The organism is Paenibacillus sp. BGI2013 (assembly GCF_002843485.1).
GTDB classification, from domain to species: domain Bacteria; phylum Bacillota; class Bacilli; order Paenibacillales; family Paenibacillaceae; genus Paenibacillus; species Paenibacillus amylolyticus.
Genome location: NZ_PJFA01000004.1, coordinates 115344 through 173014, shown reverse-complemented (window position 1 = coordinate 173014; position 57671 = coordinate 115344). Strand labels below are relative to the sequence as shown.

Sequence of the window (57671 nt, the reverse complement as noted above, 5' to 3'; positions counted from 1 at the left end):
TCCGCTTGCAGCGTATTCCCATTCTGCCTCTGTGGGTAAACGGTAACCGTTGGCGTCCTCGTTGATCGTTACATTCCATTTTATAGTGTCATTTTCATTGTGATTATTCGTGTCCTGGTTGTCTTTATCTATATTGTAATAAGGTTTCAGGTTTTCTTTTATACTTTTTTGATTACAGTATTCCACTGCGTCATACCAGCTGACCATTTCAACAGGCAGGTCATCTCCCTTGAAGCCAGAAGGGTTTTCCCCCATAACCTCCATCCATTCTTTTTGAGTTACTTCATATTTGCCAATATAGAAGGAATCCAGCGTTTCATTCCTATCGATCTGACTCGGCTTACTGCTCTTGAAGGCTCCTCCTTCGACGAATACCAAGTCATCGCTTAATTTCGTATTACTTGCTGAACAAGCACTTAGACTAACAACTATAGCGATTAAAGTTAACCATACCAGCTTCTTCATTCAATTATTCTCCTTTACTAGCTTAAATCCGGCAACGTCGAGGTCCGTTAGTCTGGAGAATAACGTTACTCAACGCTACCGGAAAATTGAATTTCAAATGCAGGTGCAGAAGTTGAACTGCATCACATCATTTTTACCAAACCGTCACGTTTGCGCTTCCGCTACTTTGATAACCTTCCGTTGCCATCACCTGATAGGACCAGCTGTTGCCTAAGTACATCCCTTTGCTCGCCCATGCATTCACATGATTACTGAACGTGATGGTAGAATTGACTCCGATTGGTTTCTTGGTCTGTCTAACACTCCAATACTGAGGGAAAGTCTGAGTACCATCAATGGAAGGTGCATTGTATCTCATCGTTGTATAGATGTCATATGTGCCGCCATCACTAGTCATCGAGCCCTTATACGTTCCGGTAGGACGATACGTTCCCCAGCTATCCACCACGTAATATTCAATTAGAGCGTTTCTAGTCCAACCATAGAAGGTGAGATAGCCGTTACCTGAAGGAGAGAATACGCCGGCATTATAATTGACCACTCGATTAGGCGTACCGTATGTCCACCCTTTCCCGACAACAAAGTTCCCGGTATTTTGCCAATTCACGCTGTAATTCCCGCCCGATCCATTCACGGCGTTGACCGTTCCTCCACCATCTGTCCAATTTTGCCAATAATCTGTTGCTGCGCTCGATGTGGCTGCGAAGACACCAAAACTCATGGAAGCTGCAAGAACAACGGTTAACAATTTTTTGCTAAATTTAAACATAGATTATACCTCCTGATATTTTAATAGATTTGGTTGATGCTACAATCCGATATGAATGTTCTTCAGCAAATTCACTTGAAAAGACGTTGCGAAAACAGATACAAATCGTTCTTCCACACGGGCCAATCATGTCCTCCACTTTCCTCATGCCAAATGTGAGGTACTCCGTGTTGCGCCAAATATTGGTGAACCCCAAGACTAATCTCTATAAGATTGTCCTGTTCACCGCAAGAGATCCATAACAGCGAGAGTAATGAAGGCGCTTTCGAAAGATCAGGGACAAGTAGCTCCGGACTTCTGGTGTTTGGGGCTGCAGAGAAAGCACCGATCCATGCAAAATGGTCTAGATTATTTAATCCGATATTTAAGGATTGACCTCCACCCATGGATAAACCAGCAATCGCCCTTTTATCCCGGCTTTTATGCAAAGGGTAGTTCGACTCCATGTAAGGTATCAAATCGTTGAGCAGATCGGATTCGAACCGTTTAAATGCTTTGATTTTCTCAGGTTCAAACAGGTCTCCTACGGCTCGATCATTCGACATTGCGCGACCGTTGGGGAAAACAATAACCATCGGTTCAAGCATATTATCGTTGTACAGATTATCGAGAATAATTTGCGGAGATCCATGAGTATGCCATTCGGTTTCGTCTCCGCCAATACCATGCAAAAGAAAAAGTACAGGATACATCGTTGTCGAAGAAAATTCTGGTGGGGTGTACACCATCGCTTTACGGGAATTGCCAACCGTGGTGGAAGGATACTCTACCGTCTCCATGACTCCACGTGGTATATTCTCCCGATACTGGTCATATCCCGTTACTGCTGGTGAGATCAATTCCATTCTCTTTTCCTCCGAACATATGAGTGACTATCAGTCTTCAGTTAATCCACATAGCCAAAACCCAGAATAGTGAAGCATTTATGTTCATGGCCTTCCGCCATTTCGATCTCGATGGAGTGCTCCCCCACATGCTCTTCGTTAAGCAGAAGTGTGGCATGGCAATGGGTCCAGTTCACTTGACGCGGATCGACTTTTTGGACAAATACCCCATCTACCTTGATATGTGCAGTTCCGAATTCATCGTTACCAGAATCCTTGAAGATCAGAATGAGGCGTTTGCACTGCAAACTTATCCGAAAACTACTCTGATCCTCTTTTCCCTCTCCTGTACGCATCCAGTTGTTGGGGAACTGAGGTGTACCATAGTCATGAGCATCCATCTCAGCCATCTGCAGATCCGTGTCCGTTTTACAAAAAGAGCCTGCATCGATTCGGGCAATATGATTGCCGTTTTTCCGATCCAACAGCTTCACATTAACAAATTCATTTCCAATTAGCGGAGCTTTTTCAATATCATGATCTTTCTCATCCCACTCAGAACGATTCGTCACGTCGAACAAATATTCCAAACAATCGGCCATAATTCGATGCCCTATGTTAGTTGGATGATATATATCATGGAAAAATTGCTTTTTGGAAATAACGTTGCCTTCACCTTTTGTCTTGCTGAACTGATCTACGACAGCATCTTTCACACTTACCATTGGCAGATCATAATGCCAGCCTACCGGAGCGAGACGATCCTGTAGATTCCAGTCATTTTCGAATACACTGAATAACAAGATGACCGCTGGCTTGTTATCGGCAGTAAGTGCTTTGAGTACCAAACTCTCGTAACATTTACCTTGGGTTTCATCATCTGCGTCATTGACTGCGAATTCGATTATGACAATATCCGGCTGAACGGCACCTCCCCTCAGCACATCACGATCATAACGTACAATCCCCAGTTCTGAAGGAGTTCCACCCACACCTGCTTTAATCAGATGAATCGGACTATCTTTTGAAAGCGCAAACATAAACTTGAACGACTCATACGACCGATAAGCGTAACTTTGGAGATGAATAGGTACTGCACCAGCACCATGGGTAATGGAGCCTCCAATATAAGCGATAACGACAGATTCGCCGTTTTTTGCCTTCTTAATGGCTCGCTTTAATCTGACATTATTCCCTTTGTTCAGAAGAGATCGGCCAATCATGTCGCGATATCTATGTGACTCAAAATCAATTGCGGGCTTGACTGCCGACGCTGTCACTCCAACTGGATCGCGCGGTGCAGTGAATTCCGTGTTTTCACCTGCATCTCCTGAATCCTGGAGCATAAATCATCATCACATCCTTCCGGTTTAGATTCTGACCATCCTCAAACGACTTATAAAGAATCACAGCTTGTATTATTAGATCAGATGTGATCCTTCTCCCAAAGTGTATCCCTTACATAATTTTACAACAACCTGACAAAGTATAGGATTTTAACCAATATATCATTTTAATTTGAGTACAATGACATGCAGATCTGAACACCTATAATTTTTCATGTAAACGCTTTAATTTGTATACTATTTCCATGTTATAATTTTGAAAAACCGCATTGATGAAGGAGGATACTCATGAATATCACGGGTCAAGGCGCGTGGGATACGGGTACATATACAAATCTGTTCTTGAAGCTAGGCTACGATGAGAATGAGATCACGAACAGATTGGAAGAAACATGGAACGAGCTGTTTTACGGCGATGACAATACTCGAATATATTACCACATGGGTGAGGACAAGGGTTATTTGCTGGACACTGGTAATCTCGATGTTCGCTCCGAGGGCATGTCCTATGGCATGATGATGGCTGTTCAGATGGACAAAAAGGAGGAATTTGATCGACTCTGGAATTTCTCACACTCGTTTATGCAACATAAAGCGGGTCGTTATAAAGATTATTTTGCCTGGCATTGCAAGCCTGACGGAACCCGACTCTCGCAAGGTCCTGCTCCTGATGGTGAGGAGTTTTTTGCCATGGCGCTTTTTTTTGCCTCCAACCGCTGGGGCGATGGCGCTGAACCTTATGATTACAAGGCACAAGCCCGCAAAATCCTTCGTGCATGTATACATCAAGGCGAAGACGGCGAAGGCGATCCCATGTGGGACCCGGAAACAAAACTGATCAAATTCATACCAGAAACACCGTTTAGCGACCCATCCTACCATCTGCCTCATTTTTATGAGCTATTCGCGAAATATGCGGATGAAGAAGATCAGCGCTTCTGGAAAGAAGCGGCGGCCGCTAGTAGAGCTTACCTTCATACAGCCTGCCATCCCGTAACCGGACTATCACCTGAATATGCGAACTATGACGGCTCTCCGGCTCCAATACAGCCGTATGGTGATTTCAGACATTTTTACAGTGATGCCTACCGTGTTGCTGCAAATATAGCGCTGGACTGGGAATGGTTCCGCAAGGATCACTGGCAGATCGAACAATCCAATCGGATTCAATCCTTCTTCAGTGATATTGAAATGTCCGATTATCGTCGTTATACAATAGAAGGTGAACCTTTCGACGAACCTTCACTGCATCCTGTAGGTTTGCTGGCTACCAATGCCATGGCTTCACTGGCTGCGGAAGGTCCACATGCTGACACATTCGTTCGCAAGTTCTGGAACACACCTTTGCGTCAGGGAGAGCGACGTTATTACGACAATTGCCTGTATTTTTTCAGCATGCTCGCTCTAAGCGGAAGATATCGCATGTACTAAACTAAGAAAGTGTGCACGAGCCGTTGAACCTGCCCTGTGAACGTTTGGCTTGCAGGACAGGTCCAATCACTGAATTTTAAGAAGGATGCAATGATATTACGATTTAATCTATATCAATAAAAAACGTTCCCGGCTCGCATATGTTGACTGCGAACCGGGAACGCGTTTGGTTGTGCAAATAAAGGCAGTAACTTTTCCCGCTCTGTATGATTCAGATACTTTAATTATTTGGAAACAGAAGAAGTATCATAGGAAGACTGCATAATCTCCAGATATCGATTCATGTTCAATCCCTCCAGGCCTTTCACATATTCATCCCAATCCTTATCCAGACTTTTGGCGCCAGTAATAAATTGCAGGGCGTTCTGATCGATGTAATCCTTGAGATTGGTCTGCATCATGCTGGCTTCATCAGCTTGGGACGGATCTACCCACAATGCCCAATGAGGGAAAATCTCTTTTGGTTCCTTGCCCTCCATTAACAATGTCGCCTCATAGAGACGTCGCTCACCACCATCATTGGCATAGATGTCTGTCCCCTGTACTTCGGAGTCCCGATATGCCTGATAATGATTGTACTGACTCAATGCAGCCCAACTGTCATTACGAGGTTCTTCTCCAGAAGGAAGCGGAATGGCTTTATATAACGGCTCAATCTGATCATTGAGCGCCACTTCTCCTTCTTGTGGTTTGCGCCAGCTTACGCCCTCTTCTCCCAGATATGATGCCATGGTTCCTTCCTGGGTATAGAGATAATCCAGCAGCTTTATGGCCGCGATCTGTGTTTCCTCACTGGCTTTGTTTGTCAGTACAAAAGACGCTCCGGGATCAATCGGATAGTTGTACGTAGCATAAGCAGCATGGGGTCCCTTCAATGGAGGGATGGGATTGTAATCATTCCCGTAAGGAGAACCTTCGGCAGTGGTTACGAATAATGATGGATGCATCGCTGCTCCCGCACCGAGAAGCTGTGCATCAGCGTTATCTCCAATTTTTTTGAAGGCCCCGACGTTTTGGGTAAATGCCCCTGGATCAATCAACCCTTCATCGTACAGGGATTTAATATAGGCAAGCCCTTCTTTCCACTCCGGTTTGTTCACTACGGTCTCCACTTTCCCCTGATTGACAATGAGATAATTCCGATCGTCGTCATAGATAAAACCGTTCATCAAGTACGGAATAATGTGCACACCGAAATTTTCAGTCGAACCGCTTAGCGGTACTTCGTCGGCTTTACCGTTCCCGTTCGGGTCTTTCGTTTTAAATGCCCGAAGCATTTCCTTAAATTCTTCTGTCGTCGTGGGTTCGGTCAGGCCTAGTTGTTCCATCCATTTGGTGTTGACCCACATCTTGTTGGGGTATGAACAGTGAAAACATTCATTCAGACCCGTCAGACCATAGATATTTCCGTCAGGAGCAGTGTTCATGGCCCGATAATAGTCATTGCTCTCAAGTACTTTTTTAATATTGGGAGCATGCTCCTCAATCAGATCATTCAGCGGCAAAATAACCCCCTGCTGACCAAACTTCAACAAGTCTGTCTGGGAGAAACGATCTACCCAAGGGATGAGCAGATACAAGTCCGGATAATCACCGGAAGCCAGTGAAATCTGTCTTTTCTCCGCTGCACCGTCGAATGGAACCGTAGTCCAGTTGAACTGAATATCAAACTTCTCTTCCATTTTCTTCGTGAATTTGTTAGTGGACAGGTTGGTATCCGAACCCTGGTGAGCAAACACATTAATGGCCGTCTTGCCTGACGGATCGCTGCCTTCCCCGTTCCCCTTATCAGAGCTTGAACATCCGGCAAGTACCAACGAGGTAAACAGCATACAGGCAAGAATGATGAATCCCGCTTTTTTCAATATAATCCTCTCCTTCATGAATAATAGAAAAAATGAACTTATCCTTTAACTGAGCCAATCAGCATACCTTGCACGAAATACCGTTGAACAAAAGGATAGATGATTAGCACCGGCAAGCTGGCCATCACAATTAACGAGTACTTCATGAGTTCAGCCATCTGCTGCTGTTTGATCATTTCCGATGCATCCATGCTCCCCGTACTGCTGTTCAGAATAAGAATGCTACGTAATATCAGCTGTAGCGGATAGAGCGACTGTGATTTCAGATAGATGAGGGCGTCAAAGTATGCATTCCACTGACCGACAGCGTACATAAGTGACAACACGGCGATAATCGGTTTGGCGAGTGGCAGGATAATACTGAAGATAAACCGGATGTCACTGCAGCCATCGATGTCTGCTGCTTCGGACAATTCTTCCGGTATCGAATTCTGAAAAAAGGTACGGGCAATGATGACTTGCCATACCCAGACGGCATTGGGAATCAGCAACGCCCAACGGGTATCAATCAGTCCCATGGTTTTGACCACCAGATAGGTAGGGATCAAACCGCCTGAGAACAACATGGTGAAGGTAATAAACATCATTAACGAGCTGCGACCAACAAACGTTTTTTTGGATAATGGATAAGCAATCATAATGGTCAGTGCCACGCTGATGAAGGTGCCGCAGGCTGTATAAAAAAGGGAATTGGCATAACCGGTAAGGACTTGATCATTCCGCAATACAGACTTGTAACCGTCAAACGTCAGGTCAATGGGCCACAACCAGACTTTTCCCGAGGAGACGGCAGCAGGGCTGCTGAGCGAAGAACTCACAATATATATCAAGGGATACAGCACGGCAATCAGCACCACTGTCAACATGAAGTAAACAACCGTTATAAATACGCGGTCTCCCCAGGATTCACGAATCGTACTGCTGCTCTTGATCCGCGAACGACCTGCATTTGTCTGTGTGTTAGGCATGGGTTGATTCTCCTCCTTTCGCTCCCGTTACCATAAGCTTGTATTGGACAGTCGCTTGGCGACCGCGTTTACAATTAATAGCAGAATCAGGTTAATCACCGAGTTGAACAGGCCAACCGCAGTAGCGAAGCTGTAATTGGCATTCAGCAATCCTATTTTATAGACATACGTGGAGATGATCTCCGAAGCAGACAGGTTGAGCGGATTTTGCAGCAAATATATTTTTTCGAACCCAACAGCCATGATATTCCCTACACTCAGGATCAGAATGATGACGGCTGCCGGAAGTAGTCCAGGCAGATCAACATTGATGATTTTCTGTATTCGGTTGGCTCCATCCACTTTGGCGGCTTCATACAGGGATGGATCAACACCTGCCAGAGCAGCCAGATATATCACAGCGGAGTACCCCATTCCCTGCCACACATCGGAGAATACGTAGATGGATCGAAACAGTCCAGGCTCACCGAGAAAATTCACTGCTTCGAAACCAAGGGCGCCTGCAATCGTGTTGACAATACCCAGCCTAGGAGACAGAAAGAGCATAATGATGGAGACCATAACAACGGTAGAGATGAAATATGGAGCATACGTCACCATTTGTACTGTTTTTTTGAATCGTATGTTTTTGATTTCGTTCAGCGCGAGCGCCAGTAATATAGGAATCGGGAAGCCAACGATCAGGCTGTAAAACGAAATGTAGAGCGTGTTCTTGATCAGCATGACAAACGCCGGATTTTTGAAAAGTAATTCGAAATACTTGGTTCCGGCCCACGGACTGCCCCAGATCCCCTTGATGACGTTGTAATCTTTAAATGCCAGGACCGCATTCACCATAGGTACATACTTGAAAATAATAAAGTAAGCAATCGGTGGCAGGATCAGTAGATATAGCTGCCAATGTCGCCTCCAGCTTCTGGATAATGCTTGCTTCAAGGCAAACGGTTTACTTGGTTTCTCCACGGACTTTGATTCACTGGTCATTGTGGTTCTCAGAATCATCCCCCCATTCTTGGCTCCAAATCGTGGTGAACTTCAGCTCAACTTGGTAGCGCTTACTTTTTGAGTAATCATAAGATTGCGCTGGGCATGCGTAAAGGTACAGTTACGCTGAGAAAGTACAAATAGCGAATATAGTTCCCGAGAAACAGCCTACATTAACCGCTATGAACGTCCATTTTCCGAAATACACTCGGAGAAATACCGCGTACCCGCTTGAAAGCTCGGCGGAATGAATGTGCACTATTATACCCGGTGGCCTCCGCTATCTCGTCAATGGTCTGACCGGTGGAGTGCAACAAGTTCGAGGCAGCATCGATGCGTACCCGTTCTACATAATCGGAAAGATTCTCTCCCGTATGTTCTTTGAATAGTTGGGATATAAACTTCTCGGACTTGCTCATGTGCTCGGCAATCCGATAGATCGTCAAGTTTGCATCCCCATAATGTTGTTGGATAAAACAAATCATTTCGCTTACAGTATCCGCATGTGCTCCTGCTCTTCTTCTCTGGAAATCACCGCAGATGTCTTCCGTTAACCGTTTGAACTTTGCCCGCAGCGAAGTAATCGTTTCTGTCATCTGAATGGATGTCACCCGGGTTTTATATTCCTCCAGCAGGGAGGCATCCAACTTGAATTTGGGTTCGTCCAGCTTCAGAAAAGTCCCCTTCAGCTCCATGATGAACTGCTGTGTCATCTCGTAGGACAGTTCCCGCTCCTCTAAATTACGAAGAAACAATTGCTCCAGAATACGTACCGCCTCTTCAGGCTCCCCGACTTTGATTGTGTTCAGCAGGCGCTGTTCAGACTCAATCGGATAATAGAACATTTCATTTTCCTTCATCGTATCTTCAAATCTCACCAGATGATCTGTTCCCATATGAATGGCATAATCCAGAGCTTGTTTGGCTTCGTCAAAGGAACGCCCTGCATCATTCCAGACCTCGTATGCTGCACCTGTGCCAATTGTTGTGGATATCCGATGCTCCCGGTAGATCACTTCCATCAAGGTGTTCAGCTCTTTTTCACATCTCCCTATAGCTTCATTCAGTGAGTTCTCATCCAATGGACAGGCAAAAGCGATCTGGTCTGTTCCCCAATCCGTGATCAGCAGCTGCGCATTCCACTCTGTAAGTACCTGTTTGATGAGCAGCCTTGCGACACCCAGTTCATGGATCGTTTCTTCACTGTCCGGATTGGCATATCCGTTTACCTTCACTAAGCCTGCCAAGCCCTTGCTGCTATGAAGAGAAATGTGCGCCTGGGATGAGATAACCTCCAACTCAAGTGAGGTATAGACTTCTCCCGTTAACAAACGTTTGATAAAACCGTCTCTCAATAACGGAATCTGCTCATTCATGGCGTTTTTAAGTGAGTCATTATTAGCAATGAGATTGTTAATATGGCTTGCCAAAAAATCATATTCATTGCCCCGTCTGCCTGGGGAATCGGTGACTTGTTCCCGAAAAGAGGCCAACAATCTGTAAACGGGTGCACTATTCCGATAGGCGAGAACCAGCCCGAATAACAGTCCCAAGGCAATGGTTGCCAAAGTAAAGACCAGCGTGACTTGTTTGATTTGGTCCGCTTTTGTCATGAGTGCTTTCTCCGGAATCCCCGCCATGTAATTCCATCCATTTTGACTGGACTGCATCGATATCAGCAGCCGACCATCACTTCCAGGCTGTACATTCTGCACGTTCAGCTCCGTTTCCGCAGCGTTATCTTCTCTCTGGCGACTCTGTGCCATTTGCTCGGCTTCGGCTTGTTCAATGCCATGGGAGAAAATGATCTGTCCTTCCGCATCAGTGACGAGAGTCCAGCCGCCATATTGATCCACAATATTTTGAGTAAGGCTGGCCATCTGATCCTGATCAATCATGACACCAATCGTCGCTTGCGGTTTGTTGAAGCTGTTCAAAGGCAGAGATTGCAGAAAAGTAATGGCGGGAACGTCTGCAAGCACAGTGCCGAGTATTTCACGTTTATAGTTTCGAAGCGGTATGATTTCATTAAAGTGTGGTTGTTTGAGAATTTGGTCATGCCATTGTTCAAACGACATACCGTCCAGCTGATTGGCAGCATAATAATGCTCTGGACGATAATACACAGTTCTTGGTGTGATGATGGCATTGTAGTTCGGAATGTGAATGAAGAAATGGGACAAGTAATCATTGGTACTGCTGTACATGGAGAGGCTCCGCTGCATACGGTTCATACCGTAGACATTGTAGAGATCATGCGGCTTTGGCCCAGCAATTAAATTTTGCAAATCGGGATTGACGGCAAGCTGCCTGGTAAAGGCTTCAACTTGAAGAAGGTTACGCTCAATGATCTCTTTCCCGAGACTCAGCGACTTCAAGCTGTTTTCAATGGAACTGGAACGGGCCGCTTCAATAGAAGCTCGGTAAGAGGCATATCCCGCAATTTGAGGAATCATCAGAATGACAAGATACGAAATGAGGAATCGGCGGAACACGGGTGAAAATTTGGACCATAGGAGCTGCATATGTACCCTCCCTTTTTTTATCGAGCGCTTACATTTCTCTGTGTTAAGGTAGCTGTTCAATGATACACCGGGCATTTCTTCCTGGTGAAGGTACAACTTCTTCCTTATGGTACATTTACATACTGTAGCGTACAATGCTTGCATGAAAATAATTGTTGGTCTGCGGGTTAGCGCACAAATATAGTTGTATTTTACCTTCGCATGACATCCATCACAAAGTATCAAAAATAAACGCAAAAAACCTCCCCAAGACATGGAATGACTTGAGGAGGTTTTTGTTTAATGTTGTGCTTATTAATTGCTAACGGCAACAAATTTCCATTGTTGGTTTGTAGCACCTGTGTAGGTGTTCTGCTGCAGCAAGGCTCCATCCGAAGTGGAAGCGTTTGCCACTTCAATCGCTTTATTGCTGTTCACGTTGATGATACTCCAGTACCCGTTACCAAGATCGTTGACCTTAAAATGCTGAGCGGTTGTGTTCAGATTGCTCATGAGTTGAACCGCTTCCCCATTGGTGATGGTACCGTTGCGAATATCGATGACTTTGTCCGGTGAGTTCACACTTGTCAGTGTATAGTTGCCGCTGCCGATCGAGGTCAGAACCCACTTCTGAGGGTTACCGCCCAGATCACTCCACTGCTGGAGCTGAAGATTATTTTCATTTTGACCACCAGGAACATCAACAACTTTGTTGGAATGCCGGGCTACGATTTTATAAGTTGCACCGGATACAAGACCCGTTGTCGGTCCGCCGCCTTGTCCACTGCCCGGGTAAGTCTGAGCACGTTCATGGTACCAGTTGAACAGGAATCGTCCCATGGCACTCCGTGAAGCATCTCCATCCCATTTCAGTCCAGCCGTTGGGTCGGCAAAGGAGCTTCGTGGTCCTTCACTTAGAATGAATCCGTTCATATGAGCTGCAATGCTGACATTACCTGATGCGTTGAAAATCGTTTTGGTATTGGTGCCAAAACCTTCATTGCTACCATTAAACAAGTTCCAATAGGCCGAATCGCCAGGTTTGTTTTTGAACCAGGTTACCTCGGTAATATTAATCGGATATTTGTCAGCAGCTGCCTTCACGTTGGTATTCCACTGGTCTTGCAGGATAGAGAAGTTGTCATATGCGCCATAACCAGGGTACCAGTGAACCGCATATCCATAGTTATTGAGCGGATCAGTCAATGGATGGCTTGCCGTCAAGCTGTAAAATTGGTTGTATCCCAGACCTGCCGCCCAGATGACGTTGTCCGCACCTTTGCTACGAATTGTTGAAATCATGGAATTTTGGAAATTACGCAAGTCATTCCAGTGATCCACAAAGTCATTTTCCCCGTTGTATCCACCCCAATGTCCATTGGCATAGGATTTCACCGGTTCGTTGATCAGTTCGAAGTGAACGTTGTCTGCACTTTTGATCTCCGGGCGTGAAGCGAGATAACCCCAGATTTCGTTGAATTTTTGCAGGTTGGCAGGTGTTGTTGCCTGATCATCCTTCAGTGTGAAGTCCAGTCCCAGGACAACATAGACACCTTTTGTTTTGGCATATTGAATGTACGGAATAATTACATTTTGCGTAACGGTCTGCACACCGGCAAAGTTATATGTACCAGCAGCCACATCTCCCATGTCCTGACGATCGATGAACAGACGCACCTGATTCATATTCCAGCCATGATTGCTTCCGTACTTCGCGCTGGTGTCAGCAAAAGTATCGGTAATGTCTTTCAGATAAGCCAGTGTAGCTGCATGACGGTTATTGCCGTGCAGATTGAGATAATAATTGCTGTCCTGATATGTCCAGTAGGCACCTGAGGGTTGATGCCAACCGTTCAGTAGCACAGGCTGGTTGTTGCTGTTCACCAGGTTTTTGCCGTTTACGTGCAGCTTGCCCATCGGCATGCCCACCCATGCTTCGGCACGGCTGCCTCCCCATGGAGCAATTGTGATCAATAAAGCCAGAATGAGTACAAGTTTACAAGATGTCATGAACTTCTTCACTTTAATTCCTCCTAATCTGATATATTGCCTTGCAATAATGCGAGGTAAGTTCCGTCAGAGTATCTCTGATCAAACAGATCGCTCAGGGTCGGCGCCCGCTCCCGCAGCCCGTTCCACACCAGCAGGGGGATCCTGCGCAGGGAAGGATCCCCCTGCTGTGAGCAGACGTTCATGAGATCGTTACATGCCCCCTTTTCACAGATGGAATGTTGCATGAAGTTCCTCCTCCCTCTTCCAGTCTGATCCCACTCCAAACGTACAGAAGAACTTAACTTAACCGACGATTCCCGTACGCTCTACACTCTCTACGAAATATCGTTGCACAAACAAATAGATGATGATCAAAGGCAGAATGGCAAGAAGAATTCCTGTATCCTGGATCATACTCAGATAGAACGGATCGGCTTGGGAAGCTGCACCGTCAGTAACCTGCTGGGCCAGATTATACGGAAGGGACGATAACTGAGTCGACATGACTTTACTTGAAGTCAGATAAGTCGTCGTATAAAAGCTGTCGTTCCACTGCCATACGAAGGAAAACAGCATGACTGTTACCATGGACGGAATGGCATTGGGCAGCATGATTCTTGAAAATGTTCGTCCGATGCCCGCGCCGTCCACATAGGCCGCCTCCTCCACTTCCTTCGGAATACCTCTGAAGAATTGCCGGAAGATAAAGATGTACAAACCGGCTTTAAGTGAATTGGCCGTAATTGCCGTCAGAATAAACGGCCAATAGGTATTAAGCAAATTAACAGGTTTGCCGGCTATAAGCGTCATAAGCCCCATCAGGTCAAAGCTTTTCAGATTCAGGTATACCGGAATGAGAATGGTCGTTGGCGGTACAAGAATCGTTAGAATTACACCAGCAAACAGCCAGTTGCTTCCCCTGAATTTCAGTCTGGCGAATCCGTATCCTGCAAGTGCACAGGATGCTGTAGTCAGCAGTGTAGTCGTTGCAGACAGGGCAAACGTATTAAACAGCGTTGCCCAGTAATCCATTACGCGTATCGCCTCTTTGAAATTGTCGATGGAGAAGTTCTGTGGAATCCACACCACCACTGCCGAATACAGATCACCTTTAGCTTTGATGGATGTGGAAACCTTCTGAAATATGGGAAACAGGATAACGAAGGAAAGCCCGGTAATCAGAACGAATCGGATCATGGCCCACAGCCAGCCTTTCCAATGCTCCAGCGATAATAATCGTGATGTTGTCACGTGGGACACCCTCCTTTCTAATCTTGATAGAAGACTCGCTTCGAGAAAATGATGTTTACGATAACCAGAATGATGGCAATGGCCAGAAAGTAGACCCATGCCATGGCAGAACTTAATCCAAAGTCAAATTTGACGAAGCCGGTATCCCGGATCAGTTCCGTCATGGCGTTATTGGCAAACGAATCAATGATTGTATAGATCGCATTGACAAAAATAAGCGGGCTGACCATTGGGAACGTAATTTTCCAAAAGGCTTCATAACCCGTTGCCCCTTCCATCTTCGAAGCCTCATACAGTTGAGGGGAAATCGTCTGGATCCCTGCCAAAAAGATCAAAATCTGTACACCGGATTGACTGACGATCTGATAGATCCGATCTACGGCGCTACTCAGATACGTAACGATCCAATCGCTCACTCCGGCGTTAACCATCAGATTTTCGAGTTCAAATGTCCCGAGTGAGCTTCCACCTGTGCTACTCTGATTAACCGCTTCAATCAGGCTGGTGCTCTCCAGTGTCATAATCACTCCCGATGCCAGAATAACGGGCAGGAAAAAGATCGACCGCGCAACAGCTCGGCCCCTGAACTTCTGATTCAGGATGACGGCAAGGAACAGACTGAATATAACGATAAGCGGTACGTTGATGAGCACGTCTGTGATCGCCTCAATTAACGCACGGTTAAAGCTTGTATTGACGGTCAGCGCCTGAATATAATTGGCAACACCGTTGAACTGAATTGCTATGCCTTCCGCGTTAGCCTGAATTGTACTCATGCTGTATCGCAGAGAGGCTAACAGCGGAATGAAGAAAAACAACACAAAACCAATGAGCCAGGGAAGCACGTAGATTACGCCCCACATGGCTTTCTGCTGAGCATACGTACGACTTCCCCATTTCCATTTCAGGAGCGTCTTCAGAGCTGCTCACCACCAGTCACATAGCTTTGGGCTTCCACTGTATCGTTGTCAACTTCTACAGGGAAGTCGTTATAATTGACGATTACGAACCCGCCACCTTCATATGTTGTCCGGAAGACGCCCTCCTCCAGGGATTCATGGGACATCATGGAACGTCCAGCAAACGGTTGGTTCACCTGGTTCACCTCGTTGTAGATCTCGGCAGCCAGATCGATCCATTGTTCATAATTCGCCGCGTAGAGATCATCATAATCCGTTTCTTTCACAACATGGTTTGGCGCATTGAACCATGCAAAGTAAGGACTGGCTCCATATTCAATCAGCTTCAGCACATATTGCCTTGCATTGGTATATGTGGAGAGATTGTATGGCGTCCCCGTATAACCGATGCTGCCGTGTACAACGAGCTGATAGAACGGAATCTCTTCATCCTCCAGCTTGAAACGACTGCTGGTCATCGGCGCATCTGTCAGACCAGTTACATACGGCAGGGCATAAGCGTTCCCGCCTTCAGCAACAAGCGAGCCAGCCTGCTGCCCGATCTGTTCAAGTACCTTCTTCACGGAGCCAAGCGCTTGTGTTCGGTCCACCAGCTTTTTCGGATTCATATCGCTGTTTAACTGAGCTGCCAGATCATTCAGGCTTAGTGAGAGTCCATCCTTTTGAAGGGACCTCAGCTCATCTAACATGTCTGCCGTCACGTCCTCCAGCTTGTTGGGCGAAAGCACATAGGTTGGTGAACGATCCCGGTCCCGCCGCTGGATGGCCTGGTTCATCGGATACAAGACCGCCGGTTCCTGAGTTAATGTGCGTGAAGCTTCCTTGGACGGTTTAAACCCTTTTTTGGATTGCACATTCAGCAGAGCGATATCGGGATAGAAGCCGATGCCCGCTTCTTGTGTGTATGCGCTGAAATCCCGCAATCCCTTTTTCCCGCCTACCGCGCCATCTACTTGGATGGAATCCGGCAGTCGATGATGAAGTCCGCCGTTAAGCCATCCCGCATAGCGCACCTGAATATTGGATACCTTCTTCTCCGTCAAGGCGGAGAGAATGTTTTTGGCTTCATCAAACGTGGTCAAAGCCTCCGTTGAATCATACGGTATGCCCAGCATATGCTGCCTTGTTGTCATGCCGCCGAACAGTTGCAGATAAAAGGGAACGTTACTCTGCTCTTTGCTGGCGTTTAACTCGGGAAGTCCGCCGTTTTGCATCAGATAATCCCGATAGAGAGATGCAAGCCCCGAGTACGAGGCCTTATCTGCCCCGACAAAAGCATATCGAACGACGAAATCAGACGCGGTCGGTTTCTTCTGGAATTTCGGAAGTGTACGAACCATATCACTTGCCTGAAGGGTCACATCGCTCTTGTTCACCACATAGAAGCTGGGATATACGTTGTTGTAGCTGTTCAGCTTGCCGCTGATATCGGCATTCACAACTGCAACGGCATCCCCTTCTTCAATAATGCCCAGAAAAGCTCCCTCTTTCCGAATCAGTCCAAATACCGGCAACCTAGCTCTGGCTTCATTCGAACTTGCTTCCCGTAGTTTCATGGTCATATCCGGTCCATATATATCTTGTTGATAGGCAGGATACTGCAGCTTGCCATTGTTAAAATGGATCAGCGCTCCCGAACCGTCCGGAACCAGTATGGAGCCCTCTTCTTCTGAACCCCCAGCCCCGAAGTAATCCATTACAGATATGCTGTTGATCGGATATTCCTCCGGAAAATGAATGCCTGAGGACGGAACACGTACAAGCAGATCCTCTTCATCCAGCTCATATTCCATCGTAAGCATAAACAGCCGTGGTCCACTTCGTTCCTCTTCAATGCCAAACTCGGCATGATCCTGAGCCAGATCCTCCGATGTGTAACCGGCTGTGTCAAAAGCCTTCAAGGCCCGGGACAATTGCAATCCTTGCATCGCCTTATCAATCCGGACGTAAGCGCCTTCATCCTTGTCTTCCGCATAGCCGACCTTCAAGGCCCGTTGCCCGGCCTTGTCTAGCTGTGCAAGCAGCCTTTGTTCAAATCGCTCCTTGCTGATCTTCATCGGCAAGTCTTCTATGGATCGCTCAGTGCTTCCAAACTGGTAGTGGACCCGCACGCCGCTTGGCAGCACCTCGTAGCTTATCTGCTTGTGTGCAACACTATCCGTGAAGGAATTCACGGTGCTGCTCTGTCCGAGGCTGTTGAAGAAGCTGAGCTTCGTTTGTGATGACAATAGGTCTTTGTTTATCCCGGCTGCAACCCCATCCTGCTCACGATCTGCAGGATTGCTGCGCCAGATCTGGCCGCTCTGCGTGTGAATCACTGCAATCTCGGCAGTCTCTTCGTTAATGAACAATTGCAGCGCAGCATTCTGCGCAATGCCTACCATGCCGGGAAGGCGGACATCGCTGAACGATGATTTCAGTTTCTCTCCGGGAGGCAGGGAGGGAAAGTCCGTCGAATCTGCGGCAGTCACTGTCTCGTGAGCGAGCGGTGTTGGCGAGAATTGACAACCGCCCAGAAGCAGACTGCCCGCGAGCAGCATTCCTGTTATTTTTTTGGCTACGGTATAATTCATAACAAATTCCTCCTCCCTTAGCCCCGAAGCACTAATTCCTGATAGATGGTTACGACAAACGATACAATCTGCTGTACAAGACTGAAGAATAACAGGCACAGAAATGCCATAAACGCCATCGCTACAAGTGTCAGCAGCATCGTGAGCACCGTTTTGGCTGGTGTGTACTGATGAACCGTCATATTCCCCACAAATAACAGATATACCGTCCACGCAACGGCGAGTGCATTGGAGAAATAATAAAAGGCAGTTTCCTGCGCAGAGATCACAAGACTCAACCAGATCCATGGAAAATGAATGAGTAACAATGGTACCAGTGCAAAACACGTTGACATGAAAATCTCGGAGAACTTGCCTTCCCCGTCCATCAATGTGGTTAACGACCAGTTCGCCACACACCAAAACAGTACCGGTACAATGACATATAACATTTCGAGCAGACTGTTCAGGTACTTTGGATTACTGAGATTAATGAGAAAACCGCTGTACTGGGCATGCAAAATTTTGGTGATGACCAGAAGCACCAGGATCATGAAAGCAATCAGCAGTGAGTTTCTCTGGTTCCGTTCATACTTCAATTCCCAGTATCCGTCAAACGGATGAAAAATCAGATGCAGCGGGTACTGGTATAGTTGCTTACTTGATGCCTGCATTCGTAGTCCTCCTTTTCTGCCTGCGAACGATGATGACGGTGACAATCGCAGCGACAGCCAGGAATATACCGGACATCATCCATGAAAAATGCTCACGCATCAGCTCTTTGCGGTACAAAAGAAAAGCTTTGGAATACCCTTTGGGCTCCATGCTGCGCTTGAAATATTTCGCAGACTCGGCGTATTCCTTCTGACGAAGCAATGCTTTGCCAATTCCCGCATACGCATATTCCAAGTTAGCGTTCATCTCGGCAGCTTGGGCAAACAGCACCGAAGATTGATCTTCATCACCGTTATAGTAGCTGCGCACCGCTTCGTGGAGAGTACGTCCGTATTCAGTTGTTTGAAAGACAGTGATTTCACCCAGCGCTTTATCCAGAACTAACATCCGGTCTCCCGCACGTTCCAGGGCAACAGGTGTATTAAATTGGCCCAGCCGGTTCCCGATGCCCCCATAAATATGGAGCAGATATCCGTCTCCATTGTAGGTAAAGATTCGGCCCTTGCTGGAATCCAGTACGGAATACATGTCACTGTCACCCACATCCACATCAATCAGGCGGGATGGCCCTGCTTCCTGGGTATACAGCAAATCACCCTGCGGAGTCTGATAGCCTTCTCTGCGCAAAATGTCTGTACCCTGGGCATTCAGCTTCTTGACCGGATCTTTGCCGCGATCCCCGCTAGTGGCGTAGATGAAGCCCTCTTCATCCATATCCAGATTGGTAAATTCCGTTGGAGTGAACATCACCATCTGGCTCCGCTGCTCCCGTGTTGCAAACCGTTTCCAAAGATATTCCACCGGGTCCACCTGAACTCTGTTCGCTCCAATGAAGGAAGAGAACGTACCATCGGCGCTGAACTCCATGAATCCATCAAATACGCCTTCAGCCATGACGTAGATACGCTCCCCCTTGTCCATAACAATCCGCATCGGTTTAAACTGGAAGTCTTCTTTAAGCAGATCCGATTTTGGTTCAGACACGATCTTGACCAGCTTCCCCTGTTCATCCAGATGCACCACCCGGTGATTATCCGAATCAGCAACCAGCAGATGGCCTTTTTCCGTGACGTACAATCCCTGTGGATTTTTAAAATGATCTTCCTTGCCTTCCTGCTCAAATGAATCAATCGTCCGTACCAGCTTGAAGTTGCGATCCATCTCAATGATGCGGCCATTGCCCGAATCGAGCACAAAAACGTGCTGATTGGCGGTAACATGCATGTCACTTGGCTCTTTCATAGGAGTTGTGTTCAGCTTCTTGCCGGTGATAATGGTTGTTGCCTCATATGCCGCGGGTGAAGGAACTGCGTCACCCCAGAAGGAATAATGATACGCATCCGTTTTACCGTCTGCACTCACATAGGGCGCCTCTTGAACGAACAACAGGAGGCAGATCATGCCCATGATGATCGATTTACGTTTTTTCCATGTGCTTCTCCGCACCTCGCTGCCTCCTTTCTATTCTTTCATGCCCGAAGTGGCCATCGTCTGCATAACACTGCTCTGAGAGATGATAAACAGAGTGATCGGTACAATCATCAGCAGCAAGGCAACAGCCGCACCTACACCGGCCCTTGCAATCCCTCCCTGCACAATCTGACTGAGCGCATAATGCAGCGTTTTGAGATTTTCACTGTAAATGAAGCTCCCGCCATCCGTTCCCCATAACGCTGGAAACTGCAGGATCATGAGCGTGAGCCATGCCGGCTTCACATTGGGCATCACGATGCTCCAGAATATCCGGTATTCATTGGCTCCGTCGATTTTGGCTGCCTCCAGCAAAGCATCGGGAATCTGCTCCATGAACTGTTTCATCAGGAAAAGTCCCAACGAGAACGCAAGTGATGGCACAATTATGGAGGCATGAGTGTTAATCCAGCCAAGCCAGGACATGACCATGTAGTTCGGAATCGCCGTAACATGCGGCGAGAACATCAGGGACAGAATGACAATGGTGAACAACACTTTGGAACCTGGAAAACGATACTTCGCCAGCGGATAAGCTGCTGCAGATGCAAGAAGGATATGCCCCGCTGTGCCAAGTATCGTAATGAGCAATGTGTTGGCAATATAGCGGGATAACGGCACCCACGAATTACCCATGAGATTGATCAGATCGGCAAAATTCTCCGTTGTCGGATTGTTCACCCAGAAGCGCGGCGGGAAAATAAACAGCTCATCCAGCGGCTTGAATGCATTGTTGACAGCATAGATGAGCGGAAGCACCATAAAGGAGCCGAACACGCCCAGCAATGCAAATAACATCAGGCTGACGGTAAATGACCGATTAAGCCTTTTTGGCATGCCAAACACGGCACGTACTTTGCTGGTCATCGTCATTCACCTATCTTTCTAAGCATTTTTTGCGTGAAAACGTTTGTACCCAGCATCAGGGCAAACAGAACCGTTGCGATGGCCGAGGCATAGCCCATCTCGAAACGAATGGTTCCGAAGTCCATCAGATGTGTGACAACTGTGTGTGCCGCATAGTTTACGCTCGGGAAACCTGCCAGTGCGATGGAGATCTCAGCTACGGCGAAGGAAGCGGTAATCTGCATTACCGCACCAAACATCAGCTGCGGTCTCATCGAAGGCAAGGTGATGTACCAGAGCTCCTGCCAGCGGTTTTTGATCCCGTCTACGGTTCCTGCTTCAACCAGAGAACGATCAATGGTTTGCAGTCCTGCAATAAAGGCCAGGAAGCTGGTTCCCAGGCTCAGCCACAGCTGTACAATAATGACGATTGCCAGTACATACTTCTCGTCTGCGAGCCATTGGATCGGTTCCAGTACGACGCCAAGGCGCATCAGGAAGCCGTTCATATACCCGTAGCTGTCACCCGAGAAGATGATCAGCCAGATGAAAAAGACGTTGCCCGATATGGATGGGGCATAGAAAACCAGCGTCATGACCGCCCGAATTTTAGGAGACAGCTCATTGATGATCCACGCAAACAAAAAGCAGGCTATATAACTGAGAGGGCCTGTAATTACGGCAAAAAGCAGCGTGTTTTTGAGCGCGATCAGAAATACGTCATCGTTCAGGAAAAGCCGGGAATAGTTCTGCCAGCCGACAAATCGCGGCAGCTCCAGCATATTGAAGTGAAAAAAGCTGAGCCCGAGTGAAATGCCGACCGGAATGACAGTAAACATGAAAAAAATCAGCATAAACGGTGCCATCAATACGTAATAATGCCTGCTGAGATACAGATCCCGCTTCAATAGGGACCACCAGCCGACCTGGCGGGTATGGACGGCAGGAGCGGCGGCTGTCTTGGTAGTTTTAGCTTGCAACCGTTACCCTCCCTTTCCTCTATTTCAGATTAAATTCTTTGCGTTTCAACTCTATTTCATCATCAATGTACAAGACATAATCCGATAAGGCTTCACGCGGATTTTCATTAGCATTGACAACCTTACGGAAGGCGTTGTCCAGATGTCGTCCCGTGAAATAACCTCCAGGAAGCTGCGGGATTCCCTGTACCCATTCCCATTGTTTCTCGAGATTTTGATAATCCTTCACAGGCCAAGGCAATTGCTTCAAGGCTTCGATATTGGCCGTTGGGTAACGGGCAGCCGCTCCCATAAGACCTTCCATTTCTCTCCCGTATTCAATCTGGGTCTGATCATCAGTCCACCACTTCATGAACTTCCACGCTGCTTCCTTGTTGTCCGCATTTTCGAGCATCATCACCGCACTCGTAGCGCTGGCCACTTCATGCCGTATGGATCCATCCGGAAGCTGTGTACCCGGAACAATCGTAAAGTCCCAGAGATTGCGGATTTCCGGAGCCATAACTGTCAGCATGTTATACGTGGTGTAATCAGCAATTCCGATCGGCATTTCCCCTGTACGGAAGCGGTTCGGAAAATCGGCTTTGAGCGGAAACTTGTAATTGGTATAAAATTGCGTCCAGCGTTTGAACGCGTCCATTGAAATCTCCGAATCCAGTGCACTTTTCTTCTGGTCTTCGGTGTAGAACGTTCCGTCATTCTGATATAACAACATCGCAAAGGTTGAATTCGGAACCAGGTTGGCATTGTTCAGCGTATCCTCTATCGGCAGATAAAACTCCATGTTATGCTTCTGCAGCACGGCGATGGCGTTATATACGTCTTGCCACGTTTTCGGCGGTTCGAGGCCCAGTTCATTCAGAATATCTTTGCGGTAAAAGAGCATTGGAAAATGCTGTTGCTCTGGAAGGGCATATACCCCGTCGTTGTAGCGGTAAGGCGTCAATCCGCTTTCACGGAACCTGCCCGAAATTTCCTCGAAATCGGGGAACTGGCTCAGATCCGCTGTTGCATTCCTCATCGCATAGTTCACCGGAATGTCTTCGCCCATCTGCATGGCTACATCCGGTCCTTCCCCCGAGAGTGTTGCGGGCAGCAAAATATTCGGCGGAACGAGACGTAACTGCACGGACACATCCGTATCCGGGGTAAACGAATCGTCGATCATGCCTTTCAGTACTTGGGCCTGATCTCGTCCAGTTGTGATCCATACGGTGATGGCATCCTTCTTTTGTTCCACGTTACCAATGCTGTCGTAATCTTCGGTATACGAGGCAACATATGCGCCCAGTTCGTGCTTCACCTGCTGGACGGTGCTCGCTTCCGCTTTTGGCAACGATTCACCCGGCGGAGATACGACAAGGTAATCCAATGTAATCGGCTGTTCACGTACCGATAGAATCCATGTGCCGAGACCACCTACGTTAATTTTGAACGTATCCAGCCGTTTGGGAACCGTCTCTGGTCTGGCCGCCATATCTTCAAGCTGCAATACCATGGCGTGAAGTACGGCCACTTTGTCACTTTGCTCACCCGTGGCCTTTTCCAGGTAATCTGCAACGGAACGCAAGGTGTCAGCTTGTCGTTCAAACACCTCCGTCATCTCTGGAATACGCCGTTCCAGCTGGTAATCCCGCAGTGGGTCTGGACTGTTGGAGGTGATCATTAATATTTTGCGATACATCTCATTCAGTTCCAGCACGCTGGATTCCACGGTCCGAAGCAGCGGAGCGATGTCGCCAAGTGTAACTGTCATTCGGATTCGGTGTTTCCCTTTTTCAAGATGAAACTGATATGGCTTATCCTCTCCCGAACCCAAGACCTGAGTTTGCCAGGCCGGGCTGTAGTTAAATCGAATGCGTTTCAATTCCTTAAACGGAACTTCGCCGTTAATCGTCAGACTGCGGGTGGCATATATGCCACGCAATTGATCCTGTTTCACCTTAAGCGCCAGTTGATACAGTCCGTCTTCAGGCACGTCAATTTCCCATTCAATCCATTCGCCCGGCAGTTTCCAGTTAATGCCCCCGATGGCGTTCATCCGAATTTTCGATACATTATAAGGCTCGAGTGAAGGACTTGATCGGTCCGAGATTGGTGCCAGTGTAGGAGATGATTTGCTAACAGCTTCCTCCCCCTGAACTTTCAGCATGACAGGAGCCGATTGTTTCAAGCCGAGTGAGGCATAGGTTTGCTCCAGCTCTGCATAGGAAGGAACTTCGCTTTCTTGATATAGCTCAATATAATCGATCGCCATGCTTTCTCTTAATGAAGTGAGCGATAACTTCTGACTGCCTTTTTCAAAATAAAACTGAAACGGTTCCTCAAAGTACCCTGCGCTGTCCTTGAAGGAAGTCAGTTGCCATTCGGGCTGTTCCACTTGTCTTGGTCTAAGCTCGTTGCCACGATCGTCCTGCCGGACGTTATCCTCGCGATTCCCCCATACCCTGTCAAACAGAAGAATATCAGCCCCTCTGAACGGGACCTTACCATTAAGCTCAAGCCTGCGTTCGATCCCGGAGCTTTTGCCTTCTACGGGATAATAGTGAATGCGAATGTTGTACAAACCGCTCACTTGAACGGGAACATCCCAGCGAATGGTTCCAGTTTCCGGCGTAATTACGGCATTTCCGTCTAATCCGGCGTACCCTTGCACAACCTCAAATTCCCCATCCTCTGCCTGAACATAAGATTCGCCTTCGATGCGTACAATTTCATCCGGTTTGGCCGTATTGTCATGAGCAGTCAGATAATGCTCATAACTGAATGAATCCTCGGTTCCCGATACCGCCTCAAAGTCCTCAAGCGCATGTACCGTTCCCGGATTACGATCCCGCGATGGATATAGTGTCCATATGGAGAGCACCAAGGCCAGGACAAGCACCAGGATTAGTCCCTTTTTCTTACGTGACCGCATGTTTGAATGTATCCCCTTTCCTGTAAGCGTTGAGAGAACTGAACGATTGACTAACCCGGACAGACCGCACCTTCACTGGTGCGTTCTGCCCGTGTAACGTGATACTTATTTGTAAACCTCATCAATCGCAGCCTGGAAAGGAGCCTTGTATTTCTCGATCAGCGTAGATACGGATACCCCTTCTTTGAGTTCCCCATCAAAATCCCAGAACGGCAAGGACGGGAATGTGTTATGGTCGAGAACCAACATACCTTCCGCAACCTCTCTGGCGTTGTTGATATCTGCTTCATCGGTCAGATGTGTCTCCAGTGTGGATTGTCCCGGATACTCATAGATCGATTCGATCTCATTAATTTTCTCCCAGATGTACATCAGTTGTTCCGGATTCTCTACTGCTTTTGGAATCGTTATAGCTTGGTAACGTGACTCACCGGAGTGATACGCTGTTGCACTTGGACCTTTTGGAAACGGTACAAAACCAATATCGTAGTCCTTCATATCCGTCATAATACCTTCAACTTCGTACATGGCACCTGAATACATCAAGGTGTTGCCTTGACGGAAGAACGTGGATGGCTCTGTCCAATCGCCGCCCTCAGAAGCTCTACCGACCTTCTCGGTAGCCAGTTTGGACAGGAAGTTCAACGCTTCTTTTGTTTTTGGATCTTCCAGGTTTTGCTTATCCTCTTTGGTCAGAGAAGCCTCGTTGGAATACAGAATCGGTTCCAGCAAGCCCGTTTGAGCGAGTCCCCAAGTGTCTAGCTTGCCATCATTGTTTCGATCGTTGTTCGCTTGCTTGGCAACACTGATGAACGTATCCCAGTTCCATTCATCGGCATCCACATACTCCTGAAGTGGCTTCAAGCCGAGCTCTTGCATGAGTGTGCGATTATAGAAAATTCCGTTGATAAACGAGGACTGGTCCTCGGTAAAGCCGTAACCTTTGCCTTCATACTGCATGTATTCTTTGGTTGTTTTCTGATTAAATACCTTGTCGTTTTTAATATAATCATCCACCGGCCATAACAGATCCTGTTTGGTCAATGCCGGAATGGCATAGTTTTTGCCCAGTCTCACCAGATCGCCAAGCGGTTCACCGGCCATCAGGGAAGCAACTACTTTTTCCTGATATTCACCAAAATCGATGGAAACATATTCAATATTAAAGTTGTGTTTTTTCTTCAGCGCTTCGAGATTCTCAAGGCGTTGAATGTTGTCCGGGTTGTTCCCCTGTATTTCCATGTCCCACCAAGCAACAACCTTGATCGTTCTGCCACCCATGTCAAAGTCCATTTCTGGCGTGGAGTTTTCATTCTTTGGCTCGGTTTCCGCGGGTTTTTGTTCCTCCTGTGGTGTTGTCTTTTCCGGCTCGGGTTGAGCGGTAGGTGCAGAACTGCATGCAGCAATTACCAACAAGACCGCAAATACCAGGCTCAGTAGCATGAACTTGTTTTTTCTCATCGTCTTCCCCCCTGATTGTCGTTTGCTATCACAGTGTATCGTTCAAATGAAAGCGCAAACAACCTGCCGAAATACAGATGTTTACCCGGGCTGAATATAGATTTGCGTAATTTTGCACGAGCAAAGTGCATTATAGGTTTTAATTGGTAAAGAAATGCACTGTCTACAAAAATATGCACATTGTATGCGCTTTCTTTTATTACCATAATGAAATTAAGTCAAATTTCAGTTAATCTAGCGCATTACAATTCAGCAGAAGGTGAGGTATTGCTTCATGTATGATATTTTACTTGTGGATTTCAGCCGTCGTTTGTGCGGAGAGTTGCAACAGATGTTGCTACGGAGCAAAGCTCAATATACTATCGCAAATTGTGTGTTCTCATCGGCCGAGGCTTTGACCGCATTGTCAGAACGAGACTTTTCCCTTGTTATGGTACATACAGAGAGGTTTGATACCGCGGGGCTCTGGTTATGCAATGACATCCGAAAAAAAAGTCAGATACCTATCCTCCTGATGGGTGGAAGAGATCACTTCAGGTTTGTACGCAAAGCCCTGACGTATCAGGTAAATGATTATCTCCCGTATCCTGTTAGTCCTTCTTCTTTACTTAACAGTCTGCATGGACTTAGATCCCACCTTGAAACCGACCCGGCACACAAAACGTCGTCGTTCTTCAAAACACCCGTTCAAATGAACGGTAAACCCATGCACTCCAGTCATGTTATTCGTATCGTTAAGGCCTATGTACGGGATCATCTGAGTGATGAAATCACGCTGAAGAAGATCTCTGACATGCTTCATTTTAACTGTGCGTACCTTGGACAGAAGTTTAAGCTGGAAGAGAAGATGTCTTTCAATGATTATATGCTCCAGCAACGTATGGAAAAGGCACAGCAGTTGTTGTCTTCCACGAATCTGCGAATATATGAGATTGCTATTGAGGTAGGTTATAAGGATATTGATTGGTTCTATAAAAAGTTCAAAGCGTATGCCGGATCGAGTCCCAATGCTTATAGAAGACAAAAAATCCACACGGCCTAAAGGTGGGTCGCCGAATCGGTTTGTTTATCAATTAGATAATAACCACAAAAAAACGCAGGGGATGTATTCTACTTCCTGCGTTTTTTTGTGGTTGTTTGGGTTTGGTCAATTCCAGAGTATTCACCGTTAACGTACCAAAAGGGATTCCCGGTATTCTTGGGGAGTCATTCCCGTTATTTTCTTAAAAAGTCGGGTAAATGAATGGGCAGCCTCGTACCCCACTTGAAGTGCGACCTCACGCACCATAAGATTTGTGTTCTGAAGCAATTCTTTGGCTTTCCGTATTCGGCAGTCGTCAATGAACTCTGACACGTTTATTCCCATTTCCTGCTTAAAGAATCGCGACAGATAGGATGGATTAAAATGATGAAGTTCTGCCAGTCTCACCAGAGAGAGATCTTTCTCCAGGTTCTCCTTGACGTAACTGCATAAGGAATGAATGACAACGTTAGCGCGTTCCTGTTCATTTGATCTTTTGTAGCGTACTAATTCATCGGCAGCACGATATAGAAATTGTACTGCATCCTTCATGCAGGTATACTCCCCTAAGTGCAGCAAGCTTCGTTGATCCGGGATTTTCTGTTGAAGGCCCCAACGATTGATCGTTGAATGCAATAATAAGGCCAGATTGTAGTATGTCTCCATGGCACGTTCCATCGTAATATCCTGTTGCATCAGTTCTCCTGCAAGCTCCTCAAATATATCGTAAAATGGCTGAATTCGTCCCGTTTCCAAATATCCTGACATAATCTCGATCCGGTTTGAGATCCGCATGGATTCTTTGGGTACATCAGATGAGAGATCATTACGATGGTCCGTGAGTACCATGGATACACCATCCCCAATTTTCATCCACTGGAGTAATCTCAGACGTTCATATTGTTTGGTTAACTCGGACCAATTGCAACTGCGACTACTTAATGAAAAAGCAATGGATACGCCGAGTGAGACCATACATGCTTCCTGTACCAGTTCCAGTGTACCTTCTAGAAATCGCACAAGTTTATCATTTGTCATCTCTTCCTCCTGCTTCGGCTGAAGCAGCCAGATCGTATCCCCATAATGGTCCGTTACACTTGCGCACACTGTACGTTCATTCATCAGAGAAGAGCCGATAATGCGCACAGATTCTTGAACTTGTGTGAGGTCCGAACCTTTTTCTGGAAGATTATTGAACCGACCCAGTATGAGATAAACAGGCGAGTTGATCTGTAATCTTATATCTCGTTTGGATAATTCGTCCTGCATATCCATAGTAGAATCTATAACCGCCGTACAGTCTTGAAGTAACTTCCGTAAATACTCTTTTTGCTGTATCAGTGCAAGCTGCGAATTGACTTTATGAGAATGTTCCAACAACTCAACCATGCTGTGACTTTGCCGGATCTCTTCCATTACATCTTCTACAACAGACATCACCTTGTCATAACCTTCCGTTTTGAGCAAGTAACGCACATTAGCCATCTGAAAAGCTTGATATGCATAGTCAAAATCGCTATGTCCTGTCAGAAAAATGACGCGACAATTCGGCCAACTGGCTTGAATTCGCTCTGTCAGTTCCAACCCACTCATACCCGGCATACGGATGTCCGTTAGAACAATGTCAATTCTCGAACGTTGCATCCAGGACAATGCTTCTGTTGCAGAGTAGGCCTTACATACATCAAGCTGTTCGGGTATATGTCTGGCGAACGTTTCATAGAGACTATCCGTAATAATCTCCTCGTCATCTACAATCAAAAGTCGATACATTCGTTTTCCCCCTCTTTCCACTGGATTCGAATTGTGACTTTTAACCCTTGCAGTTCACTTCTGGATAGAAACAGCCCACTTCCTTCTCCATACGTCAGGACCAGACGTCGATGAATATTTATTAACGCCGTCATTTCGTCTGTACCTCCGTCCTTATGCAAGCGTTGTTGAAGAGTTTGAATGTGTTGCTCTTCCAGCTCATTTCCATTATCCTCTACGGTGATCTCGGCATATGAACCTTCCATATTAAACCCAATAATTAGAAGACCGGAGTCCGTATTCTTTTCAAGGCTGTGTTCGTAGGCATTCTCAATAATAGGTTGAATAATGAGTCTGGGAACTTTAATATGTTCCATCTCAGTAGGTAGTGACCCAAAATCAACTTTGATTCGTCTGGAGAATCGTAATTGTTGAATCTCTGTATAGATTCGTGAATGCTCAACTTCCACTTTCAACTTCACATGATCTGTTTCATTCCTCGTAATGAACCTGAAATACTCTCCGAGCATGTTGGTGAATTGCTCAATACGTTCGGTTTCTCCTGTCCTTGCCAGTGAATTCAGAATAAAGAAGCTATTGTACAGAAAATGAGGATTAATCTGCGATTGAAGCTGTTTCAACTCGGCCCGCTGCATCATCAATGTTTTCTTAAAATCTCGATCGATAAGGGATTGAAGATTTTCAATCATTAGATTGAAACGGGTGTAGAGGAAGCCGAATTCATCCTTTCGGTTATGCGCAATGGGGACATCAAGCATGCCTCCCTCCATTTTTTTGAATCTTTTCACCAACAACAGCAACGGGATATGAATCAACTTGTAACTTGAATAGAGATACGCCGTGATGGCAACAAATGATGTAATTGCAAACAGCCAAGCCCAATGATAGAACTTGCTAAGTGGCTTCGTAACAATTGCCTCGGGTAGATATGTAGCTACGGATAAGCCCAGGGAGTCCATATGCAACTGACTAACATGGTACATGGTGTCACCCACCTTCATCCGAAAGCCATCAAGTGTACCCTTTACACTGTGCTCACGGTAATTCGCGAGAATAACACTAGCTTGATGTTTATCTGTGATGGCATACCCCGTTTTGTCCTCAATCAGAAACGTTGAACTCTCCGGGTACAAATTAAGCCGTGTGAGTTCATTCTGAAAATGGTATGTATCCAGCTCCACCTGAATGACAAAAAGCGGGGGTTCTCCTCTCGTGCCTGTCAATCTGACAGCACTTAAGTTCAAGGCGTCCTCTTTCACCGTGAAACGTGTACCTTTTCCTTGCATGCCTGAACTGAAATATAGGTAAGAACTTTTATCGAAATCATCGATGCCTTGGATCGCGGATATACTCTTGCCAACAGAAGGGATATGTACATGAACGTTTTTGATATAAGCAGTGCTGTTCTTGAATGAAGCGAGTCGTTCAGTCAGGTAATTTAATGTATCACGCCGCTCAACCTGATCCATCATGTCCCAGAGAATGGCCAGACGATTGAGTTTTCGATCCTCAACGATATCAAACTGCTGTAATTCCATCCATTCTATCTCTCTGTTCAATTCCACCACATATTGGTTCAACCGTCTTTCCGTTGACAACGATATTTCCTGACTTGCATTGTCATAACTCCAATGATACAGATACACGCCAAGAAGAATAAGGGGGAGTACAAATACCAGATAAGTGATTATTAATCGCGCAAATATACTGTTAAACCATGATTTAGCAGGGATCTTGATCAATACATTCACCTCCAATGCCAAAGGCTGAGTGGGTTCCTTTTAAGAATAAAGTGAACATTAGCGCTCCTTTGGCTTGCTGGCGCGAAACCACGCGTTAACCTCCGATGTGATCTGATCTCCCCCCAGCTTGCGCCAGTTCTCAACGAATTGATCAAACTCATCTATCGACCTGCCTAGAATAATGTTCATATAGGCTTCAAGCTGAAGATCCCGAAGAATAATTTGTCGATCAACCATTGTATCCGTAATTCCGCCCGTGAATTGATCATAGAGAAGTTGGCCGTTCTTCTCGTAAGAATCTGCAATGCTAAAAGCACCCGAAGGCCCATAGGTTTGTTTCCAACCCCAGCCGCTCTCTACATCTTCCAATTCATAGGCCACAATGCGTTTGTGAATGGCGAGAGCTTCATTCTGCAGAGCCGAGAAGTCTCCTGTACTTCTGGCATCACGAATTTGTTTGTATGCATCTATATTTTTATTACCGGGAAAAGGAGTTACCGGTGAAAGCATCCACACAGCTCGGGAGTCGTCATTGTAGTATGTTTCATACTGTGCCTGATCCCCCCAGTTGATGTCCAGATGCAGATTCATGAGCTTTACAACAACTTCCGGATTAGAGAATCCCTTTTTTACAGCAAAGTATTGCCCAGTGTTGGAACGTAGCGGTACGAACAGGCTCCGGTCCGACTTGGCAACAATGGGATATGCCTGCCATTCTACATCTATATCTGTATCTTTATCACGGGTGCTCTGAAGCATAAAGGATGTCCACTGTTCGCCGTAAAGCATCCCTATTTTTCCATCTTGAACTAGACGAAACGCCTTGTTTCCACTTTTATAACCAAAATCCGGATCAAGTTGGCCTTCACGATACAACGTTTGCAGTACTTTCAGAGCCTCCCGAACTTCAGGCTGTATACCTCCATAAGTGAGGTTTCCTTCTGCATCTTTAACCCATATATTAGGGTAGGCACCGTAGCCGGACATGAACCCTGCAGCTCCCATAACTGGATCCCATAGATGGTTCGTTAGCGCAAGTCCGTACGTATCATGCTCTCCGTTCCCGTCGGGGTCCTCCTCTGTAAACGCTTTCGAAACCTGGAGAAGCTCTTCCATCGTTTCAGGCGGCCGTAGCCCCAGTTGCTCCAACCAATCGGTTCTAATCCACAGGTACTGCGCTGTCTCAATGGAGGAAGATGATTCGGGAATAGCCATGAGTTTGCCATCAATGGTTGCCGCATCAAATGCGCCTCTTCCCTCCGCCTCCAATATACTCTTTGTAAGTGGGGAAGCATACTCTTGGTATACATGGGTTAAATCTTCGATCATTCCAGCGTTGCTCAGTTGTCTAAGTTGATATGGATTAACTTTCACCACATCTGGAAAACGTCCTGCAGCAAGGGATACACCCAACTTCTGATTGTATACATCCCCATTAGCAGTCCAGTCATAGTGAATTTGAATACCTAGCTCTTTCTCGTACAAACGAGTCCAGCGATTATCCAGTATCGTCTCGCCCGGTAACTGACTAATCATGCGCTCAAGGTCATCTCCCGTTTCCCTGACAAAAGAGACCACGATGGGAGGAGAATACCTCTCAAACGTAGCGGGAAGTTGAATCTGCTGCCCATCTTGCTGCGGATGATGTTGTTTGCTATTACCTTCGGTATGACCTGCTGGTATGGATACAGCAAGGAACAGAATGAAGGTCCATCTTGTTATGTCCAGACATCTCTTATACATGACGACATGCCCCCAGTTCGGTTTGAACAACTCTCTTCTCTCTGTCAACTTTAATCCATATCATTGTACAACAACTTGTACTCATTGAATACGAAAAGCCGCCATTGGGCGGCTTTTCGTATTTTTATTGTTTCTCATCAGGATTAATCACGCGATATTCAAAATTCGAAAAGTCAGCTGTTCCTCCAGCTATTTCCGTTGAATATACAAACAACCCCGTTCGACAACCCATAAAATGATCCAGTTTATATATCATTTTGTGGACAATCCCTATATCTCTCCATTCAACCCCATCAAAATAGGCAAAAGAGCACTCATCCAGGTTGTTCTCAAAATTTCCGAATGCTTTTAGTTTAACTACTGGATCTGATACTGGGATACGTTCATGTTCAGTGGCTGGCTTCTGGTCGATCAGATTGCCAAATATGGTGGAATCCTCACTATCTCTGGCATGCATGACCAAGTAAAACTTGTTATCCTGCTTCGTGAGAGCGATCATACCGTACGAACCGATTAGAAAGCACAACCCGGCATAGTCCCCATCATTCAGACGACTGCCGTCAAGCGTAACTATTGCTTCGCAAGCGGGCCCCATTGAACGCTGGGTTAGTGTGTTGACCGCAAACGTCAGATTTGGGCTGATCTGTCCCGTTCGAACACGATACACCCCCGATTTCTCTGTAACGGACCAGAGTTCATGATTAGGTGTATGATTCCATTGCCAAAAATCACGGAGGCGGATGTTTCCATCTTCCTCGGGTTCATAATTGAAACTGTCGCTACCCACTAACGGGTTATAACGGTGCTCTGGTCTCGTGCTCGGGATATCAATCTGCTTCGGCGCTTTGTTTGCAAAGATCGGTTGACCTTGATCAAAGTGTAGCGGAACCAAAACAGGAACCCGGCCAACAGCCCCATGATCCTGAAACAGCATTGCATACCAGTCTCCATCCGGCGTATCCACGATACCGCCCTGAGCAACACCTGAATTGAAATAATCCATATCGTCATTAAATACTTCTCCACCAGTGAAGACATCTTCCAGAGAGTCTGCCATATAAAACGCCTGTGTTCTACGTCCGGAAGCTTTCGTGATATGAATCAGGAACACAATATATTTACCATTGATCTTGTAAAAATGTGCTCCTTCATAACCAAGGTGATGAGGCTGCTCGTCTTTTACAATCAAGCGATGCACTCCACCAGGTTTGGGCCCGGACAGATCAGAGCTTAATTCGGTCAGATAGATCTCGGTATTACCGTACACGAGATATGCTCGTTCATCATCGTCAAAAAATAAGGAGCAATCATGGTAAAACCCTTCCACGATCTGTTTCTTCCATACTCCCGAGATGGAGGTCGACGTATACAAGTATGTCTTACGGGTATCATTCGCAACAAAGATCACATAGAACATTCCTTGATGATAGCGGAGTGATGCAGCCCACATGCCTTTACTATAAACGTGATGACCATCCACCAGCCGTTGTGCAGGTGTATCGTCCAATGTGTCGTATACATATGTGGCTACTTCCCAATGGATCAGATCATATGAACGCAGGATGACACATCCCGGCATCATATGCATGGTTGTACTGACCATATAATATGTGTCATCTACACGAATAACATCAAGATCCGGGTAATCGGCCCAAATAATCGGATTCGGATACATGCTTTAATTACACCTCATTTTGTCTATTAAACTTCCATTCTCTTAAAAGGATGGTTGGGCTGTCTGTTGAACTTTTAAGCTTAATATACAAGTCTTGCACACCTTTCGCACCCGTAACATTCGTTGTTAGTTCCATCCATTGAAGAGATTCGGTTGCAGGTGGAACAATGATTTCTCCAATTAACAGTCCGTCTGTACGATCAAGTCGAAGTTCTAACGTACCTTCGGTTCCTTGATTCGCAATCGTGGCTGTGAAGCTTGTAGGTCCTTCACTTTCAAAGTCGACCTTGGATATAGCTATCCAGCTGTCATTATGCAACTTAGCGGAGATCATATTCGAATCTGATGCAGACATCTCACCAGAGTCAAAATATTGCTCTGTTGATACTCCGCTACTCCATCCAATCGTTGAACCGCTTACCCGCCCATAGGGATCGAAGCACTTGATTTGATCTACGCCCTGATAATCGGCATGTACCTTCTTGATCTTACCCGTGGCCTCATCATGTTCGACTCGATTAAGATGTGTTGACCGGTAACCTTCTGGGATATTCATGGCTTGGCATAATGTCTGGGCATGATAGGCAATGTACCACTGATCCGATAGTTGAAATATAGCATGGTGATTGTTGCCGCCAATATTAAAAAAGTGTCCAGGATTCTGGAGTAACGTACCCTGATATGTCCATGGCCCCATTGGCTGAACACTGGTCATATATGCAATCTCACCAGGTGGTGGGCTGCCATCTGGCCGATCACCCTCAATAAAATTGGAACAATACGTAAAGTAGTAACTATTATTATATTTATGTATCCCTGAATCTTCAAACATATAAGGCGCCTGAATAACCTTCGCTTTGCCAACAACGCTGATCATATCGTCTCCCAATCGCATAACTCTTGCCGTATCCGGTTTTTCTGCTTTTCCGTGTGGAATACCACCACCAAAGTAAAGGTAGGCTTGATGATCATCATCTACAATGACAGCCGGATCGAATAACCAGGTTACTTCCTCCACTCCCGGAGTCTCTCTTGTAATAAGTGCTTTGCCTATAGGGTCTATCCATGGACCAACAGGTGTTGGTGCAGACAATACACCAATTCCACTGGCATTGTTGGCGAAATAAAGAAAGAAACAGTCCTTTCCATCCAAGATTCGATGAGCAGCTGCCGGGGCCCAGGATTGCGAAGCCCATGTTGCTGCGCCTTGCGGTCCAGCAACTCTGATCTCCCCGTGATCGGTCCAGTTGATTAAGTCATCCGAAGAAATGACCGTAATCCGGTTGATTGAACTGTAGCTGTTTTTCTGAGGAAGACCGTCCTTATCATATTCCAGCTTATCACTAGTCATATATAAGTAGACTCGATTGTTAAATACCAAAGCATAGGGGTCGGCTCCAAATTTGTGGGCCACCAGAGGATTACCGTTGGGACGAAGCTTTCCAATCTCCCCTGCAATACGCTCCAGATTGGCAGCTTGGTCTTGCTTTTGCTCACCAGCATGTGGTGTTGATTGATGATTCATCAAAAGAATCCCCCTATAATCGTTTTTAGTTGTGCTTTTTTACGAGAAAGCGTTTGCAATACAAAAGGTAACATGATAGGATGATTACATTTTAAGGTAAGCTGAGTACAATTTCATTGCGTTAACCGCTCTATTTATTGCGTGAAATGACGGGAGGTACTTCATGAATGGATCCTCTGAGTGTTTTTATGATCCCATCCAGCCTGAGCTCTTATATCTACACAGCGTAACGACGTATAAGCTGGAAACGATCTATCATCGCCATAATGCATACGAGATCTACCTGTTTCTTCGTGGTAACGTTCACTTTTATGTAGAAAATCGATGTTACCATGTACAGCCTGGCGATCTGCTTGTGATGTCACCCGAGGAGATGCACCGAGCCTTTATTCTGGATGAATCTGAGTATGAGCGAATTACAATCAATCTCAAAAAAACATATCTGTTTCAGCTTTCCACACCATCAACCAATCTATCGTCATGTTTTGATCATCGCCCCAAAGGAACAGGCAACATCGTACATTTAGACGACGATAACTTGAAGCAGATGCTGCAATGTACAAACGAACTGGAAGGATTGCTTGCTTCCGATGCGTATGGCACCGATATCAAAATAAATGCAGCCGTAGCCCAATTGTTGGTCATGATTAACGTCTGGTTTCATAACAATTCCTTTGTTCCCAATGACATTATGCCTGAACTGGTTCGTGAAACCATGGATTATATTGAAACACATCTAAATCAAGACATTACACTTCGCAAACTTGCCGAAGTGTTCTACATGAACAGTACTTATATCAGCCGCCAGTTCAAAAAGCATACTGGATTGACCATCCGTTCCTACATTTTGGGTCGTCGTATTGAACGGGCCAAATTCCACCTGTCAGAAGGAATGAGTATTACGGATGCATGCTTTCAATCGGGCTTTAGTGACTATGCCAATTTTATTCGCAGTTTTACCAAAATGGTTGGCATCTCCCCTGGTAGATATATCAAACAAAGACGTGATGCAATGGAAGCTTTGCCAAAATAATGACAAGCTCATTCAATGTAAACTAAAAAACATCAAGCCATCCTGCATGGCTCGATGTTTTTTAAGTTCTTGATATACTTCGGATCTGCAAACAGTGCATTACTTTGATTATATCCGCAAGTTAATTGATCTCTTTACCCGTCCACAATCGAACGCGATCTTTAATCCACTCCGTATACTGCTGTTCCATGGCTACTGCACCTGCATTATCAAGTTCGGTAATCATATTGTCGTATATGTCTTCAAAGGCACTCGGAGAGGATGTAATCGCTTCGGCGATCCGTTTCTGAATAATATCCTGCGTTTTCTGATACACAACGTTATAATCCCCGCTATCCGAAGGAATCGGCATATTGTAAGCAGCACCCCACTCTTTCACCGGAAACTCCTTTTCGGAAGGGAACAAGTCCTTCCATGTGGTGATGCCATAACCTTTCAAAGCTTCTTTTTCCTCATCGGAATAACTTTGCTGTATCTGTTCAGGATAATTCGTTGTATAGTAGTTATCCGTTGAATCTTTGACGCCATCCCCGTAATGAGCACCAAAAATGTAATACAAGCCTACTCCGGTTTCTTTGGTGAATGTGTTATTGTCTTTGTTTTTACGTTCCTGTACATCGGCTGGGATGGTGCGAACACCGTCTTCCACGTTATATTGCTCGCCTTCAACGCCCCAGTTTCTCAATACTTGCCCTTCTTCAGAAGACATCCAGTCCAAAAATTTAATAGCCCGGACAGGATCTTCACAATCTACAGTTATGCCAATGCCATAACCGTCAAAGCCAATATTCTGGAAATCTTTACGCTGAAAGTTGTCATCTAGCGTGACCGGATAGAATCCGTAGGTCATGTCGTCTTTCCCTGCACTTTTCAAAGCATTTTCCGCATCACTGAATCCCCAGCTTGGATCAAGCAAGGATAACACGCGACCACTGGCGATTTTGGACTTATACTGGTCATCCTTCTGAACAAAACTGTCCTTGTCCAGCAAGCCTTCATTGTACATCTTGTTCAACCACCGGAAATATTCCTTCTCCTCGGGACGTTTGTAATGCAGAACGGCTTCGTAGGTGTCCGGATTGATGAAATATTCACCATCTCCAGGTCCTCCAGTAGACATGACAGCGGGATCAGTAACAGTGATCATTCGCCGCCATCCATCTGCACTAAGCGTCAGCGGAATTGTGGGTTGGCCATCATCTGTGGTCGGATGTTTCTCGTAATATTCACGTAGCACATTTTCGAAATCGTTTAAGGTTTTGATCTCAGGATACCCGAGTTCCTTGACTACACGATGTTGAATGGCAGTACCATTCGTGGCATCAAAGCTGACCTGATCGATCGCACCATTCGTTGGAATCCAATAGATTGCAGGATCGTCATTGCTGTATTTCAACCGATTGAAGTGCTCACCGTAGATCTTTTTCAAGTTGGGGGCGTGTTCTTCGATCAGATCCGTCAAATCAATCATTGCCCCGGCATCAACGAGTCTGGTCAAGTTACCTTTGGGGAAAATCAAATCCGGATAATCGCCGCTGGCAGCCATCAGGGAAATGCGGTCGTTTCCGCCTCCGCTCGAAATATCGAATTCAGCATCAATGCTTACACCGGTTTCTTCCGTAATTTTCTTCCCTACCGCATCCTGCATTTTGTTCCAGTTGGGACTTGCATCTGCGCCGAAGAAGGTAAATGTGATCGGGCTGTTGGGGTCACTCGTATTTGATTCGGAATTCTCTCCAGCATTTCCGCAACCGGCGGAAACTAACACAACACTTGTTACGAGACATGCTCCTAGCACTTTTGATACGGCTCTCATTATTTTTCTGCCCCCTAAATGATGTTAGTCGTAATAACCAATCCAGACATTACGATGGTTCACTTTGAGATAGTATACGCTTACATATTCAACCGTTAGTAAACGACTACAATCCTGCCTACCCTATTCCATGTTTAAAGTATAAGGAAGTCTGATCACCCCAACCTTGATTATTAAGCCATGAAAATAGCATGATCTAGACATGAGTCTCAGTAAAAATGTGAAGACCAAAAAAAGCGATGGTTGCCCATCGCCTCATAAAACCAAACCTACTTTTCAATAATATAGTTCCAACGTAAATCCTTGGATTTCTGCTTCAACTTCCCGCAACAATTCCATGACTTGATCAGCGTAATCTCCAAGAATTTCTTTACTTTTCTCGAACCCAATCCATTGAAAAGTAATCGGCATGCTTACAGCCCCAGTTAAGACATCCCATAGAGCGTCCAAATTGCCTCCATAGCTCTCGTCTAACTCAAGCTGGTTCTGCAAAATTTGATGAAGCTCTTCCTTGCTGTGAAAGTCGTTTCCGTTAATCTGAATGATGCTCATATCATTTCCTCCGTTTATTTTAACTGTTCAAATGACTTGTAATGATCTGTCGTCTGGTAGATTAGACCGTCATTCGAGTATAGAATTCGGTCGCTTCCGCGCCGTCCTCCTGAGTAATTTATATCGGCTTCGTACCAGATCCGGCCTTTTTTGTTGGGGAGTAATCCTTCCCGGTTCCTGAACACGTCGCCGCCGATGCTTTTGCCTGGAGCAACTTCTCGCAGGTTACCTTCGCTTGGTTCCCATCCCAGATCTCTGGCCTCTTTCTTGGTAATGTAATTTGGTGGGAGTTCATTGTGTTCCGAGATATAATTGGCAACCTCATCAAATCCCATATCCTCCGAAACTTGAGGTGATCCGAGATCACGCAAAGACTCTGACGTACAACCTGAGAACAATAATGCAGCGAGGATGATCACTAACGTGTAAGCAAATTTTCTGAAAAACATAATCTTTTCTCCTTTTGATGTTCTTGCTCTTGCTGTCTTCCGTTTTGGTGCTATTTCGATGACAATGCTTCTAATGTTAACGATTTGTGGTAATTAAAGCAATTCTGTAAGCCTATTATGGAGTTGAAATTCAATCAATTAAAGCTGTTGCCTTGCTCCATTGAAGCATTATTTTTATTCTACAACAAAAAAAGCCGCTAAAATAGCGACTTTAATCGTACCACGATCATTACCATTCAACACATTCATTTAATAGTTTAATTTAATGTATCCATCCAGTTCTCTAGGGCTACAACAACCTCTTCCAACTGCTTATCTTCCGTAATGGCAGGTTGATTATCTCCTTTTTGCATGCCGTATGAGCCAAATTGACCGTGATTTCCACCCTCAATACTCACATATGTCGTGTCTTCCGGAAGATTTGCTTTGGAGCTCTCCCAGTCTTCCCAGTTAAGCACTCCGTCATCCGAGCCTGTAATCTGTAAGATAGACAAGTCCGTATTCTTTACGCTCCCTCCTTCATCTGCATAAGAAGCCAAGAAAAAGACGCCTTCCAACTTCTCATTGTGCTCCGTAGCATACCGTGATGCAAATGACCCTCCCAACGAATGGCCACCAATAACAAACGCTTCGTCAGGATGTTCCTCGATAAAGGAATCAGCCTTGTTTTGACCGAAAATCGCCAAGTTTATTGGCATGTTCGCGATATATACGCGGTGACCCTGTTCTGCCATTTCTCTGGCAAGTGGAGAATAACTTTCAGGTTCAACCAGACCACCTGGATAAAAAATAATATTCGGTTTGGTTATCTCTGTACCCACGGGTTCAAATCGGTAACCGTCCTTAATCTTGGCGACAATAACCTGAGCATCACTTGTCATCGCCGTTTCAGCTCGCTCAGTCGGACTATACGTAACCGAATTGAGATATACGTAAACGCCGGCCACGATGATAACAATGGACAAGATGGTCCACATAATTATTTTCTTCCATTTGTTAGTACGTTGTGCTGTTTTCAACCTTATAACCACCTTAATATGAGGATAATGATATGCCTTTTTTAACTCTCCATAATTATACTTACCGGTAAGTATAATTACAAGATGATTTTGCTTACTATCGTTATTTGTCATAAAATATTCATGGAGGGAAGTCCAATGACAGAAAAATCACCCAAACGATTGCCTGGAAGACCCAAACATGGCAACGATGATATCTCAATTCAGCAAACCATTATTCAAACCGCTTCACAGTTATTCATGGAGTATGGCTACGAAACAGTCACGCTTCAGCAAATTGGCAAAACATGTAGCGTGTCAAAACCAACCATTTATTATCATTTCACCAGCAAACCCGAGCTTTTTAAGGTTGCCTTTACAACGATGTTACAGAATGTGAGCCGGTTAACCTCGCATATCCTTGATCAAGCCGAGAATCTGGAGTCGGGGCTTGTGCGTCTGGCAGAGGCCAGACTGGGAAATCCACATGCGGAGATTGAAACCATGCTCAGAGAAGCTGAGCCTTTTCTTGAACCAGCTCAAATTCAGGATATACGCAACGCGGAGCATCAGATTCACGAAGTGTTAGCCTCCCATTTCCAACGGGCAATGGATGAAAACAGACTGCGAACGGACGATCCATTTTTCCTGGCAGAGACCTTCTCGACATTGATGTTAATGGGTAATCGGGAAGATAACCTGCATAAATATGGTTCCAACTTTTCTCTAGGCCAGAAGCTAGTAGATATTTTCATTCGCGGAGCGCAGTAAAAATTCAGGGCAACAAGGAGAGCTGACATGAATATCCCTAGAGGAACCTATGGGTTTCGATTCGCGGAAGACAAGGAGCTCCAACTGTGTGTACTGTATGCGGCTGGATGTGATTCAATAACCGATCCTTCTTATCATTGGGATGGACTCGAACGTTCGGACGGGCCTCTCCTGTTATTCCAATATACAATCTCGGGTGAAGGTGTATTTGAGTCGAATAATCGCATCCATCATGTTACCGCAGGACAAGCTTTTTTGGCAGAAATTCCAGGGCTACATCGCTATTACTACCATTCAGCATCAAAAGAGCCTTGGGAGTTTCTGTTCCTGCTGTTCAGACCCACTCTTATTCTGCCCCATTGGAGAAAATTTCTTCGTGAAGCGGGAGAAGTTCCCTATCTTCCCGCTGATTGTACACCCATCCGACTGTTGCGGATGATCGTGACTGATGCGGCAACAGGCAGAATAACTGATCCTCTGATCGCATCATCCAGCGTATATCAGTTCATGACAGAATTAACGCGATTACAGAGAACAACATTGCGCAACAGGGAGAATTGGTCTGAAAACATTCAAATAGCCGTTGAATACATAGAAAACAACTACTCCAAGATGATCAGTATCGATCACCTAGCGGAGCATATTTCCCTTTCCAAATATCACTTTATACGTCGCTTTTCCTCCAGTACGGGCTTGACGCCTGGTGCTTATCTAACCCGTGTACGTACCGAGAAAGCAATGGAACTGCTACGCGGAACTTCTCTTAGCATTGAAGTCATCGCCGAGCAAGTCGGGTATTCCAGCGGAAGTTATTTTATCAAAGCCTTTCGCAGCATAACAGGCGTTACGCCAGGTGAATTTCGTAGTGGCGGAGAAAGCCTTGTGTACCGTAAATTGTTCTTCGACTAACCGCAATATTTTGCTATTCGACACTCAACATTACTGTAGATATTAATAAAATCCTTTATTATGATGAATTGAGCGAGAGCAATAATTAATCCATAAAGGAGCATTCCCATGAATCATACACTTGCAGCATCAACTCCACCGCTTGGCTGGAACAGCTGGGATTGTTACGGCGCAGCCGTTACGGAAGACGAAATTCGTGGCAACGCCGAGTACATGGCAGAACATCTTAAAGACTTCGGCTGGAGCTATATTACGGTCGACATTCAATGGTACGAGCCTTTGGCCAATTCTTCGCAATATCGTCCGTTCGTTCCACTCATCATGGATGAATATTCGCGACTTATGCCTGCCGAGAATCGGTTTCCCTCCGCTGCAGGTGGACAGGGATTCAAGCCATTATCCGACTACGTTCATAGTCTGGGGCTGCAATTCGGCATTCACATCATGCGTGGTATTCCACGTCAAGCTGCACATGCGGCTACTCCGATTCTGGGAACAACCGCCACTGCGCGCGATATTGCTCATCCTAACTCCATCTGTCCGTGGAATACAGATATGTATGGTGTTGATAGCTCAAAAGAAGGCGCACAAGCCTACTACGATTCGCTTTTTGAACTGTATGCACAATGGGGCGTTGACTTGGTGAAGGTTGACGATATTGCTGCTTCAAGGCTCTATGACACCCATCAGCCTGAGATCGAAATGATATCCAAAGCGATTGAGCGCTCCGGTCGGCCCATGGTACTAAGTCTCTCTCCTGGCCCTGCTCCAGTAGAATACTCAGAATTCTTGGCTGATCATGCCAACATGTGGCGTGTCACGGACGACTTCTGGGACCTCTGGCCACTGTTATTGGATATGTTCGACCGCTGCCGGACGTGGCAGAGCGTTCCCAAAGCAGGCTGCTGGCCAGACTGTGATATGTTGCCTTTGGGTCATATCGGTATCCGTTCTGTAGACGGTGGTGGAGCAGATCGCTGGACTCGGTTCACACCTGACGAGCAGTTGACGATGATGTCACTGTGGAGCATCTTCCGTTCCCCGCTCATCTTTGGTGGTGAACTGCGAGATAACGATGACTGGACACTATCCCTGCTAACTAATCGTGAGGTTCTGCGAATGCATCGCGAGAGTTACGGAGCCAGAGAAGCCTTACGCAAAGAAGATCTTATTGTGTGGACTGCCCAGCATACGGATGGTTCCTCTTACGTCGCTGTGTTTAACATCGGCGAGAATGCTCTACCTGTGGATCTGTCCATTGATGAGGTCGGACTGTCCGGCATTACCGAAGGTACCGAATTGTGGAGCCAAGAAGCAGCTCAATTAACAGAGAATTCCTTAGTTACTACTGTACCTGTGCACGGTGTGCGTCTCTATCGGTTTTCCTAAGCTTGCAAAAGAAAAAGAGAGGTCTGTCGTTCATTAGACAGACCTCTCTCTCATTTCATCAGTATGTATCCATGGCTTGAACGGCCAGATGAAATGCTTTAATCCTTCTTTCTAGAAGAGTCTTTTGTGGGCTACCTTCTTTGGAATTGGCATACATGCTCTCTAGAGATGGGAACAATCCCATCAAGACAAGACGAGCTTCTGCGATATCTTCCTCCGTGTAGGGATGAGATTTCTGATTCCATACCTTTTCCAACAGTGCTAGGCCGATGTATAAAGCTTGGAGACGTTTCTGTAACAATGTTGTGTTATTCCTTTTCTGAGTCATATTCACTAAGGCATTTTCCGATTTGCGGATGGTTGATTGAAAAGCTTTGATGGATTGTAGTTGATCTTCTTGTGACACGTTTTCCATGGAGTATAGACCTCACTTTCTTGGCTTAGTTTGTTCGGTCTTTCTATTAAATCACCTCATAAATATAACAAAAAAAGCCGCTAAAATAGCGACTTTCAATGTATTCATTCTCGATTCAGTGCTAGAGTACCTTTTCCAAAAAGCTGATCGTCCGTTCATTCTTCGGATTTCCAAATATCTCTTCAGGAGTGCCCTGCTCGACAATATAACCACCGTCCATGAAGATCACACGATCAGCTACTTCACGAGCAAAACCCATCTCATGGGTAACAATCATCATCGTCATGCCTTCGCTCGCGAGGTCCTTCATAACACCGAGAACTTCTCCTACCATCTCAGGGTCAAGCGCCGACGTCGGTTCATCAAATAACATAACATCCGGATTCATAGCAAGCGCACGAGCGATAGCTACACGTTGTTTTTGTCCACCTGACAGTTGTGTTGGGAAGCTCTCTGCTTTATCAGACAGACCCACACGCTCAAGTAATTTGAGTGCTGTATCACGAGCCTGCTGTGCATTTAATATCCCGAGTTCTCTGGGCGCAAACATGATGTTTTTAAGCACACTAAAATGAGGGAACAAGTTAAAATGTTGAAATACCATTCCAATATTTTCGCGAGCTTTGTTCAGATTGGTTTTAGGGTCATTCAGATCCTGATCATCCACAATAACCCGGCCTGCCGTAATCACATCTAATTGGTTAATGCAGCGCAAGAAGGTACTTTTTCCCGAACCGGAAGGCCCGATGACACAGACAACTTCTCCTTCGTTGACCGCCACATCAATTCCCTTGAGGACCTGATTCGAGCCGAAACTTTTCTTCAAACCTTCAACTTTTATTTTAGCCACGACGAACCTTCACCTCCAGATAATCAGCAATTTTGGTCAATGTGATAATGACAATCAGGTACATAACCGCAACCGTTAACCAAATGTCAAAAGAGGAGAACGTTCTTGCAATAACAATTTTACCCGATTGTGTCAACTCTACGAGACCAATAACGGATAAGATTGACGTATCCTTCAACGTGATAACCATCTGGTTAATGAAGGACGGAATCATAACCCGCACTGCCTGCGGAATAACGATCTTTATCATCGCTTTGCGATAAGGAATGCCCAATGAACGGGCAGCTTCCATCTGACCACGATCAATCGATTGAATCCCGCCTCGGATAATCTCGGTTACGTACGCCCCTGCATTCAGACTAAGTGTCAGAATAGCCGCCAGGAACAATGGCATCGTGAAGCCCATCGCCTGTGGAATCCCGAAATAGATAAAGAATGCCAGGACAATCAGCGGAATACCGCGGAAGATATCCACAAATACGGTGGCAACAACTCGAAGGAATTTGTTCTGTCCCACCTTCATGAATCCGAAAATCAGACCGATGATAAACGCGAAGAACAGGGATACAATCGTGTATAAAAGTGTTTTTCCCAGACCTTTAAAAAGTGCAGGAAGAGATTTCTGTATTAACTCCCAACGCCCCAGATTTGCGACTTGGGAATTCTCTCCAACATATTCTTCGATAATGCGCTTGTACTCACCGTTTGCTTTGATATTCACAAGACCAGCATTGAACATCTCCAGAAGTTCCTGATTTTTACCCTTACTTACCGCAAATCCGTAGGAAGCCCCGTCTTCTTTGGCGGTAACGATTTTCAAACCATTATTCTGCTTTACCCCATATCTTAGAACGGGTTCATCTTCAAAACAGGCCACCGAATTACCGGTCTTTACATCATCATACATTTGATATGATTCATCGAATGGAACAATGGTAAAGCCATATTTTGAGGCGATGGACTCAGCAAAGCTGTACCCTTCTGTTCCCGTTTTTACAGCGACCTTTTTACCACGAAGATCTTCGTAACTTTTAATGGTATCATTATTGGAACTAATCCCCATAACAACGCCTGAATCATAATATGGCTCTGAAAAATCAAATTTTGCTTTTCGCTCATCCGTAATACTCATCCCTGCGATCACACCATCGACTTGATTCGCCTCAAGTGCCTGTACAGCTGCGTTAAATCCCAGGGATTTGATTTGATACTTGAAATTTTGATCTTTGGCGATGGCATCCAGCAAATCCATGTCGATACCAACAAAATCACCATTCTCATCTTCATATTCGAATGGAGCAAATGTGACATCAGTTCCGATAACATAGGTTTTACCGGAATCGGACGCTGCGGCAGCGTTCCCTACCCATCCTGATAGACCGCTCACCAGGAGCAGCATCAGTGAAAGTATAAAAAATGAGATCTTCGTTGTTTTCATGTGTCCTCCCCGTCTCGGTATTGTCCGAATAATCATTATTTTCTTTGGAATCGGTATTACGGTTATGCTTTTTGTCGATCTTCTGCCCATTTGATTGTTATTATTTACTGTATATTAACAATCAATGCTTTGCCTTTCCACTTGCAACATTTTCCTCCATCATTTTTTTCCAACCAGTAAAAGTCCTTTTAATACTTACCCTTTAGGTAAGCTTCGCGAAACCCAATATTACATTGTGAATCTGAAAAAAGGTACATTTACTTTAAAACGTATTATTTAAAATTTAAAACTCAAAAAAAGCCGCGATTTCCGCGACTTTTTATTGTACAGTTTTTTATAATCTATTAATTTGCTCTGGTTGTCAATACAATCTCGAACTTCGAACCAGCTTCACCCGCGAATACAATAGTTCCGTTCTCAGGCAACACAATTTCGTTTTGTCCACTGACCACTGTATGATTAATGCCTATGCCAGCTTGGTTATATACAGCAAATGCGCTGTTTGCAGACATCTTGACCGTCATTTCTTTACCTGCAGCTGATGCAGGAATCGAATACCATGTGGCATGACCATTCGCCTGAATCGTTGTCTTTGATTGTTTTCCCGCATAGATCGGTTTGATGATGTCTTGAGCAACATAAACGTTGCCTCCAGCTGTAACATATTCCACGCCATTTTCCTCATAGAAATTAAACTCCATCGTGTCACGGCCCGCTAATCCAGGAATTTGCAATTGGTTCACAGCTTGGTTAGCTCCAACGATTTTATTCGTGTAGACATAACCCGGCAGCTCATTAAAAGTATGAATGGGAATCATCGGCATCGCTGCGTTGTACAGTGTTGATGTGTATTTTTCATTGACCAACACGTAGGCTTTGCCTTCCCGTTTCTGCCATGCGGCCTTTACTTCTTCCGACAATTCATTGGTTTCAAGCTTTTCTGCCTTATATTCAGAGGAAGCAACTTGCCCAAGCCCAGGAACAGACTGATACGAGCGAGACCACAAATATGTGTGCCCGTTGACTTCCTGAACGAACTTCAGCTTTTCCGTAGCCGCATCATTAACAAATGAACCATCAGCGGTGTACGTATAGGTCTGATCAGAACTGTTAGGAGACGACAGATTAGATAGCGTTAATTGCCCATCATCTTTTACGTCCAGCTTCATTAACATGTTTGCCCCACCAGCGTACATGCCTGTATGCTGTGAAAGTTCTGTTGGCATAGTTGTTTTCACAGGTGCATCATGTGACTTCTCCGGCTTACGATCTGGAATGATATTCTTCTCCTCAAGCGCGCCAAGCAACAGCTCAGTTGCCAGCAATTGATCCGTTGAGCTATGACCACCCGAAGAGGTTACGGCAGCAGCCATATTATATTCCGGTAACACAATCAAGGAGGAATGATAGGTTATTGTATTGCCACCTTTGCTTACTGCCTGGATGCCGTAATCATTAAAAGGAAACAGGTTCACGCTGTCCCAGCCCAGGCCGTAACCAATAGAAGAATCGCTTTCTTCCGGCCACATGCCTCTCTTGTATTCTTCTTGCTCCATGGCCTCTACGGATTCCTCCGAAAGAACACCTTCAACCTCACCTGTAAAGATTTTCGAGAACTGAACCAGATCTTCAGCGGTGGAATAGATGCCTCCCGAGGCAATCATATTTGTAGTCTCTAATGGAAGTTTCTCCTCATCCGAAGGGGCATATGTTGCTGCCATCTTGCTAAGCTCTACAATATCCTGCGGTGTTTTGGTATGCTCCATACCAAGAGGCTCGGTTATGTACCGGTGCATGAAAGTTGTGAAGTCCATGCCACTGACCCGCTCAACCAAAATTTCAGCTAATGTAAAACCGTCATTACTATACACCGAGTATGCGCCAGGATCGGCCTTCAGATGTTGCGTCGCCAATTGTTCCAGTAACGTATCATGTGCATAGGTATCATTATCTCCAAACAGTATTGCACTGTTACTTGACGTTCCTAGAAGCCCGGATGAATGATTCAGTAACATGCGTGGTGTAATCTGTTGGTAACGCTTGTCTTTCATTTTAAAGTCCGGAATATACTTCACGACAGGCTCATCAAGATCGATCTTGCCCTGGTCCACTAGCTTCATTACGGCGGTTGTGAGCATCATTTTGCTGGTTGAACCAATGCCATACATGGTATTTGAAGAAAGCGGGATGTTGTTTATCAGGTCGCTTTTTCCTGCCTGACCGGAGATCACAATCTCACCCTCATCCATCAGTGCGTACTGCACACTTGTCGTAGCGTATGATTCAGTGAGTACCTTGGCCTTTGCACTTACTGCCTTTTTAGTTAGATCATACGTAGAGCTACTACCGTTACTGGTAGCGGGTGTGGCCATGGCCGACATTGGGGACATCATTGCAAACACCAAAGTTATGGCGGCGATAGACGTTCGTTTCTTTCGTGTCAATCTCATCTTCTCCTGTCTAGTCTATGGATTAGGAATCTCTGTGTTCGTACTCCCGTAGTGTAACCGAAGAAGATGAACTGTCTGTGGCTTGAATATGAATCGAGTATGAACCAAGCAGGACCGACCAAAATAGGTTGGACACACGGTAAAAATCGCTTTAGTTCAGCTTTGTTTTGTTTGCAAATTAAACTTTTGCTATAATGGTATATCAATCAATGGAGTGCCAGTAAGATGGCTAAGCACATAAATAAATGCAATCCATAATTCACCATGAGTAATGGAGTTGAAGCAATGCTAAAAGTTAATCGGAATGACCAACGCCCGATCTGGCAGCAACTTTTGGATCAAGCGATCCATAATATCACAACCGGGAAATGGCAACCAGGCGAACTGCTACTCCCCTCACGCGAACTTGCTCAATTAATTGGTGTTTCACGCTCAACCATACAGATTGTGTACGAGGAATTATTCAGCCGAGGGTATACGGTAACCTCCCGACGAGCCGGGACAAGAGTTAGTGATTGGACATATGCACCTCGTTCATCAGAAGGCGTCACGATGCAAGGGCCTATTCCGCCCGATCTGCCTACACTAAACGAATCGATTGGTCATCTGCATAGTTGGTTTGGCAATAGAGACAATCGCAAAATAGAAATTGATTTTAATCCCCACGAGCCTTATCTGGATGAAAGTTTCACAAAAGCCTGGAGGCAATCTTTTTTACAAGCTTCTACTGAACCCAATCTGGATCTTTGGGCTTATGGTGATGCCAGAGGGTTATTGGCGTTAAGAGAGCAGATTCAACGTTATTTGTCACTTGAACGAGGCATTCATATCGATGTTGATCAAATCTTGTTAACCTCAGGTGCACAACATAGCATTGATTTAATTGCCCAGGCTCTCTTAAGTGAGGGAGACAGAGTTTCGGTTGAAGATCCCGGCTTTCCTGCCGCTTGGATGGCGATGAAATACCGCCGGATGCAAGTCGATCCCGTTCCGGTTGATGAGTATGGATTATGTGTAGATCATATTCACCCACAGACGAAACTCGTATTTGTCACACCTTCTCATCAATGCGCCGTTGGTGTTATTATGTCGGAGCCACGCAGGCAACAATTGATGCACTTGGCAACTCATCATCGATATTGGATTGTTGAGGATGACTACGATAGCGAATTTAGGTACCGTGGAGATCCACTTCCAACTATATTTAGTCAGCAACCTCAGAATACGCTTTATATGATGAGTTTTTCCAAAATGGTTGCACCTGGCATTCGACTATCCGCTATCATCGGCCCCAAAATAGCCATCGATCGCCTTACCCAAGTTCATGAATTAACCTATCGTCATCTGCCGATTATGGAACAATTAACGCTAACTCATTTTATTGAGCGTGGTCATTTTATGCGCCATATGAGAAGAGTTCGGAACATATACCGACGCAGACACGAAGTCATGACCAAAGCCATTGTTGCTTCTGGGTTAGGCTCACGATTTACATTAAGTGGTGTGGAAACGGGATTACATATGCTTCTAGAATCTGAAACGTCATTTGACGAAGAAGCGCTGACAAATGCTGCTCTTGATCAAGGTGTACGCGTGTATCCGCTTAGTAGATATTGCTTGGAGAGTCATCGAAAAGGATGGATATTAGGTTTTGCGAAAGTGGATGAGGAGCAGATTGAGGAAGGCATACATCGACTTGCAAAGATTGTATTATGATGGAGAACATGCTCTGCAATCGGATTAGAAAGGATGTTTTTTGTAATGAAAATTTTAGTGTTAGGAGCCACCGGACGGGTTGGAAATCATTTCGTCTCTAATGCCCTACGTTCCAATCATCATGTAACTGCACTGGTTAGAAACCCGGAAAAGGTACAAATCAACGATGACAATTTGGTTCTACATCAAGGAAACGCTTTAGTCAAAGAGGATATTCATCACGCCATACAGGGTGTGGATCTCGTTGTTAGTTCTTTAAGTACCGATGGAACAACTACATTATCGCAATCCATGGGACATATTGCTGAGGCTATGGCTCAGGAGCGTATCAAAAGAATCATTACCATTGGTACAGCAGGAATATTGGAAAGTCGAACGGATCCTGGCTTGCTTCGTTTTCAATCCCCTGAGTCCAAACGTAAGTCCACGCGAGCAGCTGAAGAGCATCTGGAGATGTACAACATTCTGAAGGCTTCAGAGTTAGAATGGACCATCGTGTGTCCTACCTACTTATTTGATGGAGAATCTCTTGGTAAGTACCGGGTTGAGCGCGACTATTTGCCTGACGGTGGAACTTCTATATCTGTAATCGATACTGCGGAGTTTGCTTATCAGCAATTAATGTCTGATGAGTATGTACAGTCTCGTGTAGGTATAGCCTACTAGGGCTGTCTTAAGTTTCAATATAAACAAGCACATTACGAGCCTGCAATTGTTATCCATTAGGAACAATTGCAGGCTCTATTTGTGTCTGCTGTTGAGCTATTTAAGCCCTTCATATAGAGGAAATTGCGAAGTGATTTCACGGACACTACCTAATATTTGATTTTTCACATCCGAGTTCTTTGGATTTTTAAAAGCAAGCCCTATCAGCTGAGCAATTTCTTTCATTTCCCTGGCTCCAAGCCCTCTTGAAGTCATAGCCGGAGTTCCAAAACGAATACCGCTTGTAACCAAAGGACTTGCCGTATCGTGAGGAATTGCATTTTTATTCGCCGTAATCCCTACTTCATCCAGTAAAGCTTCGGCTTCTTTGCCTGTAAGGCCCATAGTTCGTAAGTCAACCAACACGATATGATTATCTGTTCCTCCCGATACAAGGGTAAGTCCTTCATTCATTAAAGTTTCTGCCAATACGTTGGCGTTATTCAGAACACCTTCAATATATGTTGTGAACTCGGTTTGCAATGCCTCGCCTAATGCCACCGCTTTCCCCGCGATAACGTGCATGAATGGCCCGCCCTGAGTCCCCGGGAATACAGCTTTGTCTATCGCCTTTGCCCAGGACTCCCGGCACAAAATGGCTCCCCCTCGTGGTCCTCGTAAGGTCTTGTGTGTGGTGGTTGAAACAAAATGGGCATGTGGTACCGGGTTAGGGTGTAAACCTGCCGCAACAATTCCTGCTATATGCGCCATATCAACAAAGAAAAGAGCTCCCACTTCGGCGGCAATCTGGGCAAATAATTCAAACTCAATGGTCCGCGGGTATGCACTTCCACCTGCAACAATCATGCGTGGACGATACTTATAAGCAAGTTTACGTACTTCGTCAAAGTCAATGCGGCCCGTCTGTGCATCGACACCATATGAAACAAAATTGTAAAACCTACCTGAAAAATTAACAGTACTTCCGTGTGTTAGATGACCACCCTGGGATAGATTCATGCCAAGGATTGTGTCCCCAATCTCAACCGAGGCAAAATATACTGCCATGTTGGCCTGAGAACCGGAGTGAGGCTGCACATTCGCATGTTCAGCGCCAAAAAGTGCTTTAAGGCGGCTATTTGCTATCTCTTCGACTGTATCGACATGCTCACACCCGCCATAATATCTTCTGCCCGGATACCCCTCCGCATATTTATTGGTCAATACCGAACCTGTTGCTTCCATCACAGCTTGACTTACAAAATTCTCTGATGCAATCAGTTCTATCTTATCCCGCTGCCTTCCAAGCTCTTGCTGGACAGCCATTCCTATTACTTTATCTTGCTTCTCCAAATGTTTCATGAACATCTTCCTCTCCATATTACGGTTATTTATTCGTTCCAAGTTGTTTTTTGGGAAATTTACTATTCATCAGTAGATGTGCCATCATTCCTGCAAACAGTCCCCAAAATGCACCACCCACACCAAGCAAAGTCACATTCGCTGCTGTCGCCAAAAACGTAATCAATGCAGTTTCACGTCCCTTAGGGTCCGTTAATGCATTGGCAAGACTGCCACCGATCGTTCCAAGTAAGGCTAATCCCGCTAATGTTGCAATAAAGGTAGCAGGAAGAATCAAAAACAGAGCAGCCAATGTTACGCCAAAAATGCCGACAAAAATATAAAAAACACCACAAGCAATACCTGCAATATACCGCTTCGTTGAATCCTCATGTGCATCCTTTCCTGTACAAATCGCTGCTGTAATAGCTGCCACATTAAAAGCATGTGATCCGAATGGGGCTGCAAGAAGCGAACCCAAACCTGTTACAGCTAAAATAGGATTGGCACTTGTCTTGAATCCATCATTACGCAAAACAAGCATTCCGGGCATATACTGCCCTGTCAAGGTAATAATGAACAGCGGTAGCGCAACGCCAAGTAAAGCATTTAACGAAAATGCTGGAACAACAAATACAGGCGATGCTACAGCCAATTGGATTGTACTGAAGTCTGTTTTCCCCATGCATATCAAATAAATCAAACCGATTGCCAATATGCCAACAATGGCGTAACGGGAAGTAAACCTTCTTAGCACGATATAGCCTGCAAACAGTACAATCACAAGCAAAGGATCTACCTTCGCCCCTCCAAAGGCCGAAATACCAAACTGTAGTAAAATACCAGCTAACAATCCGGAAGCGATGCCTGGGGGAATAAGTCGAACGAAACGTTCAAACATGCCTGACAAACCTAAAATAATAAATCCGACTGCTGAAATCATGTAAGCGCCAATAGCTTCTGGATAAGGGGTTACCGCTAATGCTGAAACGAGAAACGCCACACCAGGTGTAGACCAGGCTGTAATAATCGGTTCCTTATATCGATAACTGAGCCAAATTCCCGTTACGCCTACCCCAATCGAGATGGACCAAATCCAGGAAGCGGTCATTTCCGGGCTTAAACCAGCCACTTTTGCAGCTTGAAAAACAAGGATAAACGTACCCCCGTAATTAACAATTACGGATATTAAAGCGGCGATCACCGGAGATATCAAATCACGGCCGCGTAACGAAGGGGATGCTGTCTTCATATTTAACACTACCTCTCACTTAATCATCGATGCGTGTGTTTTCATTCCAGTAATACTCGTCCGGTAAATAGCGTTGACCAAATACACTTGTCCCTACACGTATCAGTGTAGCTCCTTCTTCAATGGCGACTTGGAAGTCACCAGACATACCCATCGATAAAATATCCATTTCTACGCGTGGAATATTTTTCTCTTTAATCTGTGTACGGATCTGGTTTAACAATCGAAAACAATGTCGTGTTTCTTCGTTTGTCGCATTCAGTTTTCCAATGGTCATTAAACCTTTCACGTTTAATGTCTCGAATTGAGACAACTGTTCTACAAGCTCAACGGCTGTTTCTGGAGAGGCACCAAATTTACTTTCTTCGTAGGACGTATTAATTTGCACAAGAATGTCTAAGCTCTTATTCTCTTTGAGAAGCTGGTTATGTAACGCTTGACCCAGTTTCAGACGATCTACGGAATGGATGAGAGTAACATATTTAACTACGTCCTTTATTTTATTTGTTTGCAGATGTCCGATAAAATGCCATTCCACCTGCTTGCTTTGTTCCATGAGTGGGAATTTGTCTCGGAGTTCTTGAGCTTTGTTTTCTCCAAACAAGACCTCACCTGCTTGAATAGCTATTTGTAATTTCTCTAGCGGTACCGTTTTGGTCGCGAGCAACAACTTGATGTCCTCTATGTTGCGACCTGAAGCCTGGCAGGCCAATGCCATTTGCTGTCTTACAGCTTGAAGATTTTCTTCTACTAGATGTTTCATGTCAGCCACCTTCTTTCTATTCCGAACAGGAATGGATCAATGAGATTAGCTCCTCCTTATGTATTGTGAAGACTGTGTGGAACGTCATGCTAGTATAGCAACGCATGGATTGGATATACATATCCAAAAATGCTATTTTGGAACAGTCCAAAACGACAAAGTAGACATTAATTCAATTGGGGTTCCTTTGATACGCTTTTAAAAGTCGATAATCTGATTGATGTGATGCCCGCACGCTTCTTCCAAAATGAAAAAAGCCGCTAAATTAGCGGCTTGGTTTAGTTCTATGTTCATGTCCAAAACGTAAATACATGTTTTATGATGATTTACTCATTCACATTTTCCTTGGTTACCAGCTTCAATTCAGCGGGAATCGATGACTCCACCTGCTTGCCACTGAGCACATCCAGAGCTGCTTGCAGCGCCAGTTGGCCAATCAGTATAGGCTGCTGAGCGACTGTTGCCGTCAATTTCCCATCCTGAATGGATTTGATTGCATCATCATTACCATCAAATCCGATGACCGGAATGTCTTTACCTGAGCTTTGAATCGCTTCAATTGCACCAAGTGCCATCTCGTCATTATGGGCAAATACCGCTTGTACGTCTGGATTACCTTGTAGCAAGTTCTCCATGACATTTAATCCTTTGGACCGATCGAAATCAGCAGATTGTTTGGAAACCACATCAAGTTGCTTGTCAGCCACTTCATGGAAACCTTTACCCCGTTCTCTTGTTGCGGAAGCACCAGGCACACCCTCAAGTTCAATGACTTTTGCTCCCTCACCCAGTTGTTCCACAAAATATTCAGCTGCCATGCGTCCACCTTTAACGTTATCAGATGCCACTAGTGCCGCCACTTCGCCTTTATCTGCGGAGCGATCCAGCGTGATCACAGGAATGCCCACACTATTAGCGGATTGAACCGCTGTGGAGATCGCTGCAGAGTCCGCGGGGTTAATCAGAAGTGCACTAACACCTTGCTGAATGAGATCATCCACATCATTGGTTTGTTTCGCCGAATCGTTCTGCGCATCCACCACGATGACCTGTATTCCCTGTTTTTTGGCTTCAGCCATTACCCCGTCCTTCAGTGATACAAAGAATGGATTGTTTAGTGTAGATATCGACAAACCTATTTTCTTCTGTCCGTTACTTTTGTTTGGGTTAGGTTTCGCCCATTCCGGTGGCTCCAGAGAGCACCCGGCCAGAACGATGATCATCAGCATACTTATGAGTGTTACAGTCCACTTTTTCATATTCGCTTCTCTCCTTATGCTGTTTTCTTGCGGTCCAGCAGGACAGCAATGGCAATGACGATACCTTTTACAACCATTTGATAAAATGAGTTTACTTCAAGCAAGTTCAATCCATTATTCAACACGCCGATAATCAGAACACCGATCAGTGTACCAACGATGCGTCCGCGTCCTCCAGCAAGACTTGTACCACCCAATACAACTGCTGCGATTGCATCCAGCTCGTAGGATGTACCTGCCGTTGGTTGCGCTGAATTCAAACGCGATGTCAGAATTGCACCTGCCAGAGCAGCGAGCATACCTGTCAGGGAGTAGATCATAATTTTCACGCGATTAACTTTGATACCCGAGATAATGGAAGCTTTCTCATTACCGCCGATGGCGTACGTTTTACGACCAAAAGCCGTTTTATGCAAAACAATCCACAGAATCATGAAGGTAATCAGCATCGTGATTGCAGGTACCGGAATGCCCAGCAGGTAACCGCGGCCAAACAGTTGGAACAACAGGTTATCCCCGAGTCCTGTAATTGGATTACCATTGGTGTACACCAATGTCAGTCCTCTGAATATCGTCATGGTTGCCAATGTAGCGATAAACGGAGCCATTTTACCTTTGGTAATCATTAGTCCGTTCACCATACCCATGACACCACCGAGTGCTACACCAATAATGATGGACAAGATCGGATCGAGACCAGACAACATCATATTTGCTACAAAAGCACTGGATAAAGCCAGGATTGAGCCGACCGACAGATCAATTCCACCCGTCAGGATAACAAACGTCATACCAAAAGCAATCAGCGCATTAATCGAGACTTGACGCAATAAATTCAAGATATTGAGCGGTTCCAAGAAACTTGGATTCAACACCGATACGATGAGAATAAGAATGATTAAGCCAAGCAGCGGTCCCAATTTTTGTATCACGTTTGAGAAACGGAATCCGCTTTTAGCCGTTTTGTTTTCCTGCATTGTTGTCATATCACTGTCCCCCTGTGGCCAATGTCATAATGTGTTCTTGTGTTGCTACTTCCCTTGCAACCTCGCCACTGATGTGTCCCTCATGCACAACCGCGATCCGGTCGCTCATGCCAAGCACTTCAGGCAGCTCCGACGATACCATGATGATTGCAACGCCGCGGTCAGTCAGTTCATTCATCAATTCATAGATTTCGCGCTTCGCCCCGACATCCACTCCGCGGGTAGGTTCATCCAGGATAAGTACGCTTGGTCCGATACCAACCCATTTCGCGATAACCACCTTCTGCTGGTTACCCCCGGATAGATTCCTTGCCGCCGTCTCGGAGGATTGCGTTTTGATCTGTAGACGTTTGATCAGTGTATCTACGAAGTCTTGTTCTTTTGAAGTTGAGATGAAACCTTTGCTTGAGAAACTGAACAGATTTGGCAACGCCATATTCTCGCGAATAGAGAAGTCTAATACCAGCCCCTCATCCTTGCGGTCTTCTGTAATAAACCCGATTCCATGTTTCACTGCATCTGCCGGTTTACGAATGTTCGCTTTTTTGCCGCGGATGAAGATTTCACCGCTATCCAACGTATCCAAACCAAAGATGGTTCTCATGATCTCTGTTCGTCCAGAACCCATGAGTCCAGAGAAACCGAGTATTTCCCCCGCTCTCACGGTGAAGTTAATATTCTCGAATAGACCTTTGCTGCTTGCATTCCTTACTTCGAGGACAACTTCACCATAAGAAGGATTCCGGACAGGATAACGCTCGGTTAGTTCACGACCTACCATTTTCCGCACCACTTCATCAAAGCTTGTCTGCGGAATAGCTTGTGTGTCTACCGTTCTTCCGTCACGCATGATGGTAATCCGGTCACAGATCGTGAATATCTCCTCCATTCGGTGAGAAATATAGACGATGGATACGCCTTCCTTCTTCAGCGAGCTGAT

The 57671-nt window shown here is 45.6% G+C and carries 46 protein-coding genes (2 of these 46 cut by a window edge); 8 read left to right on the top strand and 38 right to left on the bottom strand.

Translation table 11 applies throughout. From position 1 onward, the window contains the following. From CXK86_RS11820 to CXK86_RS11805, 4 genes are all read right to left on the bottom strand, one after another. A protein-coding gene (locus tag CXK86_RS11820) for a formylglycine-generating enzyme family protein (protein WP_101313768.1) crosses the window boundary here: on the bottom strand, positions 1-465 show its 5' portion. The gene continues 375 nt to the left of window position 1, outside the view; 465 of the gene's 840 nt are visible here — the first part of the coding sequence; the start codon lies at positions 463-465; its stop codon lies off the left edge, out of view. 133 nt (positions 466-598) lie between these two features. Next, positions 599-1234 carry a glycoside hydrolase family 11 protein gene (locus tag CXK86_RS11815; protein ID WP_036615877.1) on the bottom strand — a complete coding sequence of 212 codons (636 nt, stop codon included), beginning with the start codon at positions 1232-1234 and terminating at the stop codon, positions 599-601. Between the two features lie 71 nt (positions 1235-1305). Next, complete coding sequence (locus CXK86_RS11810; protein WP_076253046.1) at positions 1306-2079, bottom strand: alpha/beta hydrolase; 774 nt, start codon at positions 2077-2079, stop codon at positions 1306-1308. Between the two features lie 41 nt (positions 2080-2120). Then, positions 2121-3404, bottom strand: coding sequence for an SGNH/GDSL hydrolase family protein (locus CXK86_RS11805; protein WP_101313767.1), 1284 nt, complete (start codon positions 3402-3404; stop codon positions 2121-2123). 288 nt (positions 3405-3692) lie between these two features. Between CXK86_RS11805 and CXK86_RS11800 the strand changes: the two genes are divergently transcribed. Next, positions 3693-4835 carry a family 8 glycosyl hydrolase gene (locus CXK86_RS11800; RefSeq protein WP_101313766.1) on the top strand — a complete coding sequence of 381 codons (1143 nt, stop codon included), beginning with the start codon at positions 3693-3695 and terminating at the stop codon, positions 4833-4835. 224 nt (positions 4836-5059) lie between these two features. On the opposite strand, the gene CXK86_RS11795 is transcribed toward CXK86_RS11800, so the two are convergent. From CXK86_RS11795 to CXK86_RS11725, 15 genes are all read right to left on the bottom strand, one after another. Further along, a complete protein-coding gene (locus tag CXK86_RS11795) occupies positions 5060-6718 on the bottom strand; it encodes an ABC transporter substrate-binding protein (protein WP_101313765.1) in 1659 nt (552 codons plus the stop codon). A gap of 20 nt (positions 6719-6738) precedes the next feature. After that, positions 6739-7668 (bottom strand): carbohydrate ABC transporter permease, encoded by a 930-nt coding sequence (locus CXK86_RS11790; RefSeq protein ID WP_036615892.1) that lies wholly within the window; start codon positions 7666-7668, stop codon positions 6739-6741. 27 nt (positions 7669-7695) lie between these two features. Continuing rightward, on the bottom strand, positions 7696-8550 hold the full coding sequence (locus CXK86_RS11785; protein WP_036671100.1) for an ABC transporter permease: 855 nt from the start codon (positions 8548-8550) through the stop codon (positions 7696-7698). A gap of 275 nt (positions 8551-8825) precedes the next feature. Next, positions 8826-11177 carry a helix-turn-helix domain-containing protein gene (locus tag CXK86_RS11780; protein WP_036670956.1) on the bottom strand — a complete coding sequence of 784 codons (2352 nt, stop codon included), beginning with the start codon at positions 11175-11177 and terminating at the stop codon, positions 8826-8828. Positions 11178-11471: 294 nt separating this feature from the next. Further along, complete coding sequence (locus CXK86_RS11775) at positions 11472-13178, bottom strand: RICIN domain-containing protein (protein WP_036670954.1); 1707 nt, start codon at positions 13176-13178, stop codon at positions 11472-11474. A gap of 11 nt (positions 13179-13189) precedes the next feature. Beyond that, positions 13190-13393 carry a hypothetical protein gene (locus CXK86_RS11770; RefSeq protein WP_036670952.1) on the bottom strand — a complete coding sequence of 68 codons (204 nt, stop codon included), beginning with the start codon at positions 13391-13393 and terminating at the stop codon, positions 13190-13192. Positions 13394-13451: 58 nt separating this feature from the next. Further along, positions 13452-14399 (bottom strand): carbohydrate ABC transporter permease, encoded by a 948-nt coding sequence (locus tag CXK86_RS11765; RefSeq protein WP_036615897.1) that lies wholly within the window; start codon positions 14397-14399, stop codon positions 13452-13454. 17 nt (positions 14400-14416) lie between these two features. Then, positions 14417-15262 carry a carbohydrate ABC transporter permease gene (locus CXK86_RS11760; protein ID WP_082219083.1) on the bottom strand — a complete coding sequence of 282 codons (846 nt, stop codon included), beginning with the start codon at positions 15260-15262 and terminating at the stop codon, positions 14417-14419. Between the two features lie 53 nt (positions 15263-15315). Next, complete coding sequence (locus tag CXK86_RS11755; RefSeq protein ID WP_101313764.1) at positions 15316-17892, bottom strand: DUF5696 domain-containing protein; 2577 nt, start codon at positions 17890-17892, stop codon at positions 15316-15318. Positions 17893-17909: 17 nt separating this feature from the next. After that, complete coding sequence (locus CXK86_RS11750; RefSeq protein WP_101313763.1) at positions 17910-18545, bottom strand: YIP1 family protein; 636 nt, start codon at positions 18543-18545, stop codon at positions 17910-17912. Beyond that, positions 18529-19992: an NHL repeat-containing protein gene (locus CXK86_RS11745; protein ID WP_076253037.1), complete on the bottom strand. Its 1464-nt coding sequence runs from the start codon at positions 19990-19992 to the stop codon at positions 18529-18531. Before CXK86_RS11745 ends, CXK86_RS11750 begins: the two co-directional genes overlap by 17 nt. 15 nt (positions 19993-20007) lie before the next feature. Further along, positions 20008-20883, bottom strand: coding sequence for a carbohydrate ABC transporter permease (locus CXK86_RS11740; RefSeq protein WP_026081082.1), 876 nt, complete (start codon positions 20881-20883; stop codon positions 20008-20010). Between the two features lie 2 nt (positions 20884-20885). Then, positions 20886-21842, bottom strand: coding sequence for a carbohydrate ABC transporter permease (locus CXK86_RS11735; RefSeq protein WP_036615906.1), 957 nt, complete (start codon positions 21840-21842; stop codon positions 20886-20888). 19 nt (positions 21843-21861) lie between these two features. Then, complete coding sequence (locus CXK86_RS11730; RefSeq protein WP_100526244.1) at positions 21862-24759, bottom strand: extracellular solute-binding protein; 2898 nt, start codon at positions 24757-24759, stop codon at positions 21862-21864. A 105-nt stretch (positions 24760-24864) separates the two neighbouring features. Further along, positions 24865-26220 (bottom strand): extracellular solute-binding protein, encoded by a 1356-nt coding sequence (locus tag CXK86_RS11725; protein WP_101313762.1) that lies wholly within the window; start codon positions 26218-26220, stop codon positions 24865-24867. Positions 26221-26494: 274 nt separating this feature from the next. Between CXK86_RS11725 and CXK86_RS11720 the strand changes: the two genes are divergently transcribed. Further along, positions 26495-27262, top strand: coding sequence for a helix-turn-helix domain-containing protein (locus tag CXK86_RS11720; RefSeq protein ID WP_047842955.1), 768 nt, complete (start codon positions 26495-26497; stop codon positions 27260-27262). 126 nt (positions 27263-27388) lie between these two features. Here CXK86_RS11720 and CXK86_RS11715 read toward each other — a convergent pair whose 3' ends face one another. From CXK86_RS11715 to CXK86_RS11695, 5 genes are all read right to left on the bottom strand, one after another. Next, positions 27389-29014 (bottom strand): response regulator, encoded by a 1626-nt coding sequence (locus CXK86_RS11715; RefSeq protein WP_101313761.1) that lies wholly within the window; start codon positions 29012-29014, stop codon positions 27389-27391. Beyond that, complete coding sequence (locus CXK86_RS11710) at positions 28999-30765, bottom strand: sensor histidine kinase (RefSeq protein WP_373888063.1); 1767 nt, start codon at positions 30763-30765, stop codon at positions 28999-29001. The genes CXK86_RS11715 and CXK86_RS11710 overlap by 16 nt, the downstream gene beginning before the upstream one ends. A 48-nt stretch (positions 30766-30813) precedes the next feature. Further along, entirely contained in the window at positions 30814-32499 is a 1686-nt protein-coding gene (locus tag CXK86_RS11705) for an extracellular solute-binding protein (RefSeq protein WP_101313759.1), read from the bottom strand. A gap of 124 nt (positions 32500-32623) precedes the next feature. Next, entirely contained in the window at positions 32624-34174 is a 1551-nt protein-coding gene (locus tag CXK86_RS11700; RefSeq protein ID WP_101313758.1) for a glycoside hydrolase family 43 protein, read from the bottom strand. A 7-nt stretch (positions 34175-34181) separates the two neighbouring features. Then, positions 34182-35699 (bottom strand): glycoside hydrolase family 43 protein, encoded by a 1518-nt coding sequence (locus CXK86_RS11695; RefSeq protein ID WP_101313757.1) that lies wholly within the window; start codon positions 35697-35699, stop codon positions 34182-34184. A 163-nt stretch (positions 35700-35862) separates the two neighbouring features. On the opposite strand from CXK86_RS11695, the gene CXK86_RS11690 reads away from it, so the two are divergent. Beyond that, on the top strand, positions 35863-36732 hold the full coding sequence (locus CXK86_RS11690; protein WP_101313756.1) for an AraC family transcriptional regulator: 870 nt from the start codon (positions 35863-35865) through the stop codon (positions 36730-36732). 121 nt (positions 36733-36853) lie between these two features. Here the strand turns inward: CXK86_RS11690 and CXK86_RS11685 are convergent, their stop codons facing one another. From CXK86_RS11685 to CXK86_RS11670, 4 genes are all read right to left on the bottom strand, one after another. Continuing rightward, positions 36854-38548, bottom strand: a complete 1695-nt coding sequence (locus tag CXK86_RS11685; protein WP_101313755.1) for an ABC transporter substrate-binding protein — start codon at positions 38546-38548, stop codon at positions 36854-36856. Between the two features lie 276 nt (positions 38549-38824). Next, positions 38825-39100, bottom strand: coding sequence for a barstar family protein (locus CXK86_RS11680; RefSeq protein WP_036615935.1), 276 nt, complete (start codon positions 39098-39100; stop codon positions 38825-38827). Between the two features lie 14 nt (positions 39101-39114). Beyond that, complete coding sequence (locus tag CXK86_RS11675) at positions 39115-39549, bottom strand: ribonuclease domain-containing protein (protein WP_101313754.1); 435 nt, start codon at positions 39547-39549, stop codon at positions 39115-39117. Positions 39550-39806: 257 nt separating this feature from the next. Continuing rightward, complete coding sequence (locus CXK86_RS11670) at positions 39807-40568, bottom strand: alpha/beta hydrolase (protein ID WP_101313753.1); 762 nt, start codon at positions 40566-40568, stop codon at positions 39807-39809. A gap of 138 nt (positions 40569-40706) precedes the next feature. On the opposite strand from CXK86_RS11670, the gene CXK86_RS11665 reads away from it, so the two are divergent. The 3 genes from CXK86_RS11665 to CXK86_RS11655 all read left to right on the top strand — a co-directional run bounded on the left by CXK86_RS11665 (position 40707) and on the right by CXK86_RS11655 (position 43616). After that, entirely contained in the window at positions 40707-41318 is a 612-nt protein-coding gene (locus tag CXK86_RS11665) for a TetR/AcrR family transcriptional regulator (protein WP_074095055.1), read from the top strand. A 27-nt stretch (positions 41319-41345) separates the two neighbouring features. After that, complete coding sequence (locus CXK86_RS11660) at positions 41346-42227, top strand: helix-turn-helix domain-containing protein (RefSeq protein ID WP_101313752.1); 882 nt, start codon at positions 41346-41348, stop codon at positions 42225-42227. A gap of 108 nt (positions 42228-42335) precedes the next feature. Further along, on the top strand, positions 42336-43616 hold the full coding sequence (locus CXK86_RS11655; RefSeq protein ID WP_101313751.1) for a glycoside hydrolase family 27 protein: 1281 nt from the start codon (positions 42336-42338) through the stop codon (positions 43614-43616). 58 nt (positions 43617-43674) lie between these two features. Here CXK86_RS11655 and CXK86_RS11650 read toward each other — a convergent pair whose 3' ends face one another. The 4 genes from CXK86_RS11650 to CXK86_RS11635 form a co-directional block, all read right to left on the bottom strand. Beyond that, positions 43675-44031, bottom strand: coding sequence for a hypothetical protein (locus CXK86_RS11650; protein ID WP_101313750.1), 357 nt, complete (start codon positions 44029-44031; stop codon positions 43675-43677). A 121-nt stretch (positions 44032-44152) separates the two neighbouring features. Continuing rightward, complete coding sequence (locus tag CXK86_RS11645) at positions 44153-44881, bottom strand: amino acid ABC transporter ATP-binding protein (protein WP_036615952.1); 729 nt, start codon at positions 44879-44881, stop codon at positions 44153-44155. Then, positions 44874-46319 (bottom strand): amino acid ABC transporter substrate-binding protein/permease, encoded by a 1446-nt coding sequence (locus tag CXK86_RS11640; RefSeq protein ID WP_101313749.1) that lies wholly within the window; start codon positions 46317-46319, stop codon positions 44874-44876. The genes CXK86_RS11645 and CXK86_RS11640 overlap by 8 nt, the downstream gene beginning before the upstream one ends. 344 nt (positions 46320-46663) lie before the next feature. Next, entirely contained in the window at positions 46664-48769 is a 2106-nt protein-coding gene (locus CXK86_RS11635) for a serine hydrolase domain-containing protein (protein WP_101313748.1), read from the bottom strand. Between the two features lie 285 nt (positions 48770-49054). Between CXK86_RS11635 and pdxR the strand changes: the two genes are divergently transcribed. Together pdxR and CXK86_RS11625 are read left to right on the top strand one after the other, a co-directional pair. Next, on the top strand, positions 49055-50485 hold the full coding sequence (gene pdxR / locus CXK86_RS11630; protein WP_101313747.1) for a MocR-like pyridoxine biosynthesis transcription factor PdxR: 1431 nt from the start codon (positions 49055-49057) through the stop codon (positions 50483-50485). A 45-nt stretch (positions 50486-50530) separates the two neighbouring features. Beyond that, positions 50531-51151 (top strand): NAD(P)-dependent oxidoreductase, encoded by a 621-nt coding sequence (locus CXK86_RS11625; protein ID WP_101313746.1) that lies wholly within the window; start codon positions 50531-50533, stop codon positions 51149-51151. A 96-nt stretch (positions 51152-51247) separates the two neighbouring features. Here the strand turns inward: CXK86_RS11625 and CXK86_RS11620 are convergent, their stop codons facing one another. The 6 genes from CXK86_RS11620 to CXK86_RS11595 all read right to left on the bottom strand — a co-directional run. Further along, the gene (locus CXK86_RS11620) at positions 51248-52492 is read right to left on the bottom strand and encodes a serine hydroxymethyltransferase (protein ID WP_076327916.1); all 1245 of its coding nucleotides are present in this window, start codon (positions 52490-52492) and stop codon (positions 51248-51250) included. Positions 52493-52517: 25 nt separating this feature from the next. Continuing rightward, the gene (locus CXK86_RS11615) at positions 52518-53723 is read right to left on the bottom strand and encodes a benzoate/H(+) symporter BenE family transporter (protein ID WP_101313745.1); all 1206 of its coding nucleotides are present in this window, start codon (positions 53721-53723) and stop codon (positions 52518-52520) included. 19 nt (positions 53724-53742) lie between these two features. Then, a complete protein-coding gene (locus tag CXK86_RS11610; RefSeq protein ID WP_101313744.1) occupies positions 53743-54486 on the bottom strand; it encodes a YggS family pyridoxal phosphate-dependent enzyme in 744 nt (247 codons plus the stop codon). 326 nt (positions 54487-54812) lie between these two features. Then, positions 54813-55745, bottom strand: coding sequence for a ribose ABC transporter substrate-binding protein RbsB (gene rbsB, locus CXK86_RS11605; RefSeq protein WP_036615972.1), 933 nt, complete (start codon positions 55743-55745; stop codon positions 54813-54815). A 14-nt stretch (positions 55746-55759) separates the two neighbouring features. Further along, positions 55760-56722 (bottom strand): ABC transporter permease subunit, encoded by a 963-nt coding sequence (locus CXK86_RS11600; RefSeq protein WP_370511443.1) that lies wholly within the window; start codon positions 56720-56722, stop codon positions 55760-55762. Between the two features lie 10 nt (positions 56723-56732). Continuing rightward, positions 56733-57671, bottom strand: partial view of a sugar ABC transporter ATP-binding protein gene (locus CXK86_RS11595; RefSeq protein WP_036615975.1) — the 3' portion only. Its footprint extends 543 nt past the window's final position; 939 of the gene's 1482 nt are visible here — the last part of the coding sequence; its start codon lies off the right edge, out of view; it ends in the stop codon at positions 56733-56735.

Bases quoted from the DNA above. Each gene is read 5' to 3' on its own strand.
- CXK86_RS11815 (WP_036615877.1), bottom strand. From the start codon at position 1,234: ATGTTTAAATTTAGCAAAAAATTGTTAACCGTTGTTCTTGCAGCTTCC.
- CXK86_RS11810 (WP_076253046.1), bottom strand. From the start codon at position 2,079: ATGGAATTGATCTCACCAGCAGTAACGGGATATGACCAGTATCGGGAG.
- CXK86_RS11805 (WP_101313767.1), bottom strand. From the start codon at position 3,404: ATGCTCCAGGATTCAGGAGATGCAGGTGAAAACACGGAATTCACTGCA.
- CXK86_RS11800 (WP_101313766.1), top strand. From the start codon at position 3,693: ATGAATATCACGGGTCAAGGCGCGTGGGATACGGGTACATATACAAAT.
- CXK86_RS11795 (WP_101313765.1), bottom strand. From the start codon at position 6,718: ATGAAGGAGAGGATTATATTGAAAAAAGCGGGATTCATCATTCTTGCC.
- CXK86_RS11790 (WP_036615892.1), bottom strand. From the start codon at position 7,668: ATGCCTAACACACAGACAAATGCAGGTCGTTCGCGGATCAAGAGCAGC.
- CXK86_RS11780 (WP_036670956.1), bottom strand. From the start codon at position 11,177: ATGCAGCTCCTATGGTCCAAATTTTCACCCGTGTTCCGCCGATTCCTC.
- CXK86_RS11770 (WP_036670952.1), bottom strand. From the start codon at position 13,393: ATGCAACATTCCATCTGTGAAAAGGGGGCATGTAACGATCTCATGAAC.
- CXK86_RS11760 (WP_082219083.1), bottom strand. From the start codon at position 15,262: ATGTGGGGCGTAATCTACGTGCTTCCCTGGCTCATTGGTTTTGTGTTG.
- CXK86_RS11755 (WP_101313764.1), bottom strand. From the start codon at position 17,892: ATGAATTATACCGTAGCCAAAAAAATAACAGGAATGCTGCTCGCGGGC.
- CXK86_RS11750 (WP_101313763.1), bottom strand. From the start codon at position 18,545: ATGCAGGCATCAAGTAAGCAACTATACCAGTACCCGCTGCATCTGATT.
- CXK86_RS11740 (WP_026081082.1), bottom strand. From the start codon at position 20,883: ATGACCAGCAAAGTACGTGCCGTGTTTGGCATGCCAAAAAGGCTTAAT.
- CXK86_RS11730 (WP_100526244.1), bottom strand. From the start codon at position 24,759: ATGCGGTCACGTAAGAAAAAGGGACTAATCCTGGTGCTTGTCCTGGCC.
- CXK86_RS11725 (WP_101313762.1), bottom strand. From the start codon at position 26,220: ATGAGAAAAAACAAGTTCATGCTACTGAGCCTGGTATTTGCGGTCTTG.
- CXK86_RS11720 (WP_047842955.1), top strand. From the start codon at position 26,495: ATGTATGATATTTTACTTGTGGATTTCAGCCGTCGTTTGTGCGGAGAG.
- CXK86_RS11715 (WP_101313761.1), bottom strand. From the start codon at position 29,014: ATGTATCGACTTTTGATTGTAGATGACGAGGAGATTATTACGGATAGT.
- CXK86_RS11705 (WP_101313759.1), bottom strand. From the start codon at position 32,499: ATGTATAAGAGATGTCTGGACATAACAAGATGGACCTTCATTCTGTTC.
- CXK86_RS11700 (WP_101313758.1), bottom strand. From the start codon at position 34,174: ATGTATCCGAATCCGATTATTTGGGCCGATTACCCGGATCTTGATGTT.
- CXK86_RS11695 (WP_101313757.1), bottom strand. From the start codon at position 35,699: ATGAATCATCAATCAACACCACATGCTGGTGAGCAAAAGCAAGACCAA.
- CXK86_RS11690 (WP_101313756.1), top strand. From the start codon at position 35,863: ATGAATGGATCCTCTGAGTGTTTTTATGATCCCATCCAGCCTGAGCTC.
- CXK86_RS11685 (WP_101313755.1), bottom strand. From the start codon at position 38,548: ATGAGAGCCGTATCAAAAGTGCTAGGAGCATGTCTCGTAACAAGTGTT.
- CXK86_RS11680 (WP_036615935.1), bottom strand. From the start codon at position 39,100: ATGAGCATCATTCAGATTAACGGAAACGACTTTCACAGCAAGGAAGAG.
- CXK86_RS11675 (WP_101313754.1), bottom strand. From the start codon at position 39,549: ATGTTTTTCAGAAAATTTGCTTACACGTTAGTGATCATCCTCGCTGCA.
- CXK86_RS11665 (WP_074095055.1), top strand. From the start codon at position 40,707: ATGACAGAAAAATCACCCAAACGATTGCCTGGAAGACCCAAACATGGC.
- CXK86_RS11660 (WP_101313752.1), top strand. From the start codon at position 41,346: ATGAATATCCCTAGAGGAACCTATGGGTTTCGATTCGCGGAAGACAAG.
- CXK86_RS11655 (WP_101313751.1), top strand. From the start codon at position 42,336: ATGAATCATACACTTGCAGCATCAACTCCACCGCTTGGCTGGAACAGC.
- CXK86_RS11650 (WP_101313750.1), bottom strand. From the start codon at position 44,031: ATGGAAAACGTGTCACAAGAAGATCAACTACAATCCATCAAAGCTTTT.
- CXK86_RS11640 (WP_101313749.1), bottom strand. From the start codon at position 46,319: ATGAAAACAACGAAGATCTCATTTTTTATACTTTCACTGATGCTGCTC.
- CXK86_RS11635 (WP_101313748.1), bottom strand. From the start codon at position 48,769: ATGAGATTGACACGAAAGAAACGAACGTCTATCGCCGCCATAACTTTG.
- pdxR (WP_101313747.1), top strand. From the start codon at position 49,055: ATGCTAAAAGTTAATCGGAATGACCAACGCCCGATCTGGCAGCAACTT.
- CXK86_RS11625 (WP_101313746.1), top strand. From the start codon at position 50,531: ATGAAAATTTTAGTGTTAGGAGCCACCGGACGGGTTGGAAATCATTTC.
- CXK86_RS11620 (WP_076327916.1), bottom strand. From the start codon at position 52,492: ATGAAACATTTGGAGAAGCAAGATAAAGTAATAGGAATGGCTGTCCAG.
- CXK86_RS11615 (WP_101313745.1), bottom strand. From the start codon at position 53,723: ATGAAGACAGCATCCCCTTCGTTACGCGGCCGTGATTTGATATCTCCG.
- CXK86_RS11610 (WP_101313744.1), bottom strand. From the start codon at position 54,486: ATGAAACATCTAGTAGAAGAAAATCTTCAAGCTGTAAGACAGCAAATG.
- rbsB (WP_036615972.1), bottom strand. From the start codon at position 55,745: ATGAAAAAGTGGACTGTAACACTCATAAGTATGCTGATGATCATCGTT.
- CXK86_RS11600 (WP_370511443.1), bottom strand. From the start codon at position 56,722: ATGCAGGAAAACAAAACGGCTAAAAGCGGATTCCGTTTCTCAAACGTG.